We start from the raw sequence: 57671 nt of genomic DNA, 5'->3' as shown, positions 1-57671 counted from the left end.
TAGTAGGTACTTGTCCAAAATGTGGTAACGAGGAAGCCTACGGAGATCAATGCGAAAAATGTGGTTCTACATTAAACGCTACCGACTTAATCAATCCTAAATCAACCATCACGGGAGAAACGCCTGTTTTGAAATCGACCAAACACTGGTTCTTGCCTTTAGATCGTTACGATGCCTTCTTGAGAGAATGGATTTTGGAAGGTCATAAAAATGATTGGAAACCTAATGTGTACGGTCAAGTAAAATCTTGGATTGACGGCGGATTAGAGCCTCGTGCAGTAACTCGTGACCTAGACTGGGGAATTGATGTTCCTGTAGAAGGTGCCGAAGGGAAAAAATTATACGTTTGGTTTGATGCCCCAATTGGTTACATTTCGTCTACCAAAGAATGGGCTGCCAGAGAAGGTAAAGATTGGGAACCTTACTGGAAAGACAAAGACACCAAATTGGTACATTTTATTGGAAAAGATAACATTGTTTTTCACTGTGTGATTTTCCCAGCGATGTTGAAAGCAGAAGGTAGTTTTATCTTACCAGATAATGTTCCAGCAAACGAATTCCTAAACTTAGAGGGGAATAAATTATCGACTTCTAAAAATTGGGCGGTTTGGTTGCACGAATATTTAGAAGAATTCCCTAATCAGCAGGATGTGTTGCGCTATGCCTTGACTTCGAATGCTCCAGAAACCAAAGACAACGATTTTACATGGAAAGATTTTCAAGCTAGAAACAACAACGAATTGGTGGCTATTTTTGGAAATTTCATCAATCGTGTGGTGGTTTTGACTAATAAATATTACAACGGAATTGTTCCAACACCTAATGAATTGTCCGAAGTAGATGAACAAACTTTAGAAGAATTGAAAGCTTATCCAGCGGTGATTTCGAGTTCTATCGAAAGATACCGTTTTAGAGAAGCCTTGGGCGAAATGATGAATGTAGCGCGTTTAGGAAATAAATATTTGGCGGATGAAGAGCCTTGGAAAATGGTCAAAACCGATGCAGAGCGTACCAAAACCCAAATGTATGTAGCCTTGCAAATTGCAGCTGCTTTGAGTTCGCTTTGTGAGCCTTTCTTACCGTTTACGTCTCAAAAATTGTTACGTATGTTGAACATCGATGTCAATAATTGGAATTTGGAATTTGACAATTGGACGTTGTTACCAGCAGGTCACCAAATTGGAGAAGCCGAATTGCTTTTCTCTAAAATTGAAGACGAAGCCATTCAAAAACAAATCGACAAATTAGAAGCTACGAAAACGGCTAATAGTGCTGAAAATAAAAAAGCAGAACCTCAGAAAGAATTGATTCAGTTTGAAGATTTTGCCAAAATGGATATTCGTGTAGGAACTATTTTGGAAGCCGAAAAAATGCCAAAAGCGAATAAATTATTGATTCTAAAAGTAGATACTGGAATTGACGTTCGCACCATCGTTTCAGGAATTGCAGAGAGTTTTAAACCTGAAGATATTATTGGAAAACGCGTAACTGTTTTAGTAAACTTAGCACCAAGAAATTTGCGTGGCGTAGAAAGCCAAGGTATGATTTTGATGACCACCAATGCAGAAGGGAAATTGGTTTTTGTGAATCCAGATGCGGAGGGTGTAAGTAATGGTGAAACGATAAATTAATTAGCAGTAACTATAACAAAACTTTATAATTCGTTCTTATAATTTTTTGGCAAACTTTGTAACTTTGCGCCTTAATTCAGTTAACTAAAAATAAAAAATATGTATCCACAAGATATGGTTTTACCAATGCAAGCAGAATTAACTGCTGCTGGTTTCCAAGATTTACATAATGCAGCAGAAGTAGATGCTGCTATAAAAGCAGAAGGAACAACCTTAGTAGTTGTGAATTCTGTATGTGGATGTGCTGCAAGAAATGCACGTCCAGGAGCAAAAATGAGTTTAGATGGTGCAAAAAAACCAGACCATTTAATTACTGTTTTCGCTGGTGTTGACAAAGAAGCGGTTGATGCTGCAAGACAACATATGTTTCCTTTTCCTCCATCATCGCCTTCTATGGCTTTGTTCAAAAACGGAGAATTAGTGCATATGTTAGAGCGTCATCACATCGAAGGTCGTCCAGCAGAAATGATTGCAGACAACTTGAAAGATGCTTTTAACGAATACTGCTAATCGTATCAATTTATAGAGCATAAAAAAACATCCTTATTCGGATGTTTTTTTATGCTCTATATTTTTAATTCCAACCTCCGCCTAAGGCTTTGTATAGCTGAACCATAGCGGTCAATTGACGTTGTGACAATTGTGACAAACTAATTTCGGCGTCAAATAAAGAACGTTGCACATCCAAAACTTCCAGATAAGAAACATAACCATTGTAGTAACGTGCATAGGATAACTCATAATTCTTTTTTGCCGCAGCAACTTGACGGCTTCTCGCTTCAAATTCTTCCTTAAAGGTGGTAACGTTTTGAATAGCGTTTTCTACTTCACCAATCGCAACGAGATAGGTTTTTTGATAATTGAGTTTGGATTGCTCAGCGATTTGACGGTTAATTTCTACACGTCTTCTGTTTTTTCCAAATTGAAAAATAGGTCCGACAACTCCAGCTGAAGCATTTTGATTATAGGAACCACTATCGAATAAATCACCCACTTTTGCGCTAGCAAATCCTGCAAAAGCCGCAATGTTGAATGAAGGAAAACGCATTGCTTGCGCTACTCCAATACGCTCGTGAGCGGCTATGTATTGTAACTCGGCTCTTTTTACATCAGGTCTGTTTTGTAGCAAAGACGAGGGAATAGACAAAGGCAAATTGGTAACCATCAATTGCTCTTTGTTGGATTTTCCTCTTTCTATCGGTGCTGGCATTTGTCCAATCAAAATAGAAATCGTGTTTTCTAAAACGGTGATTTGTCTTTTGATATTTGGAATGGCTGCTTCGGCAATAGCAACTTGTTGTTCAATTTGCACTTTATCCAATTCTGAAGTATAGCCACTTTTAAAACGGTCGGTAATGATTACATAGGAATCCTGACGTGTCTTCAACGTTTGTTTTGTGATTTCTAGTTGATTGTCTAAATCCCTTAACTGAAAATAAGCGGTGGCAATATCACTTACTAATCCTGCCATTACAGTCTTTCTCGCTTCCTCGGTAGCCAAAAGTTCATTTTGAACGGCTCTATTTTCGTGTCTTAGTTTTCCCCAAAAATCAATCTCCCAAGACATATTTGCTACCATAGTTGATGGCTGAAAAATAGTTTCGGCTGTATTTACACCCCCTGAATATTGAAAAGTGGGCAATACATTGGCTTTGGTAAAACCTAAATTGGCTTTGGCTTGGTCCAATCTTGAAATGGCAATTTTTAAATCATAGTTGTTTTGAATTCCTTTGGTAATCAAGCCTTTTAAAACCTCATCATTAAAGATATCAAACCATTTTACATTTATGATTGAGGCGGTAGTATCTGCCGTTTGGGACAATCGATATTGATTGGCTTCTTGCAGTTCTGGTGCTTTATATTTTGGCCCTACCAAACAACTTATTGGCAAAAAAGATAGGGTAACCAATAGCAGTATTATTTTATATTTATTCCTCATGGCTGGTAGCTTTTGTAGGTTCGACATTTGATTCGGAAGTCTTCTTTTTTCCGAAACCTTCAATAAACACAAATAAAACGGGAATAAAACAAACTCCTAAAATGGTCGCTACAAGCATTCCGCTAAACACGGTCATTCCCATTACTTTTCGCGCTTGAGCTCCCGCTCCTGAAGCCGTTAACAATGGCACCACCCCAAGAATGAAAGCAAATGCCGTCATTAAAATTGGCCTAAAACGCAATTTGGCTGCTGTCAAAGCAGCTTCCACTAAGGGCACTCCTTTCTCATATTCAGCTTTCGCAAATTCGACAATCAGAATGGCATTTTTGGCTGCCAGTCCAATGAGCATTACCAATCCAATTTGAGCAAAAACATTGTTTACATAATCGGGACTAAATAACTTACACAAATACAATCCCAAGAAGGCACCAAAAACAGCAAATGGCGTTCCTAAAAGCACACTAAATGGAAGTTTCCAACTTTCGTATTGAGCGGCCAATATCAAGAACACAAACAAAATAGCCATAATAAAAACCGTGGCTCCTTTTCCTTCAGCTTGCTTTTCTTGATAACTCATCGCTGACCATTCGTAGCCCATATCCGCAGGAAGAATTTTCTCGGCAGTTTCTTGCAACGCATGACGTGCTTCGGCAGAAGTATAACCCTCAGCTGGTGTTCCTCCTATTTCAGCAGCGCGGTACAAATTGAAACGAGTAGTAAACTCGGGGCCACTTTCTTTTTTTATGGTAGCAATACTCGAAATTGGAATCATAATATTATCTCTGTTACGAACAAAGATTTTGTTGATGTCCTCTGGATTCAAGGTGAAACTAGGAGCCGCCTGAATCAAAACGATGTATTGTCGTCCAAATCTGTTGAACTCATTTACGTATTGCCCTCCCAAACTGGCTCCAATGGCCATATTCACATCCGATAGTGATAAATTAAGTTCTGTTACTTTTTCTCGGTCAATATCCAAGCTAATCTGAGGAACATTGGGGTTAAACGTGGTTCGAACACTACCTATTTCAGGACGTTTTCTAGCTTCAGCCATAAAACGTTGTGCATTTTCAAACAAATATTGAGGTGTTTTTCCTCCCTTATCTTGTAACATAATGGTAAATCCAGCCGCATTACCAATTCCCGTAATAGGCGGCGGACCAAATGCAAAAGCAGTAGCTTCTGGTACGGCATAAACTAATTTTCCATTTAACTCTTTTATGATTTGAAATACATCTTGCTCTCGTTCTTTCCATTCTTTCAACGAGATAAAGAAAAAACCATTGTTCGTTGCCATAGAGTTTTTCAACAAACTAAATCCTGCTACTGTGGTGTAATATTCGATTCCTTCTGTTTTTCCCAAAATGGCTTCGATTTTTTTACAAACCGCTTCAGTACGATGCAAAGAAGAAGCGCCTGGTAATTCAACATTGATAAACATATACCCTTGGTCTTCCTCAGGTACAAAGCCACCAGGAATTTTACTGCCGAGCAACATTATCGCTCCAACAATTATTCCTATAAAAATAAAACTACGAACAGTCTTTTTGATTAAATAGCCTGTAAAGCCAGTATATTTGCCTGTAAAAGCATCAAATTTTTGATTGAATGCCTTGAAAAAACGTCCTAACCAACCAGTAGCTTCTTGATTGGGTTTTAACAAAATAGAACACAAAGCGGGACTTAAAGTTAAAGCACTTATGGCTGAAAATACCACAGAAATAGCAATTGTGATTGCAAATTGTTGGTACAAACGACCTGTAATTCCGGGTGTCATCGCCACTGGGATAAAAACAGCTGTCAATACCACCGCGATAGCTACTACAGGTCCCGAAACTTCTTTCATAGCGCGATTTGTTGCTTCTCTTGGTGACAATCCGTGCTCTATATGATGCATTACGGCTTCGACTACAACAATGGCATCATCGACTACAATTCCTATCGCTAATACCAAACCTAACAAGGAAAGTACATTCACAGAAAATCCTAAAAGCGGGAACAACATAAATACCCCAATTAAAGAAACGGGTACTGTAAGCAAAGGAATAATCGTCGCTCTCCAATTTTGCAAAAAGATAAACACCACTATAATTACCAAAACGATAGCTTCTAATAGCGTGTGCATAATTTCGTTTATCCCTTCGGTAATGGCTAAAGTAGTATCAAGAGATGTAGTATATTTAAGGTCTTGCGGAAACTTTTTGCTCAGTTCGTCCATTACGCGTTTTGATTCCGCTGCTACTTCGAGCGCATTGGAACCTGGCATTTGTTTTACACCGATAGTTCCTGCTGGTTTTCCATTCAATCCACCTTTTGACGCATAGCTTTCAGTACCAAGAGCAACAGTAGCAACATCTTTTAATCGGACTTGTTGGTTGCCAATATTCGATTTCAAAATGATGTTTTCAAAATCTTCAATGTCAATCAATCGGTCTTTTAAGGTAACGTTATAAGTAAATTCGTTTCCGTCTTCAGCCGGTGGTGCGCCAAACTTTCCACCGGGAGCAATTGAGTTTTGCTCTTTGATGGCACTCATAATATCCGGAATGGTCAATTTATATTTGGCCAAAATATCGGGTTTTACCCAAATTCGCATCGCATAATTACTCCCTCCAAAAATTACTACTTCACCAACACCCTTGATTCTTGAAAGCGCATCAACAATGTTGATATTAGCATAATTGGTTAAAAAATTAGAATCATAGGTATTATTTGGAGAATAAATAGAGAACAACAACAAAGGCATTGATAAGGATTTCTTGGTCGTTACCCCTGTGTTTTTCACATCAACTGGCAAGGTTGAAGTCGCTGATGCTACACGGTTTTGAGTCAACATTGTAGCATTATCCAAATCGGTTCCCATATCAAAAGTAACCGACAATGACATACTTCCATCACCGGTATTGGTAGATTGCATATACAGCATATTTTCTACCCCGTTTACTTTTTGTTCGATTGGAGTAGCTACGGCTTGCTCTACATTTAGCGCATTTGCTCCTCTATAACTCGTTTGAATTTGAACTATTGGAGGCGCTATTTCTGGGTACTGAGCAATTGGTGTGGAGAGAATCGAGAGCCCTCCAATAATTACCATAAAAATGGATAATACAATTGCAACGATGGGTCTTCTTACAAAAAAATTATCCATAACTATTGTACTTTTTTAGCTTCTGGTGAATAAGGAACTGGCGTAACTACTGAGCCAGGTTGAATGAACAAACTACCCACAATGGCCACTTTATCTCCCACATTTAAGCCTTTGTTGATTACCCAATCTTGACCCACTTTGGCACCAACCTCAACAATACGAACCTGAATTTTATTTTCATTATCAATAATTAAAACCTGATAAATACCTTGTAATTCGGTTACTGCTTTTTGTGGAATAGCAATCGCTCCTTTTTGATTTTGAATCAAAGCTCTAACTTTCGAAAATTGACCAGAGCGCAAATTATTGTCAGGATTAGGGAAAGTTGTTTCAATAGTCATTGTTCCTGTGGTAGGGTCGATTTTGGCGTCAGCAAAATTCAGAACTCCTTTGTAAGGATGAACACTACCATCAGACAATAGTAATTCAATATCATTTGAAGCACTATCCGAAGTTAGACTTTTCTTTTTACGATACTCTAAATATTCAGCTTCACTAATCGTGAATCGAACCCTTACTTTATCTAATCTAGAAACCGTATTTAGTTTAGAAGAATTCCCCATTCTGGAAATATAATCGCCAACTCTAGCATTGCTAATTCCTATCACACCATCTATTGGCGAAAGTATATTGCAATAACTACGTTCCAATTGTTGGTTACGCAATGAAGCTTGAGCACTTTCATAATTAGAACGTGCAGCCTTAGCTTTGGCAACAGCCGCATCCAATTCACGTTTACTAACGGCGTTCATATCAGCCAAAGGACGGATTCTTTTTAATTCTTCTTCTGCATTAGCCAGATTACTTTGAGAAGTGGCGACTTGTCCTTTTACTTGCTCTACTTTGGTTTCATATTCTAATGGGTCAATGGTATACAACAATTGTCCTTTTCGGACTCTTTCGCCTTCTTTAAAATGAATTCCTGTCAAAATTCCATCCACTCTAGCGGTTAATACAATATCTAAATCGCCAAAGGTTTGTGCGGCAAATTCCTTATAAATAGGAACATCTTTGGCAACAACAGTAATAAAAGGGGCTGGAATAGGCGGTGGTGCTTGTTTTTCTTCTTTTTTACAAGCACTAAACAGACTTAAAAAAACGATAAGTGACCAGAAAAAATTAGGTTTAGATGTGGTATCCATAATTTTTATGTTAAATGATTTCTAGTAAATTTAACAATTTTTCTAAAACCTTTTTATTTTTCTGATAAAAAAAACAAAAATAACACTGACTATCAAGAGTATACTATTTAGTCAAAAAAATATCAATAAAAAAGCGTTACATTTGCACCCGAATTCTTCCAATTAGAGTTCCTAATTTATTTCTCACTTAACGTTTATAGCATGCAACTGTATAACACCTTAAGCGCAGAAGAAAGAGCCGAGCTTATTGATCAAGCCGGAAAACAACGCCTCACGTTGTCTTTCTATGCGTATGCCAAAATTGAAGATCCCAAGAAATTTCGCGACGATTTATTTATCGAATGGAATAAACTCGATGCACTAGGTAGAACCTATGTAGCCAAAGAAGGAATCAACGCCCAAATGTCTGTCCCTGCCGAAAATTTAGAAGCTTTTCGCGAAACGCTAGAAGTTTATGAATTTATGCGTAACATTCGTTTGAATGTAGCCGTAGAACACGATGATCATTCGTTTTTGAAACTCACTGTAAAAGTGCGCGACAAAATTGTAGCCGACGGATTAAATGACGAAACCTTTGATGTAACTAATATTGGAGTACACCTCAAAGCTAAGGAATTCAACGAAATATTAGAAGATCCCAACACGATTGTAGTCGATTTTAGAAACCATTACGAGAGTGAAATTGGACATTTTAAAGGCGCGATTACTCCTGATGTGGAAACGTTTCGCGAATCGTTGCCTATCATCAACGAACAATTACAAGATTTTAAAGAAGATAAAAATCTGGTGATGTATTGCACTGGAGGAATTCGCTGCGAAAAAGCTTCGGCTTACTTCAAACACCAAGGTTTTAAAAACGTTTTCCAATTAGAAGGAGGCATCATCAATTACGCCAAGCAAATCAAAGAAGAAAATCTGGAGAGTAAATTTATCGGAAAGAATTTCGTTTTTGACCATCGTTTGGGTGAGCGCATCACAGACGACATCGTTTCGCAATGCCACCAATGCGGGAAACCTTGCGACAACCATACCAATTGCGAAAATGTAGGCTGTCATTTGTTGTTCATTCAATGTGACGAATGCAAAGAAGCCATGCAAAATTGTTGTTCTAACGAATGTTTAGACATCATCAACTTGCCATTAGTTGAGCAAGTAAAGTTGAGAAAAGGAAAACAAGTCGGTAACAAAGTCTTCCGAAAAGGAAAATCAGATAAATTACCCTTCAAACATTCTGGCGAGCTTTCGGATACACCATTGGCAGTTGCCACAACTCCAACCAAGATTCGTCAAAGAATCAAAATTAAAAAAACACTTTTAGGCAAAGCCGAACATTATTTTGTAAAAGCGCAAGTTGCTCTTTTCGTCATTGAAAATAATGAACTACAATTAGGCGATACCATTTTAATTTCGGGTCCAACTACAGGAAACGAACAACTTGTACTCGAAAAAATGTTAGTCAACGGCACCGAAAAAACGGTCGCACAACCTGGCGACAAAGTAACTTTTGAAGTGCCTTTTAGAGTACGTTTATCTGATAAATTGTATAAGATTTTAAAATAGTTTTTCGAAACTTTTACCCATCACCTTTGTCAAAGCTCTAAACTTTGACAAAGGTTCACTCTATAAAATAAATTAAACACAGATTTCACAAATTAATCCTTGAAAATCTGTGTCAAAACAATACATAATGACAACAAACAACAAAATAGAATTAATGGCGCCTGCTGGGAATTTCGAATCCTTGCAAGCCGCTTTAGATAATGGTTGCGACTCTGTATATTTTGGAGTAGAACAACTCAATATGCGTGCCCGCGCCTCGGTAAACTTCACTATGGATGATTTGGCCGAAATCGCCAAACGCTGTGAAGCCAAAAACGTACGCAGTTACTTGACCTTAAACACCATCATTTATGACCACGACTTATCTGTGGTCAAAACCTTAATCAATAAAGCCAAAGAAGCCAACATCACTGCGGTGATTGCTTCCGACCAAGCCGTAATTGCAATGGCTCGAAGCGTGGGGATGGAAGTTCATATTTCTACGCAATTGAATGTGACCAATATCGAAACCATCAAATTCTACAGTCTTTTTGCCGATACTATGGTGTTGAGTCGTGAATTGAGTTTACGTCAAGTAAAAAAAATCACCGAACAAATCGAAAAAGAACAAATCAAAGGGCCTAACGGGAATTTGGTTGAGATTGAAATCTTTGGTCACGGAGCGTTATGTATGGCCGTTTCGGGTAAATGCTATTTGAGTCTGCATTCGCATAACTCATCAGCCAACCGTGGTGCTTGCAAACAAAATTGCCGTAAAAAATATACCGTAATCGACCAAGAAACCGGTTTCGAAATCGAATTGGACAACGAATATATGATGTCGCCGAAAGATTTATGCACCCTAGATTTCCTAGACCAAGTTATCGATTCGGGCATTCAAGTCCTCAAAATCGAAGGTCGTGGTCGTGCTCCAGAATACGTAGCTACCGTAATCAAAACCTACCGCGAAGCCATTGATGCTTACTATGACGGGACGTTCTCCAAAGAAAAAATTGCAACGTGGATGGAGGCTTTGAACACCGTGTACAACCGCGGATTCTGGTCGGGTTATTATTTAGGACAAGAATTGGGCGAATGGAGCGATGTTTCAGGTTCTGTGGCTACGCAAAAGAAAGTGTATGTGGGCAAAGGCACCCATTTCTTCCCCAAAGCTGAAATTGGTCAATTCAAAATCGAAGCCTACGACATCAAAGTGGGCGATAAAATTTTGGTAACGGGTCCAAGCACTGGTGCACAAGAAATGATTATCGAGGAAATGTTTGTCAACGATATCTCGGCAGAGCGCGCTACCAAAGGAGACGATTGCACTCTCAAACTGCCTTTCAGAATCCGAATGTCCGACAAATTATATAAAATAGTAGAAGCCTAATGGTCATCATCACCCTGCAAAGAGACAAATGCATCGGTTGCAATTACTGCGTAGAAATGGCACCCGTGCAGTTTCAAATGTCCAAAAAAGACGGTAAATCGGTACTCATCAAAAGTGTCAATGCCAAAGGTTTTTACACCCTAAAATCACCCGACCACACCATCGTAGAAAGTTGCGAACTCGCCGCAAAGGCTTGTCCCGTAAAAATCATTTCGGTTAAAGAAACCTAACTTCTAGCTGATTTTTAGGAGCAGAAAGAATAGGCTTTTTTAAGGAACAATAGTCCCGCTGTACATTCTATCTTTCCCGCCGAACACCGGCGGCAAAGGATGCCATTCCCATCGGGGCTAAAGAGCCACAATCCGCTTCTTTATAAACAATCATAAAATAAAACAAACCATCACAATCCTTTTTGTGGTGGTTTTTATTTTTGCCCCAAACTTATATGTCCTTAAAATGTTTCAAGAACATAATCATTTTGGAATCACACATAAAATTGCAATTAAAACTTCTGCCTTCTCTTATCTTTTTTCTGCTAAATCCTTTTATTGTACTAGAATTTCTGTTGAGATTAAATCCAAGTGCCCACAAACCCCAATTATTTAGTATAATTTTAAGACGCATCCTTATTTTTTACCGTTGTAACATACAATTAAAAAATACTATCTTTACCGATTAAATTTTAGTAAGAACCCAAGTTGCTTTTTTGGCAACATCACAATATAATTATGGCTTGTACAAGTTGTTCAACTTCCGATGGTGGCGCACCAAAGGGGTGTAAAAATAATGGGACTTGCGGCACCGATAGCTGCAACAAATTAACCGTTTTTGATTGGCTTTCGAACATGAGTTTACCCAATGGCGAAGCGCCTTTTGACTGTGTCGAAGTACGTTTCAAAAACGGCAGAAAAGAATTTTACCGCAATACCGAAAAACTAACTTTAAGCATGGGAGACATCGTGGCAACGGTAGCTTCACCTGGTCACGATATCGGAATTGTAACGCTAACTGGCGAGTTGGTAAAAATTCAAATGAAGAAAAAAGGGGTCAATCCAAACGGAACCGATATTCCAAAAATCTATAGAAAAGCCTCTCAAAAGGACATCGATATTTGGTCTGCTGCTCGAGATAAAGAAGAACCAATGAAAGTTCGTGCACGTGAATTGGCGATTCAGCACAAATTAGAAATGAAAATTTCGGATATCGAATTTCAAGGCGATGGTTCCAAAGCAACTTTCTACTATACCGCCAACGACCGTGTGGATTTTAGAATGTTGATTAAGGATTTTGCCAAAGAATTCAGCACAAGAGTCGAGATGAAACAAGTAGGTTTCCGTCAAGAAGCCGCTCGTTTAGGAGGAATCGGTTCTTGCGGAAGAGAGCTATGTTGCTCGACTTGGTTGACTGATTTTAGAAGTGTGAATACTTCAGCAGCACGTTACCAACAGTTGTCTTTGAATCCACAAAAACTTGCAGGACAATGCGGAAAATTGAAATGTTGTTTGAATTATGAACTAGACACTTACATGGATGCTTTGAAACATTTTCCAAATTTCGACACCAAATTAGTGACCGAAAAAGGAGATGCTATCTGTCAAAAACAAGATATTTTCAAAGGCTTAATGTGGTTTGCTTACACGAATAATTTTGCCAATTGGCACGTGCTTAAAATTGAACAAGTTCACGAAATCATTGCCGAAAACAAACTAAAAAACAAAGTTTCGTCGTTAGAAGACTATGCTATAGAAGTGGTAGCTGAACCAGAGAAGAACTTTAATAACGCTATGGGACAAGAGAGTTTAACTCGTTTTGACCAACCCAAAGCCAAGAAAAGACCTTCGAAAAAACGCAAACCAAACGCTGGAGCAACGGCAAATGTAGCTGCCGCACCAGCTATAGCACCTAATAAACCTGCTGCTCAAAATGGCAACAAAAAAAGACCTCATAACAACAACAAAAATCGAGGCAATGCCAATGACAAAAAGCAAGGTAATGCTCCAACCAACGAACCAAGAAAACCTATAATTATTACTAAAAATGGGGATAAAAAATAGTTGCATCTTATTTGCTGTAGTCTTGCTCTTTTTGGCCTGCGACAAAAAAAGAGTTTTTGACGAATACAAAACAGTAGGCAGCGGTTGGAACAAAGACAGTATTGTTTCCTTCGATTTGCCTGCATTGGACTCCACGCAACAATACAATTTGTTTGTGAATTTGAGAGCCAATGACGATTATAAATTCAATAATATCTTTTTGATTGTGGCTATGGAACAAAAAAATGGCTTCACCAAAGTAGATACTTTAGAATACCAAATGGCCAACCCTGACGGGACTTTGTTAGGCAATGGCTTTACGGATTTAAAAGAAAGCAAACTTTTTTACAAAGAAAAAGTTAGATTTAAAGGACAATTCAAAGTATACATCAAACAAGCTTTGAGAGAAAACGGCAAAGTACCTGGTGTATCCAATTTGGATGGTATCACCGACGTAGGTTTTAGAATAGAAACAATAGAGTAACATTATGGCAGTTAGAAAAAATAACACATCGTCTAAAGCAATTGATAAAGACATCAATTACTATAAAAAGAAGTTTTGGAAAATCTACTTTTATGGTTTGGGTATTTTGGCTCTTTTCTTCCTTTTTGCTTCTTGGGGACTTTTTGGTTCAATGCCCTCTTTTGAAGATTTAGAAAATCCAGACTCTAATTTGGCTACCGAAATCATTTCCTCTGACGGAGTGGTTTTGGGAAAATATTTCCAAAAGAATCGTTCGCAATTGAAGTACTCGGATTTACCAAAAAACTTGGTAGATGCCTTGGTAGCTACCGAAGATGCTCGTTTTTATGAGCACTCTGGTATCGATGGTAGAGGAACTATGAGAGCTATTGTAAGTTTAGGAACCAGTGGTGGTGCTAGTACACTTACCCAACAATTGGCCAAACAATTATTTCACGGAGAAGGTTCGAAATTCCTACCTTTTCGTATCGTTCAAAAAATAAAAGAATGGATTATTGCCATTCGTTTGGAAAGACAGTACACCAAAAACGAAATCATTGCGATGTATTGTAACGTCTATGATTTCGGAAACAACTCTGTAGGTGTTAGTTCAGCAGCAAAAACCTATTTCTCCAAAGCTCCAAAAGATTTGACTATAGACGAATCGGCAATTTTGGTAGGAATGTTCAAAAACTCTGGACTTTACAACCCAATTCGCAATCCAGAAGGAGTAAAAAATCGCCGTAATGTGGTTTTGCACCAAATGGAAAAAGGAAAAATCATTACCGAACAACAAAAATTACAGTTACAAAGTTTACCCATAAAACTTAACTTCAAATTAGAAACTCACAAAGATGGTATTGCTACTTATTTTAGAGAATACCTAAGAGACTACATGAAGAAATGGGTAGAAGAAAACAAAAAACCTGACGGAACGGATTACGACATTTACAAAGACGGTCTAAAAATTTATACAACGATAGACTCCAGAATGCAAACTTATGCTGAAGAAGCAGTAGCGGCGCATATGGCGAACATGCAGGAGGAATTCTTTTTGCAACAAAAAGACAACAAAAATGCGCCTTTCGTAAACATTACCGAAGCTGAAACGCAACGTATTATGAACCAAGCAATGAAGACTTCAAACAGATGGAATGTCATGAAAGCTATGGAAAAAAGCGAAGACGAAATCATTGCTTCCTTCAAACAAAAAACAAAAATGAAGATTTTCTCTTGGAAAGGAGAAATAGATACAGTAATGACTCCAATGGATTCTATTCGTTATTACAAGCACTTCTTGCAATCTGGTTTAATGGCAATGGAGCCTCAAACCGGAAGCATCAAAGCTTGGGTGGGTGGAATCAATTATAAATATTTCCAATACGACCACGTAGGACAAGGCGCGAGACAAGTAGGGTCTACTTTCAAACCGTTTGTTTATGCAACCGCTATTGAACAATTGAACATGTCGCCGTGTGACTCTATCATTGATTCTCCTTTTATGATTCATAAAGGACGTCATCACGTTACCGAAGATTGGGAACCAAGAAACTCTGATAACAAATACCGAGGAATGGTTACCTTGAAACAAGCTTTGGCACATTCTATCAACACCATTTCAGCGAAATTAATTGACAAAGTAGGACCAGAAGCGGTTATTGAATTAACACATAAATTGGGTGTAAAATCAGAAATTATTACCCAACCTTCTATTGCTTTGGGAGCCGTTGAAATCACCGTTGAAGATATGGTGGCTGCTTACAGTACTTTTGCCAACCAAGGGGTTTATGTAAAACCACAGTTTTTAACCAAAATCGAAGATAAAAGCGGAGTGGTTATTTACGAGCCGATTCCTGAATCACACGATGTGTTGAATAAAGATATTGCTTTTGCAGTTATTAAATTACTAGAAGGTGTAACCGAAAGTGGTTCTGGAGCAAGATTAAGAACAGAAGGAGGAGGAGCAGGAGACCACCGTTGGACAGGCTATCCTTATATGTTTAGAAACCCTATCGCTGGAAAAACAGGAACATCTCAAAATCAATCCGATGGATGGTTTATGGGTATGGTACCGAATTTAGTTACAGGTGTTTGGGTGGGTTGTGAAGACCGCTCTGCTCGATTCAAAAGTTTAACTTATGGTCAAGGGGCAGCATCAGCATTGCCAGTTTGGGGGTATTTTATGAAAAAATGTTATGAGGACCCTAGTTTACAAGTTTCCAAAGAACCTTTTGAACGACCCGCCAATCTTTCTATTAAAGTAGATTGTTACACTCCAAGAAGAGCCGTTGTGGTTGACACTACCGCCACCGAACAAACTACCGAGGAATTCGAACTTTAAAAATTCAATAGCCATAACGACAACTTTTTAACTGTCGTTATGGCTTCTTTTTTTCAGAAAACGATACTTTTAAATTTAATATTCGCAATCGATTTCGTAATTGCTTTTTTTTGAAGTATTTTAGCGGTTGCGATGAAATTTCTATTATTAAAGAGATTTTACATCGCTGTTTTATTGAATAAATACATTATCCCTAAAATAAATTTTACATATATGATAAACAAAACGGTTTCCAATGTTCAAGATGCCCTTCAAGGTATCGAAAACGGAATGACACTGATGTTAGGTGGCTTTGGCCTTTGTGGAATACCTGAAAACTCAATCGCAGCTTTAGTTCAAAAAGGCGTAAATGAATTAACGTGTATTTCAAACAACGCTGGTGTAGATGATTTTGGACTTGGTTTGCTTTTACAAAAAAAACAAATCAAAAAAATGATTTCTTCTTACGTGGGAGAGAATGCAGAATTTGAACGCCAAATGCTTTCTGGCGAACTCGAAGTAGATTTGATTCCTCAGGGTACTTTAGCTGAACGTTGTCGTGCGGCTCAAGCTGGAATTCCTGCTTTTTTTACTCCAGCTGGTTATGGAACTGAAGTAGCCGAAGGCAAAGAAGTACGTGAATTCAATGGAAAAATGCACATTATGGAAGAAGCTTTCAAAGCCGATTTTGCGATTGTGAAAGCTTGGAAAGGCGACACTGCTGGAAATTTAATCTTCAAAGGAACAGCCAGAAATTTTAATCCGTGTATGTGTGGTGCTGCAAAAATTACTATTGCCGAAGTAGAAGAATTAGTCGAAGCTGGAACTTTGGACCCAAATCAAGTTCACATTCCTGGAATTTTAGTTCAACGTATTTTTCAAGGAGAGAAATATGAAAAACGAATAGAGCAAAGAACGGTAAGGAAAAGATAGTGTTCAGAGGTAAGTTTTTCAGTATTCAATCTGAAGCTAAAACTTAAATGTTTCCAATTCCTTATCTGATTCAAAACTATTTAGTAGGCAATACTAAACTTATATTACTTATATGTTTCAAAAAACAAAATTATGCTAACAAAAGAAGATATAGCAAAACGCATTGCAAAAGAAGTACAAGACGGTTACTTTGTGAACCTAGGCATTGGGATTCCAACCTTGGTAGCCAATTATGTGAGAGAAGATATTTCGGTTGAATTTCAAAGCGAAAACGGTGTTTTAGGTATGGGACCTTTTCCTTTTGAAGGCGAAGAAGATGCCGATTTAATCAATGCCGGCAAACAAACCATTACAACGCTTCCAGGAGCTAGTTTTTTTGACTCTGCCACCAGTTTTGGAATGATTCGCGGTCAACATGTAGACTTGACTATTCTCGGTGCTATGGAAGTTGCCGAAAACGGCGATATTGCCAACTGGAAAATTCCAGGAAAAATGGTCAAAGGAATGGGTGGTGCCATGGATTTAGTAGCATCGGCAGATAATATTATCGTGGCCATGATGCACGTGAACAAAGCAGGAGAAAGTAAAATTCTAAAAAAATGCACCCTGCCATTAACTGGCGTAGGTTGTGTAAAAAAAGTAGTAACCGAATTGGCGGTTATGGAAATCACTCCCAAAGGATTCAAACTTTTGGAAAGAGCTCCTGGCGTATCGGTAGAACATATCATCGCTTCTACAGAAGCTACTTTGATTATTGAAGGTGAAATTCCAGAAATGGTAATTGATTAATAATTAATTCTAGTCCTAAAGTTAACGACTTGCTCTTTAGGACTAGAATCTTTTAACTATTTAGAGAATTCAACTGTTTTTAGTTTATTCCAACTTCCTCTCGTGAAATCAGGAATTGCTACTGGAGCAGAATTATTATCCAATGACAGTTCTGTTAACGGGCCCAAACAACTCCATTCGGCCAAATCATAAACATCCATATCTAATGGAAGTCCTTTTTGTAAGCAATAAATCAATCGGTAATCCATTATAAAGTCCATACCTCCGTGGCCGCCAACTTCTTTGGCTTTTTCTTCAATATCAACAACAATAGGGTTTTTATATTTTAGCATTAATGCTTTTTTGACTTCTTCTGGCATATAACTGTGCGCAGATAATTTTTTATGTCCAGGAGCAATAGCATCACCCACCTGTGCCTCATCTAAAGCGTATCCTTCAAAAGGGTATTTGTTGGCAAATCCTTTAGTACCGCTTAACTGATACATTCTACTGTAAGGTCTTGGTGATGTTACATCGTGTTGAATATGAATCGTTTTTCCATTCTCAGTTTTAATCATTGTCATTGTATGGTCACCGTTTCTGAAGTCATTTACTTTTTCGCCTGTTTTTTGTTCGATAAAAGCAGGATTTCCAACCGCTTTTGTGTCCATTGAAACTAAGTAATTCATTTTATCTCCTCTATGAATATTCAATGCTAAACAAGCTGGGCCCATACCGTGTGTAGCATATAAATCTCCGCGATGCTTGCGGTTGTAGTCCATACGCCAGTTATTCCAATAGGCACCCCAATAAGGCTGTAAACCATGAATATAAGACCCTTCAGCATGTAGTATTTCCCCGAAGACACCTTGTTGTGCCATAGTTAAAGTAGTTAATTCAAAAAAATCATACACACAATTTTCAAGTTGCATACAATGTTTTCTTGTTTTTTCTGAAGTGTCAATTAATTCCCAAATTTCTTTCATTGTTAATGCCCCAGGAACTTCTATGGCTACGTGTTTACCATCTTTCATCGCCTGAACGCCAATTGGTGCATGATGAAGCCAATCTGTAGCAATGTAAACCAAATCTACATTGGGTAATTTGGTTACTTCTTTCCAAGCATTTTCTCCATAAAATTCTTTGGCTTTAGGGAATCCTAGTTTTTGTAAGGTAGTATTTGAGGCTTGAGTTCTTTCTTGTAAAACATCACAAAGCGCTACGATTTCTACTCCTTTTATATTGGTCATTCTTTCTACTGCATCCGAACCTCTCATTCCTAATCCGATAAAGGCGATGCGTACAATTGGAATTGCCGGCGCAGCCATTCGCAAAACATCTGTTTGGTTTTTGCTACGCGCAGGTGTTTTGACTTTGATAATTTGCGCATTTACAGTTGCTAATGAAAGCATAAACACTAAGGAAGATAGAATGGTAATGCAAGTTTTCATGAATATTATTATAAACTGTTTAACCAAATATAGTTTAAAAATTATTTATTATTCTTTATCCCTTTTACTTTTTTGGAGGTAAAATTATCGGATTGTTATGTTATTCATATTTTTAAAAGCTTACTATCAGTTACTATCAATTTTTTTATTATGTGTGAAGACTTGTTTTAACAAATGAATTTGAGTTTTGGCTCGAACCAAGTTATGTTCTTCATAAGCGGTAGCATAATACGAATCGTTATCTAAATAGTCTGATAGAAAACGACAAGCTTGTTCAAAAAGTAATAATGGAAGACTGAGAGGAAGCGATTCTAATTCTTTTGTAGTCATAAATGAATGTGCCTCTTTCGTATATCCTTTTATAAACGATTCGTAGATATTGGCATCAAAATTTACTTTGGCCAAATCCTTTTCTTCCTCTGTGGCGGTATTTGTTCCTGACCTTAAGGCATCGCCAACGTCATGAAGAAGGCTACCTGGCATAATCGTATCTAAATCAATAATGCAGATAATATTACCTTTCGCATCAAAAAGCATATTGCTTATTTTGGTATCATTATGCACAACGCGCAAAGGAATTTCTCCTTCTTGAATAGCTAAAGCCACCGAAGCTACTTTAGTATAATAATAGTTAAGTTGTTTTATTTCCTCACTGGCCTTTTGCAAACGCTCTTTTGAAGCACTAATCAACTTGCTCTTAAAATCGGTATATCGTTTAGGTGTGTTATGAAAATCGGGTAGGGTATATTCTAATTGTTCAATTGGAAAATCAAGTAGTATTTTATGAAATTGTGCTAAATGAATACCTGCTTTTTCCGCCATAGTAGGAGACTCGATTTTTTCTTTAACAAATGAGGGAATGTAAACCGACATTTGCCAGATATCTTCACCGAGTTTACTATACAATAACCCTTCTTTAGTAGCAAGGAATGTAACTGTTGGGAAACCAATTTCTTTTAAAAATTGAGTTGTTTTTGTTTTATTGTTCAACAATGAATTGATATTGGGAAAGACCTTTTGATTCATTTTTTGTAAAACAAAAATCCCCTTGTTGGTTGTAATTTTATAGGTACTATTAATCAAACCACTTTGAAGAGTCACAATATCAGTAATGGTTACTGCTCCTAAAAATTCAGAGACAACTTTTATTACTAGTGTTTCCATAATGGGTTGTTGTAAACTCCTAAGTTATGTAATTCTTCCAACTGTACTTTAGCTTTTTGTTTGTCGTCTTGGTAGGTAATTCCTATCCATTTTTCGTCAGTGGTAAGTACAGTTATCTGATAAATACCTTTTTCAATCATAGCAGTAACTACATTTGGTAGCTGATATTCAAGCTTTGTATTTTGCTGCCATTTTTGGATAAAGTCAACCAATTCATTTTCTAAGAAATCAAAAATTTCGGTTGTAAATCCCCACATATTCATTGAGACTAAAGTGTCTTCACTGAGTTGAATGTTTTCTCCATTTGGATTGGGATAAAAAACACCTTCATTGGTTTTACTAATTTTTTCTCTTTCGATAGAATCTTTCAAAAACCCATTTTCAATATGAATTTCGGCTCGATTTACGGTGCCATTTTCAGATAAGGTTTTCAAGATTGGGAAAACGACTGCACACGGATTTTTGTATTGAATCAAATGGTTAAAAGCTAAAACAAAGGAATTTTGACCATAAAAATCATCCGCATTGATTAATAAAAAATTACCTTTTATCTTATTTCTTGCACACCAAAGAGCGTGCGCAGTTCCCCAAGGTTTGGAGTTTTCATAAACTACATGATTACTTTCAATGAATTTGTCCTGAATTACAAATGAAATGGGCCATTTCAATTGAACCACATATCGCTCATGAAGTATTGGAATCATGGCTTCTTGTACAATTAGAACCACGCTTTCAAAACCAGCTTTGAGGGCGTCTTTTATAGAATAATCCATTATGATTTCACCATTAGGACCTAATTCGTCGAGCTGTTTCAATCCTCCATAACGAGAACCCAATCCAGCGGCTAAAACAAGAAGTGTAGGTTTCAAATTAAAGTATTTAACACTGTTAGTAATTAAAATCGATAACCCAAAGTAATGCCACCACGACCTACTATTTTTGGACTATTGTCACTGAATAAGTTTCGGCCTATTCCAGCATTTATTTCGAAAACAAATCCTTTTTTGTGAATCCATTTAGAACCGACTCCAAAGCCAAGAGCGAAATCAGTAAAACGATTTTTATTTATTGAACTTAAGTTTCCAGTATTATCATAATAGTACGTTCTACTATTTATTCCTGTATTAATCATACTAAATCCTTCAACAAAAAAACCACTAGCTGTTTTTTTTCCAAAATAAGCACGATAAAATGGAGTGAAACTAAAAGAAATATCCGAATCATTTTCGTTAATAAAAAAAACAGAAGCACCTAGGGCGGAATCCTCAGTTAGTATGCGTTCGTAGGTTACTTCAACAGCACCTAAAACTAAAAACAAAGCATTTCCCTTAATCTCATTTTTTTTAAAAGTTGACACTTCATTTTCTTGACTATAGCTAGTTAAACTTAAGACGATAGTGCATAAAAGTAATAGTTTTTTCATAAATAGTTTTTTTCAAATGTAAGAAAGAAATTAATTTTTAATTAAAGGAACCGTTAAGTTTATAAATATTCAAATTAGATAATTCATTGCATTCTATGGTTTAATTTTATTGTATTGAGCATTTTTATAGAATTTTTCTGTATTTTTAATTCTTTATGTTAACAAATAGAAACTTTCTTTTAACAAAACGTAAAGGTAAAGTAGGATTGCTATAACTTTAAGTTTTCTAAAAATACTCTTTAGTAAAACGAGCATTTTTTAGTACAATTTAAATAGGTTTTGACAATAATTTCTAATTATATTTTAAAGGTTGCCAAATGAGTTTTACGTATGTAATTGTTGATGATTCAAAAGAGGACGCTTTGCAAACTAAAGGTATTGCAGACGAGTTTCCTGAATTGGTATTCTTAGGAATGGCAAATACACATGTGAATGGGATTGATTTAGTATTGGAAAAAAAGCCTCAACTTGTTTTTTTAGAAATTGACCCGACCGATAAAAAAAGTTTATTATCGTTAGGCTTTATCAGTGAGTTGCATCGTTTTCTTACTATTTTACCTGAAATAGTTATCACTACAAATAAAAAAGAATGGGCTTTTGATGCCATAAATTATGGAGTTTTTGATTATTATACAAAGCCTGTGCAGCCTCAGCAAATTATTAAATCTTTACATAGACTAAACAAGAAAGCAACTTCTGTTATTACAAATGGGTGTAGTGATTCAGGAGTCTTCACAGGAAAAAGGTATGCTCAAGCAACTGTTGTATCAAAGCCACTAATCATTTGTATTAAATCCTATGGGGATTATCGTTACATCAATGCAGATGATATTTGTTTTTTTCAAGCCGATAACAATTCTACAGATATTCATTTGAATTCTGGTGAAATGATAACTGCTTTTAAAACGTTAAAACATTTTGAGTCTATTTTAGATTTTCCCTTCATTAGAATCCATAATAGTTACATCGTAAATCGAAATTATATATCGCGAATTCAAGCGGGTAACTCTTTGTGTTTCATAAGAAATAGCTTAAAAAAAATACCTTTTTCAAGGTCCTATAAATCGAATATTGACTTGATTATTGCGGAGTTTTCAAAGGGCAACTATCTGGAAATCTGACAATCAGTTAGTTTACTTTGTATTGAATAGTACTTGCTAACGAATGGCTATATTCTACCAAAAACAGGGTTTTTGAGTGAAAAAAAAGTGGTGTGGCTGCTTAGTTTTACAAAAGATTTCCGCAAGAAAGTGGAGAAAAAAGTAAAATCTATTCAAAAACATAAAGCCACAAATTATGAAAAACGCAATCTTAACTATCGGATTATTTACATTAGTAATGGGATTAACTTCATTTACTACACCAGAACAAAAAGGTACAATTGAAAAAGGAACTACAACTGAAATAAACGGGGCTCAATCTGCAGGTGGGAATAAGAAAGTGGATATAAATGGGGCACAGTCAGCAGGAGGAAATAAGAAAGTAGACATTAATGGAGCACAGTCCGCAGGAGGAAATAAGAAGGTTGATTAAAAAGTAACTATATGAAAATTTAAAGCTGTCAATTTTGGCAGCTTTTTTGTTTTTTGTACTTTTGGTTCTAATCTAAACAAATACTATTGAAAAACAAATATTTAGGAGTTATAATTCTCCTATTTTTTTTTATAGAATGTACAGATACGAATAACCCAAAGCAATTATTAGAAGGTGTGGCTTCATCTTCTGATAGTTTGGATATTTATTTAAGTATAGCAAATAATGAGAAACTATCTTATGAAAAAAGAAAATTAAGTAATCAGAAGGCATATAATATTATAATCAATCAAAGTAATGATTCATTAAACAGAGCTAATTTGTTTAAAGTTGCTAATAGGTACTTTAATATGAATGATTCGTTTCTGTATAAGAAAACAGTAAAAGAAGTTCTTCAAAGATCTTTGGAATCAGATGACACTCTTTTTATTGCTAAATCAAATTCTTATTTAGGGGATTATTATAGTTCACAAAGAATATCAGATAGTTCGTTTATGTATTATTACAAAGCTGAAAAATTATATTCTGATTTAAATGATAAAGAAAATTTAGCTAGAACATTAATAAACAAAGCTCTTTTACAGTTTAATGAGAGTGATTTCTTAGGAAGTCAGAATGCTGTAGTATCGGCACTTCGAGAGATAAAAAATAATGGGAATAAAGAGGTTATTTATGAATCATATAATTTATTAGGTATAATATATAATGAGTTAGAAGATTTTGATAATGCAATATTGTATCATAACAAAGCATTGAATGAGATTGATGATAAAATTATACCTTCAATTTTTCAATCTAAGGCAACTTCTTTAAATAATTTAGGTTATGTTTATCAAAATATAAAAGATTTTGAAACTGCAAAGAAATATTTTCAATTAGGATTACAACAAAGAAATTTAAGAATTGATAAACCAGCTTTGTATGCTATGCTATTGGATAATTTAGCCTACAGTAATTTTAAACTTAATTCACAAGAAGAGCTTCCTGAGTTGTTTTATAAAGCGCTTAAATTAAGATTGGATTACAAATTATCAGCTGGAATATTTTTAAGTAAAATCCACCTTTCAGAATATTATAGTTATCACAATGACAGTTTCCAAGCGGTTCGATATGCAAGAGAGGCATTGACTTCTGCTAGAAATGATAAAAACTTCAGAAATGTATTGGTAGCTCTAAAACAGATGGGTGTAGTAGAACCCCAAAACGCGACACTTTATTCTAGAGAATACATTCACATCAATGACAGTCTTCAAAAAGCGGAACGAAAAATGGGTGAAAAATTCTCCCGAATTGAGTATGAAACGGATGTTATAAAAAGCGAAAACACTGATTTGGTCGTTCAAAATCGAAATTTATTCTATGTTTTTAGTATTCTCACCTTGATAGGGGTTTTTACTTTTGTTTTTGTTTCTCAACGCAATAAACATAGAGAATTAATGTTTAAAGAACAGCAACAAATTGCTAATGCTGAAATTTACAATCTGATGATATCTCAGCAAAAAACAATAGAAGAAAACAGAGCAAAAGAAAAAAAACGAGTTGCAAGGGAGTTACACGATGGCGTTTTGGGCAAAATATTTGGAGTTCGAATGAATTTGGATACGATGAACACCGCTCAGGATCAACATGCGATTAAAAGCAGATTAGAATATTTAGCAGAATTAAAGCAGATTGAACAAGACATCCGAGAAATTTCTCATGATTTGAATAGAGAAAACACCGAATTAATTAATAACTTCGTAGTGATTCTAAACAATCTTATTGAGAATCAAAGAAAAGCGTTCAAAACAAAATTAAATTTTACTCTTGATAAGAATATTGACTGGGCTAATGTTTCAAATGAAGTCAAAATTAACTTATACAGAATGCTTCAAGAAGCCTTGCAAAACTGTAATAAATATGCAAAAGCTTCTTTGATAGCTGTTGATTTTAAAAAAGAAAGCAATCCGGAACACCTAAAGTTATGTATTGCAGATGATGGAATAGGATTTAATTTTAAAAGAGCCAAGAAAGGAATTGGTCTCCAAAACATAGCATTTAGAACCAAAGAGTGTAAGGGTAAATTAGAAATAAAAACAAAACCAGGCGAAGGAACGCAACTTATTATTGAAGTCCCCATTGAAAACCCAAATAACCAAACTTAATCAATTCATACAATGCCCCAAGAATCTACAGTAATTAAAAAAAATATCCTTATTGTTGATGATCATCCTTTCATCATTCAAGGATATAAGAATGCCATAACTCGATATCGTCCTACCGAATATGAGTTTTTGATTGATCAAGCCAAAGATTGTCAATCAGGCTATGAGGTGATTGTTAATCCGGAATCACCTTCTTTTGATATCGCCTTTTTGGATATAAGTATGCCTGCTTATGTAGAAAAAGGAATTTTATCTGGTGAAGATTTAGCAATTGTACTTATGGAGCGTATGCCTAAATGCAAAATTGTTTTGCTTACCATGTTTACAGAAAAATTAAAAATCAATACCATTCTAAAAAATATTAATCCAAATGGATTGATAATTAAAAATGACTTAACTTTTGATGAATTGCTTTTTGCATTTGATAGAGTGATTAAAAATGAAAAGTATTACAGTCAATCCGTTTTGGAAATGCTAAGCCAAATGCAACATGTTCCTATCGAAATTGATCAGTTTGATAAAAAGATTTTGTTCCAATTGTCAAAAGGAACTAAGGTTGCTGATATTCCGCAATACGTACCTATTTCTTCAAGCGCTATAAAAAGGAGAATGGAAGACTTGAAAGTGCTTTTAGAACTCAAGGATGGTTCTGATGAAGAATTGGTAAAAGTGGCTAAATCCAAAGGTTTACTGCTGTAGTTTAGAAAATATTTGCATAAAAAAAGACACCTTAGGTGTCTTTTTTTGTGATATTAATCTTCTTTGTCATTCATTTTTCGTTCCAGTTCGGCTTGGTATTCTTCCATAACTGGTTTCATGGTGCTTTCTGGAATATCTTCAATTCGAATGTAAATCAATCCATCAATTGCATTGTTAAAAAGCGGATCAACGTTAAAGGCTACCAGTCTTGCGTTTTGTTTGATATATTTTTTGATTAATACAGGAAGACGCAATACGCCTGGTTCTAATTCATCAATGATTTTATCAAACTTATTTAAGTCGGCATCGGTTTCATTAAAAACAAAATCCTTGTCAGCATCCTTTAGTTTTACTTTATATTCTTTTTTTGGATGCACATATTGTGCAATGTAAGGATCGTAATAGTGGGATTTCATGAACTCAATCATTAATGATTTTGAAAAATCAGAAAATTGATTACTTATACTCACCCCGCCAAGTAAGTATTTGTGCTCAGGATAATGCAAGGTCGTATGGATAATTCCACGCCATAACAAAAACAAAGGCATCGGTTTTTGCTGGTATTCTTTGATGATAAAAGCACGCCCCATTTCGATTGACTTATGCAGCATATCATGCAATTCCGGTTCAAAACGGAACAATCCATTCAAATAGAAACCGTCCATACCGTATTTTGGGTAAATCTCACAGCCCAATCCCATACGATAAGCACCAGCAATTTTGTTTGTCTCATCATCCCACAAAAAGAGGTGACGATAGTATTGGTCGTATTTATCTAAATCGATAGATTCGTTGGTTCCTTCTCCTACTTCTCTAAAAGTGATTTCTCTTAGTCGACCTATTTCATGTAGAATATTTGGAATGTCTTTAGCTTTGGCAAAAAAGACTTCATAGTTTTTACTTTGCAATAAGCGACAATCCAAAGTTCTAAGATTTTCGACCTCACGAATCATTTTCTCGCTACTAGCAGGAGTAACGATTTTCTTAGGGCTTTTGTGTCCTTTAAGCGGATTGGTATTCAGGAAATTATTGTCTTTTTCGAAAGGATTAGCCAACATATAGGTTTTCTTTCTCAAGAATTCTGAGTATTCTTCAATAGACTCGTACTCATTTTGCTCGGCTACGGATATTGGTTTACCAATACGAACTTTGATGACTCTTTTCTTCTGAGTTAACAATTCCGAAGGCAATTTAGCTGTTCTTAGTGTGTCGTTTATCTTCGATAAGAAGTAAAATAATTTACTGTTTTTAGCATGAAAATAAATGGGTACCACAGGTACTTGCGCTTTTCGAATCACTTTTAATGCGCCTTCTTCCCATGGTTTGTCTACCATTAATTTGCCATCTTTATAGGTAGAAACTTCACCTGCTGGGAACATTCCCAGTGGTTTTCCGTCTTTCAAGTGACGCAATGTTTCTTTGATTCCTACTACGCTTGACTTAGCATCTTTATGGTTTTCAAAAGGATTAACCGGCATGATGTAAGGTTTCATGGGGTCAATGCGGTGCAATAAAAAGTTGGCAATAATTTTAAAATTAGGCTCTTTTTCGAGCATTAATTTCAATAGTAAAATACCATCAATTCCACCTAGAGGATGATTTGAAATTGTAATGTACGCCCCGTCCTTTGGTAATCTTTTAAAGTCTTCTTTTGGAATTTCAAATTTAATTTGAAACTCGTCCAATATAGCATTTAAGAATTCAACATCACTCAAATGTTTATTCCTATCGTAGATTTTGTTTAATGTAGAGATTTTTAGAACTTTCATCAGCAACCAACCCGAGAAAGTACCAAAAACGCCGTACTTATCCGTATTTATTGCTTTTGCAACTTCTTTTGCGGTAACTAAACCCATTTCTTTATTGTTTTAAAGCAAGACGCAAAGATAGAAAAAAAGGCTAATTTATTTGGGTTTTGTCAAACAAACTTCCACTTTTTTACTACTTTTGAATTCCGCAAAAATCTTAGTTTTTTATTTAAAATTAGGATTAAAAATAGGCTAAAATCAGCTATTTTTTCATTTTTTTATAAAGAAATTTAACACACCACGGTATGAAAATCATCTCTTACAACGTAAACGGAATTCGCGCTGCCATCACCAAAGGTTTCTTAGAATGGTTACAACAAGCCAATCCCGATGTCATTTGTCTTCAAGAAATAAAAGCCACCGAGGACCAAATACCCGTAGCCGATATCGAAAAAGCTGGCTACCCTTACCAATACTATTTCTCGGCCACCAAAAAAGGCTATTCTGGCGTAGCTATTTTGTCCAAAATCAAACCTAATGCAGTGACTTATGGAACCGGAATCGAGCACATGGACTTCGAAGGACGTAACCTCAGAGCAGATTTTGATGATTGCTCTGTGATGAGTTTGTACTTGCCTTCTGGCACGAATATTGACCGATTGGACCATAAATTCAAGTACATGGATGATTTTCACGATTACATCAACGAACTAAAAAAAGACATCCCTAATCTTATTATCTGTGGCGATTACAACATTTGCCACAAGCCTATCGATATTCACGATCCTATTCGCAACAAAAACGTTTCGGGTTTCCTTCCAGAGGAGCGCGCTTGGTTGGATAAATTTATTAATTCAGGATTCATCGACAGTTTCCGTCATTTCAATCAAGAGCCCCATCAGTATTCGTGGTGGAGTTACAGAGCAGGAGCCCGTGGCAATAACAAAGGCTGGCGTATCGATTACAACTTGGTGAGCGACTCTCTACAACATAAACTCAAAAGAGCCGTTATTCTACCAGATGCCATGCACTCCGATCATTGCCCCATTTTGGTAGAAATCGAATAATTTTTAGGAGCTAATCCTGCTGTCCACTATATCTTGCTGGTCTCGTTAAAAAGGAACGAGACCAGCAAGGATGCCGTTCCCATCAGGGCTAGGGCATAGGACATCAAACAATCATCTTACATAAAATTAATATAGTTTAAATTCAACCCCATGATTAAAAAAACCTTCCTTGGACTAACACTGCTGCTCTTAGCCAGTTCCTGCGTGTCCAAAAAAATCTACAACGAGCTAGAAAATAAATTAGCCAATCTTCAAAAAGAACACGCCGATTTAACCAACGAAAATGGCGAATTGCAAAAAGCAAAAACACAATTAGAATCCGAAAAAGAAGGATTGACCTCTGAGTTAAATAAAACCAAATCCGATTTAGAAAAGCTAAAAGCAGACTATGCCGCAGCACAAAACAAATACAAAGTACTTCAAGATTCGTATGCAGCACTTGAGAAAAACAGTGGAGAAGCTTTGCAAACCAACTTGAAAAAAAATCATGAACTTCTTGCCGAGCTCGATGCCAAAAGTAAAGCCTTGGCTATCGAAAAAGAGCGTTTGAGCAAAAACGCTCAACGTTTGCAAGAACTAGAAGATTTGATTGCAGCCAAAGAAGCCGCTATGAAAAAACTAAAAGATACACTTTCCAAAGCCTTGAATGGTTTTGAAGGAAAAGGCTTGACCGTTGAGCAAAAAAATGGAAAAGTTTACGTTTCTATGGAGAACAAATTATTGTTCAATTCTGGTAGTTGGGCTGTAGGTTCCGAAGGGAAAAAAGCAGTGGTAGAAGTAGCCAAAGTATTGGGCGACAATCCAGATATTGCTGTTTTAATCGAAGGACATACAGATGATGACGGTTTCAAAGGTTCAGGACCAATCGCGGATAACTGGGATTTGTCTACCAAAAGAGCCACAGCTATAGTGGCTATTTTGAGCGAAAACAAGAAAGTCAACAAACAAAATTTAACGGCTGCAGGTCGTAGCGAATATGCTCCCTTAATGAGTAACGCCACCGCCGAAGGAAAAGCCAAAAACCGCCGAATCGAAATCATTTTGACACCACGTTTGGACGAAATCTCAAAAATGTTAAACGAGTTTTAGGATAAAGCTAGTTTTAAAGAAAAGTGCAAAAGGCTCTCCGTTTTATGGTGAGCCTTTTGTGTTAAAATTAACGAATGTCCAACTTTTATCGGAGAACTAATTTTTACCTTTGGCTTTTTAGATTTTATTAATTTTCAGCATCAATGAAATATACCACTTTACCCAATACCGATATTCAAGTCAGTAAAATTTGTTTAGGCACTATGACTTTTGGTCAACAAAATACAGAAGCCGAAGGACACGCTCAAATGGACTATGCTTTAGAACAAGGCGTTAACTTTTTCGATACGGCCGAGATGTACTCCGTACCAGCGCGTCAAGAAACCTATGGTAGCACCGAACGTATTTTAGGAACTTGGTTCCAAAAGACAGGCAATAGAGACAAAGTGGTTTTGGCATCAAAAATTGCGGGGCCAAATCCTAACTTTACCTATATGCGCGAAAAGAATGATTTTTCTCCAGCGAGTATTCAATATGCATTAGACAAAAGTTTAGAGCGTTTACAAACAGATTATATCGATTTGTACCAGTTGCATTGGCCAGAACGTAAAACCAATTTTTTTGGACAACGCGGTTTTAAAGTACAAGACGATGCTTGGGAAGACAACATTCAAGCAGTTTTAGAAACATTGAATGGTTTTATCCAACAAGGAAAAATAAAACATATCGGATTGTCGAATGAAACGCCGTGGGGAATCATGCGTTTTTTGGAAGAAAGTAAATACCATAATTTGCCAAGAATCAAAACGGTTCAAAATCCCTATTCGTTATTGAATCGTTTATACGAAAATGGTTCGGCAGAGATTGGAATCAGAGAAAACGTGGGGCTTTTGGCCTATTCACCAATGGCTTTTGGGGTGTTGTCGGGTAAATTTTTAACGGGCGAAGCACATCCTAATGCAAGAATCAATTTGTTTCCTCAATTTTCAAGATACAATAGCGAACAATCGGCTGCGGCTACGCGTTTGTACAATGAAATCGCGCAGCAAAACGGATTGACGCTAACGCAATTGGCTTTGGCTTTTATTGAGCAACAACCTTTTGTGACTAGCACGATTATTGGCGCCACAACAATGGAACAACTGAAAGAAAACATCGATACGATTAATGTAACTTTAAGCGAAGAACTACTGCAAGCGATAGATGGCGTTCAAGCAAAAAATCCAGACCCAGCGCCTTAAGAAAGAACTAGAATTTCAAAAAAAAGCTGTAATCGTTGTTATGATTACAGCTTTTTTTGTGGTTTTAATCTTTCCTAGAAAACAAGTTTTTACCCATGCTAGTGCGAGCGTCTCGCTCGTACCCGAAACTATAATCAATTTATTATTTCTATTTAAAAAACAAAAATCACAACTTTTTCAAGCTTATAGTTTGTTTTTTGCTCAACTTTAAGGGCACGAGCCTGAGGTTTAGCGTTAACAATTATTAATTTAGATAGAACATATTGCATATCGCAATATGAAATATATATCAATAAAATGTTGTTATTCAGTATATAAATTACTAATATTGCATATCGCAATATGAAATATATGCAACAGTCAAGAAATAACTTAAAGCCACAAGATATCTTAATACTATTAAAAATAGTGGTATTGGGTAAACAATCATGGTTTCATCATACTATTGCTCAAGAATTAGGAATAAGTCAATCAGAAGTGAGTCAATCGCTAAACCGTTCAAGATATGCAGGATTAATTGATGCTTCAAGAAAACAAGTAAACAAATTAGCATTTACAGAATTTCTATTACATGGTGTGGCCTATGCTTTTCCGCAACAACCCGGTGCTATTGTAAGAGGGGTCTTAACAGCTCATGCTGCAGCGCCACTTAATCAAATTATTAAATCAGATGAAAAATATGTTTGGCCCTATGCTAAAGGATTAGAAAGAGGGCAAGCTATTGAACCGCTATACAACACAGTGGTCGCTGCTACATTAGCTGATAAAGAGTTATATGAATTGCTGACGTTGGTAGATGCTATAAGAGTAGGAAGAATTCGAGAAAAAGAAATTGCAAAAAAAGAACTAGAAAAAAGAATTCTAAATGCATAGTAAAGTTATAAACCTTGGTATAGTTGCACAAGTAGCCAAAGGATTGCAAGAGTTAAAGGATAAAATGGTATTCGTTGGTGGAGCGATAATTTCATTATATACAGACGATCCCGCAGCGGAAGAAATTCGCCCAACTGCCGATATAGATATGACCATCAATTTAGCCAATTATGCAGAATGGGCTCAAATGCAAGAACGATTAGCTGAATTAGAATTTTATCCCGATCCGCAAGGGCAGTCAATTTGTTCTTATAAATTTCAAGAGATTGCAATAGACATTATGCCAGCAAATGATAGTAGTATAGGTGTTTCAAACATTTGGTACAAACCAGGTTTTAAATACTTACAACGAACAGAATTGCAGGATGGTACAAGCATAAACATTTTACCTGCTCCCTATTTTTTGGCAACAAAACTGGAAGCGTTCAAAGATCGTGGTAATAATGATTATTATGGGAGCCACGATTTCGAAGACATCATCTATCTTATAGATAATAGAACAACAATAGTAGAAGAAATTGTAACGTCAGATGAGGATGTAAGAGCATACATAAAAACAGAAGTAACCAATATCAAAAATCATCCACAAGCCGAAGAAATTCTTGCAATGCACATCCATCCATTAATCCGCGAAGAGCGTTTTAAAATGTTGATGGAGAAGATTGAATTAATTACTAAATAAAAGGACAACCAAGAATTTATTATGGTTTTAAATCCCCCGCTAGTACGAGCGTCTCGCTCGTACTCACAAACATAATCAATTAATTATTTCAATTAAAAACACACAAATTGCAACTTTTTCAAGCTTATAGTTTGTTTTCTGCTCAACTTTATGGGCACGAGCCTGAGGCATCGCGCTAGCGGTTGAACTTATTTTTGCTTGAAATAGCTTGGGGGAAATTAGAATAAAAAAAGCTGTAATCGTTGTTATGATTACAGCTTTTTTTGTGGTTTTATCTTTCCTAGAAAGCAAGTTTTTACTCTTTAGCCCCCGCCAGTGCGAGCGTCTCGCTCGTACTCACAAACATAATCAATTAATTATTTCAATTAAAAACACACAAATTACAACTTTTTCAAGCTTATAGTTTGTTTTCTGCTCAACTTTATGGGCACGAGCCTGAGGCATCGCGCTAGCGGTTGAACTTATTTTTGCTCGAAACAGCTGGAGGAAATTAGAATAAAAAAAGCTGTAATCGTGTTGTGATTACAGCTTTTTTTGTGGTTTTAATGTTTCTTAGAAAACAAGATTTTTACTCTTTAGCCCCGATGGGAACGGCATCCTCTTGTGGTCTCGTTTTTTTAACGAGACCACAAGAGATATAGTGTACAGCGGGACCAGTGTTTCCTGAGAAAGCCTATTTTTTCTGCTCCTAATTATTTAAAATTCAAACGGCAATTCGGTGGCTAAGGAATCTACCGGAATTTGTGTACTGTCTGGGACTCGCAGTTTGATGAACGATTTGGCTTGACCGGTAATGAAAAAAGGTTTCGATTTATAGATGGAATCCTCTGGCGCAAGTAGGCCTCGTCTGTTCATTAGATTGGTCAGGTACAGTTGTTGTTTTGCGGCATAGTCTTTCAGATTGCCTTCGTCATTGAATTGGTACATAAATTTGCGAGGACTTGGGATGATTCTAGCCAAGTACAAACACTCGTTCAAGTCTAATTCGGCGGGTGTTTTTTGGAAATAAAAACGGCTTGCTTCACCAATTCCGTACACGTCAGGTCCCCATTCGATGATATTAAAATATACTTCGAGCATTCGCTCTTTGCTTACCACTCGGTTGTTTTCGAGGATGTAAACCAGTAAAATTTCTTCTAGTTTTCTAGACAAGGTTTTTTCGCGAGTCAAGAATACATTTTTGACCAATTGCATACTGATGGTACTCGCACCACGAGCGAACTTTTTGGTTCGAATGTTTTTGATAATCGATTGTTTGAAGGCTTCGTTGATAAAACCTCTGTGATGGAAAAAGGAAGGGTCCTCTGTAGTGAGCACGCATTTTTGTAAATAGGGAGAAATTTGGTCTAAAGGGGTGTAATCTGGATTTTCTACTCCTACTTGAATAGGGCGCTGCAATACATTTTTGATGATAGCTCGGTACACAAATTCGCCATTGAGTTTTGACAAATTGGCTTTGCCGTATTTCGTAATTCGGAGGTTTTCTTTGTTCAATTTGCTATCAAAAACCAATTGATACGGTTTGTTTTTATTGAATTTAAAATCCAAGTTGTATTCAAAATTTCCTTGGGCTTCCATCCCTTGAAAGTTGGTAAATAAACCATCGGGAAGGGAAACGATAAAGTCTTGCGCCTTCATTTTTGGAATGCTCACTTGCAGTTTATAGATGGTATCCGATTCGGTTTCGTAAGCCATATACGGATTCAATTTTATTTTATTGAGTTGCAATGTTGAGCTTTTATCAATAGAAATAAAGTCAGAACCCAAAAGAAAACGGTAGTCAAAACGCGCTTTTTTGATGACTACATCTTTGTTGGCAATTTTGGGATGATTTACGTGTAAATTGGTTATGGTAGCAAAACCATCTAAATGGAATTCGCCCATCGTTTTTTCGATGTTGTCAACATTCAAACGAATCGAATCAAAACTCGATTTGAGGTTGTAGCGCTCGTCTACATAAGGCAAACGAATGGCGCCAGTATCTTTATTGAAAATGCGAATATCGGCTTTTCTGTTTCTTGGGTCGGCAAAGCCTTTCATACTCAGATGTTGCTTGAAAGTACCCGTTTCTACCGTGATTAAGGAGTTGAGTTCTTGATTGTCTAAAGTTAATTTTTCGATATCGATGATTGCTTTTTTGCCATTATCGTCAATCTTGAAGGCTAATTTTTCGATGCTCATATCTGTTGGAACCAAGTTGAGCAATCTCGAAATCATTCGATAAGCTGTTGTGGCATAATCGGTTTTGCTATCGGAGTTTTCTAGGTTGAGCTCTTCATCTTTCTTCAAAAAAGCATCAAAATTTTTGACCTTTCCTTTTTTTACCAATTGAATATATCCTTCTTTTAGTTCTAAAGATTGCAATTGAATGTTACCAATAAAAAGATTCCAAAAGCTTATGCTGGTTTTCAGTTTTTTGATATTCAAAAGGGTATCTGCATTTTTTGGAGCTAGAACAACATCGTACAAATCAATACCATTTAATCCATCAAAAGAGGCTTTTTTTACGGTAAAGTTACTGTTGTATTGTTGCGTCATTTTGGTCGAAACTTTATCTAACGCTTGGTTTAAAAGCGAGTCTCTAAAAAAGATAAAACCGCCCACCACAAGTAGTAGTACAGCTAAAAGTATTTTGGCTGCCAAAAGCAGTTTTTGTTTGTTTGTTCTCATATCTCGGTTTTCACTTCGGGTGCAAAAGTATCTTATTTTATGTTAAGATAAATTTAAAAATGGCGTGCGGACTTACACAATAATCCAATTGTATATCATTCTCAAAAACATCGTTTATTTGTTCTTCGGGTTCAAAGAAGGATAGTCCAATTTTTAAAGTTTCGGGAGAACATTCGGAGAGAAATTGGTCATAAAACCCTTTGCCATAGCCTACTCGGTTGCCCAATTTGTCATAGGCCAATAAAGGTACAAATACCACTTCTATTTGTTTTGATGGGACTTCAATGCCTGAAACGGGTTCTGGAATTTGATAGTCGTTTTTAACGATTTTGGTGTTTTCTGTCAATAAAAAATGCGTCATTTTTCGGGTCTCGAAATCGCTTTTTGACAGGATGATTTCTTTGTCTTTTCCAGCTAAAATGTGTAAAAGATATTCGGTATTGATTTCCTTTTGCGGCTCAATAGGTAAAAAGATATGAAAATAGGTTTTGTCCCAAATTGGAAGTGATAAAGCTTGATTGGCGATTTCCAAGCTCATCGATTCTATGTCATTTTCAGTAAGTGCTTTTCTGAGTGCTTTGTATTTAAGCCGTAATTCCTTTTTCAACATGCATAGTTGCTTTTAATTGGGCTATAAAAGTAGTCAAATGTTCGACTTCTACATGGTCCATAAGCACTATTTTGTACCATTTGTTTTCAGCGTTGTGTTGTTGGGGTACCAAATCAAATCTTTCAGCTAAAGCATGATTAATGTTTTTTGCGTCAATGGTTACAATGTTCATAAAAGGTTCACGGAAATATGGAATGTTGAGTTGGTCCAATTCATTGCATAAAAATTGGGTACGCATTTGCAGCACGCTTACTTTTTCGAACCAGCCGTGCGGACCATAAGCAAATAGAATCATCCAAACTGCAACGGCATTAGAACCTGAGCGACTTCCGCAAAGGGTTAAATCCATACCTTCTACATACTCGGCTTCTTTAGTCAAGACATTTTCTATTAACCCTTTTCGGCAAATAAAAATCCCTGTACCATAAGGTGATTGTAGCATTTTGTGCGCATCGATGGTGATGGAACTAATTTTTGGATTACTAAAATTAAGGGTTGATTGAGGATTGCTGAATGGATACACAAACCCACCGTAAGCCCCATCAATATGAAGTTTGTATTCTAAACGGTGTTTTTCGTAAAGCGCACAATACACTTCTGGATTATCTACAGAACCAAACATAGTGGTTCCCATATTCGAAACGGTGATAAAGTATTTTTTGCCTTTATTTTTGGCATCGATTAGCAATTGTTCCAAAGCATTTGCATCGATTTCTCTTTGATGAAAAGAAACGGGAACTTTAATCCAATCGAGCATTAAAACATTTGAGCCTTTGGCAATGGAGTAGTGTGTATCTTCAGAAGCAACGATGACAATTTCGTGCAGTTGTGCTCCTTTTTGGTTCATAAAATAATTGCGATACATCCAAATGGCCTGAATATTTGCCTCAGTTCCACCGGGAGAAATATAGCCATCGTAGGAATTGGGAATGGCTTTGAAAATATCAACCGCAATTACATCTAGAACTTCACGTTCTATTTGTTGGGTGCCTTTGAATGCTTTTTCTGAGGTGCCCAAGGTATGGCAACCAATATGATTAGGATTGGCAACATAGGTTTGCAAAGTAGGCGCTTCTTTCAAAAAAGGCGCATCGTCATAAAAAACTTTTCCGTCCAATTTCGAAGCTGGATAGCCCAAAGAAATGTCTTTCGAAAAATTTACATTTTCGTCTAATGCTTTTTGAATGCGTTCTTTGCGTTCTTTTTGGTCTAATTTTTTCCAGTGCAACATACCTCTATTTTTTCTACAAAGGTAAAGGGCGTTTTAGAATTAGAATATGATTTTTGTTAGGTTTTGGACGATTTACTATAGCTCCATAAACGAGGCAATTTGTGCTTCGGGTTTGCTTGTTGCTTTGTTTTTTTCAGGAACCAACGAAGTAGACAAATGAAAAATGGCATCGCCTTCGTAAACTATAGGCGATTGATTGCTGTTGATTACGTAACCATCATTGGGCGCCTTTATTTTGCGTTCAAATTTCCCAAAGGGGTCGGTTATGGTTGCGAGAACGGTTCCTTTTTTTACAAACGTACCTATAGTATTATAGTCGTGAAGCATTCCAGAGCATTTGGCTCTAACCCAATTCGATTTTTCGATGTAAATGGTTTTGTTTTCTGGAATCTCGATAGTGTGTTTGGGGTCTAACATATCTAGGTAGGCTAGTACTCGTTTTACGCCATTAATCCCTTCATTGGCCACTTCCTTATTAATGTCTAATGATTTTCCACCCTCGAAAAGGAGCATTTTTATATTCATTTTGGAACTCGAGTTCCGGAATGAGCCTCCAATATTTTTAGAATACAAAGTAAAAGGCGCATTGAAGGTATCGGCCAATAGTTTTAATTCGGGGTCGTTTTCGGCTAAGCGAATTTGTGGAGCATTGAATCTACTCGCACCTCCTGCGTGAAAATCAATGGCATAATGCACTTCGGGCATGACTTCGTTTAGGATATGAAAGGCAAATCTACTCGCCAAAGACCCTTTTTTGCTTCCGGGAAAAGAGCGATTCAAATCACGACCATCAGGAAATTCTCGGGAGCGATTCACAAACCCATACATATTAATGATAGGAATGCAAATAATGGTGCCGCGTTTGGGTTTGTTTATTTTTTTGCTAATGAGTTGTCGCACAATTTCGATGCCGTTGATTTCATCTCCGTGAATACCCGCTGAAAAGAGCACCACAGGGCCTTCTAATTTAGACCGACGAACAATAATGGGGATATTGAGTTTTGTAGTCGTGTGAAGTCTCGCCATCTCTACGTTGATGGTTTTGTTTTCTCCTGGTAAAATGCTTTCTCCAAAAATCGTTATTGGTTTTAAACTTCTCATAGCCAACTTTAATGGGCTAAATATAAAAATTATTAAGCATTAAAAGGTTTTATTTTACGAATCGCTTTGCATCATTTTTGTCTTAGGAAAGAAAAAGCAAGCGCAGAAGTTTTAGAAAAATAGAATTACTAAATTTGTTCAGAATAAAAAGCGATAGCGAATTTTCTAAAACTACAATGACGCAACCCTCGATAGCCCTTCAAATACAAACCCTTCCTGATAATCCAGGAGTGTATCAATATTATGATAAGGAAGGTAAAATTTTATATGTAGGCAAAGCCAAAAACCTAAAAAAAAGGGTATCCTCTTATTTTAATAAAATTCACGATACGGCCAAAACCAATGTGTTGGTCAAAAAAATTGTGACTATAAAGCACATTGTAGTTCCAACAGAATCAGATGCGTTGTTGTTAGAAAATAATTTAATCAAAACGCTTCAGCCTCGTTATAATGTCTTGCTTCGCGATGACAAAAGTTACCCTTGGTTGTGCATCAAAAAAGAACCTTTTTCACGTATTTTTTCTACTCGTAGAATGATTAAAGACGGTTCCGAATATTTTGGTCCTTACACGAGTTTCAAAACCGTTAATACGATTTTGGAATTAATCAAAGAGTTGTATCCACTCCGCACTTGTAATTTTGATTTGAGCCAAAACAACATCAATAGTGGGAAATTTAAAGTGTGTTTAGAATACCATATCGGCAATTGCAAAGGCCCGTGCGAAGGTCACGAAAGCTTGGAACATTACCAAAAACAGGTAGACGCCATACGCGAAATCCTTAAAGGGAATTTCAAAGAAAGTTTAAAAGACTTTAAACGAATGATGGTCGATTTGGCCAGCGAAATGAAGTTTGAAGAAGCTCAGAAAATAAAGGAAAAAATAGAGGTTTTAGAGAACTATCAATCCCGTTCAACCATTGTCAATCCGAAAATCACGAATATCGATGTGTTTTCGATTGTTTCGGATGAAAGTGCCGCTTTTGTCAATTTCTTGCAAATTTCCCACGGTTCGATTATTCGTTCACACACGATGGAAATCAAGAAGAAGTTAGCTGAAACCGATGAAGAGTTGTTAGAATTAGCCATTGTTGAACTTAGAGAGCGCTTTCATTTATTGTCCAGAGAAGTGATTGTTCCTTTCGCTATAGATTTGGGGGAAAATATTAAAATTACAGTGCCTCAATTGGGCGACAAAAAACAAATATTGGATTTGTCTATTCGTAATGCCAAGTTTTACCGCATCGAACAACTCAAACAATTGCAGATTGTAGACCCAGACCGTCACACCAATCGGATTATGGCGCAAATGCAAAAAGACTTGCGATTACCTGTTGAGCCAAGACATATTGAGTGTTTTGATAATTCAAATATTCAAGGAACGAATCCTGTCTCGGCTTGTGTGGTTTTTAAAGATGGGAAACCTAGCAAGAAAGATTATCGTCATTTTAATATCAAAACCGTCGAAGGGCCCGATGATTTTGCTTCGATGACAGAGGTAGTGTACCGCCGATACAAACGATTATTGGACGAAAACGAACCTTTACCACAATTGATTATTATTGATGGAGGAAAAGGACAATTATCTGCGGCCTTAAAAAGTATTGATGAACTTGGATTGAGAGGAAAAATCACCATTATTGGCATCGCCAAACGATTGGAAGAACTCTTTTTTCCTGGAGATTCCATCCCGTTGTATTTGGATAAAAAATCCGAAACACTAAAGGTCATTCAGCAATTGCGAAATGAAGCACACCGATTCGGAATCACGCATCATCGTGACAAACGAAGCAAAGCCGCCTTGAATTCATCGATTGAAAGCATTCCAGGAATAGGCGAAAAAACAATGACTACCTTAATTCAACATTTTAAAAGTGTTAAAAGATTGCAATTGGCAACAGAAAAAGAAATTTCTGACGTTATTGGAGTGTCGAAAGCCAAAAAAATTTCCGACTTTTACAAGACAAAATAACGGTATAACATTTCCGATTTATGAAGAAACTCTCGATTATCCTTATCCTATTACTTAGTAGTTTCTCATTATTCGCGCAAAGCCAAGACAAAAGACCAAAAATAGGTTTAGTATTAAGTGGTGGTGGCGCGAAAGGGTTTGCGCATATTGGTGTTTTAAAAGTTATTGAAGAAGCAGGAATCAAGATTGATTATATTGGTGGAACTAGTATGGGCGCAGTCATTGGTGGACTTTATGCCTCGGGTTATACCGCCACACAAATTGATTCTATTTTTCAAAAAACAAATTTTGACGAATTAATCAATGATTATATCCCTCGTGCTTCAAAGAATTTTTATGAGAAACGAAATGACGAGCTCTATGCTTTTGTATTGCCTTTCAATAAATTTAAAGTTGGAATTCCTGAGGCGCTTTCTAAAGGAATGTATAATTTCAATTTACTAACAAGATTAACTAGGAATGTAAAAGATGTAAAAGACTTCAATCAACTTCCTATTCCTTTTTTATGTATAGCTACCGATATTGAGAGCGGTGAACAAGTGTTGCTCAATAAAGGTAATTTGGCTCAGGCAATGTTGGCCAGTTCCGCTTTTCCTTCGTTGTTTTCGCCTGTTGAGATTGATGGAAAATTGCTTATCGATGGCGGTGTTGTAAATAATTATCCAGTTGATGAGGTACTTAAATTAGGCGCAGATATTATCATTGGTGTTGATGTACAAGATGGTTTAAAAGACCGAACACTCTTGAGAGATGCTACCAAAATATTGGTACAGATTAGCAATCTCAACATGATTGATAGAATGAGAGAAAACGTCAAAAAAACAACTTTTTACATAAAACCAGATATCAAAGAGTACGGTGTGATTTCTTTTGATAAAGGCAGGGAGATTATCACCAAAGGAGAAGAGGCTACGTTTGCTATTTATGAAAAATTAAAAAAATTAGTTCCAGAAGACAACGCTTATCATAAGCCCAAATTACAAATTGTTTTTGATAGTATTTTTGTTTCCGAAGTAAAGGTAAACGAATTGAAAAACTTCACCAAAGCATATGTAAAAGGAAAATTACGTTTTAAGGAAGGAACCACAATTACCTACGAAAAGCTGCAAAGCGGAATCAATAACATCAAAGCAACACAAAACTTTAGTGCTATTAATTATTCACTAGAGCCAAACGGATATGGAGAAACTTTGGAGTTAAGTCTCAAAGAAGACCCATTGAAAACGTTCTTAAAGTTTGGGTTACACTACGACGGTTTGTACAAAAGTGCCGTTTTGGCCAATATCAGCCAGAAAAATCTTTTTTTCAAAAATGATAATGCCTCTTTGGATTTGATTATTGGCGACAACTTACGCTATAATTTAGATTATTATGTTGATAATGGTTTTAATATAAGTTTTGGATTTAAATCTACTTTTGCTCAGTTCAATCGGAATGTGGCTAATTCTATTCAGCCAGGCGGAATTGTCGGAGGGGATATTTCACTAATTAATATTGATTTTAAAGATTGGACAAATCAAGCGTATTTTCAGTCCGTTTTTGTTCAAAAATTCTTGATTGGGGCGGGATTGGAATACAAACATTTGCAAATTGTTCCCATTACAATTGCAAAAAATTCTCCTAATATTGACAATAATAATTATGTGAGTGCTTTTGGTTATTTAAAGTATGATGCATTTGATAATAAATATTTCCCAACAAAAGGATGGTCTTTTTCTAGTGATATTCACACTTATTTGATGTCCTCTAACAATACTGGATTTAATCCATTTACAATCCTCAAAGCCGATTTTTCTTTAGCTTTTAAAGTTTTACCAAAACTCGTTTTCAAGTTTCAAACAGATGCAGGGTTTAGTGTAGGAGAAGACAGTGTGCCTTTCTTTAATTTTGTTCTGGGAGGATATGGTTTTAATGCAATAAACAATTTTAAACCCTTCTATGGATATGATTTTTTGAGTATTGGAGGCAATAGCTATATAAAGACGTCGGGAGCTTTAGATTATGAGTTTTACAAAAAAAATCATTTTAATTTTTCGGCAAACTTTGCCAATTTAGGGAATGATATTTTTAGTGGCTTAGACTGGTTTTCTATACCAGAATTATCAGGATATGCTGTAGGTTATGGTTTAGATACGATTATAGGCCCAGTTGAGGTGAAGTATTCGTGGTCTCCAGAGACCCCGAGTGGTTATACTTGGTTTAGTATAGGATATGTATTTTAATCGTAAATTATATCAAAAAAAATTACGACATTTGCTTTCATGAAAACAAAATGGCAAGGTTTATTAGATTATCTGCAATTTCTTATTAAGAGAAATCCAGAATGATTGCACTATTTTTTAAGGAATACAATTAGGTTGAATCTAAATTTTTTAAAAAATGCCAATATATCATAAACTAGGAGATTTTCCTCAAAAACGCCACGTACAATTCGAGAAACCTGATGGAGGATTGTATTATGAGCAATTATTCGGTACCGAAGGTTTTCACGGCCATTCGTCATTATTATATCATGTACACAGACCTACTCAGGTCAAAGAAATACTAAATTCTTATTCGGTAGAACCCAAAATTGCTATCGGTAAAAACATCAAATCATTATTGCTAAAAGGGTTTGAATTGTTACCCGAAAATGATTTCTTGGAAAGTCGCAAACCCATGTTGGTCAATAAAGATTGCACCATTGGTTTAGCAGCTCCAAAAGAATCTTTGCGCTCTTATTTTTATAAAAATGCCGATGCCGATGAAATGATTTTCATCCACAAAGGAAGCGGAACGCTAAGAACGATGATGGGTAACATTCCTTTTGAATATGGCGATTATCTTATCATCCCTCGCGGCATGATTTATCAAATCGATTTTGATACTACTGAGAATCGTTTGTTTTATGTAGAATCTTTTGCGCCTTTTTACACCCCAAAACGATACAAAAACGAATCAGGTCAGCATTTAGAACACGCTCCTTTTTGTGAACGCGATTTCAAATTGCCAACCGAATTAGAAACGCACGACGAAAAAGGCGATTTCTTAATCAAAATCAAAAAAGAAGGTATGATGCACGAGGTGGTCTATGCCACGCATCCTTTCGATGTTATTGGTTGGGATGGCTATAATTTTCCTTATGGCTTTAGCATTCACAACTTCGAGCCTATAACTGGTCGTGTACACCAACCGCCACCAGTACACCAAACTTTCGAGACGGCTACTTTTGTAGTGTGTTCTTTCGTGCCTCGTTTGTACGATTACCACCCAAAAGCCATTCCTGCGCCTTACAATCACAGCAACATCGATAGTGATGAGGTACTGTATTATGTAGATGGCGATTTTATGAGCCGTAATAATATCGAACAAGGACATATCACTTTGCATCCAAAAGGCATTCCTCACGGACCAGCACCAGGAGCAATGGAGCGAAGCATTGGTCAAACCATTACACAAGAACTAGCCGTTATGGTCGATACGTTTCGCCCTTTAATGGTTACCGAAGAAGCGATGGGTCTAGATGACGGACAGTACTACAAATCTTGGGTAGAGTAAAAAATAATTAAAATAATAAGGAGCTATTTCCTGCTGTACGCTATATCTGTGGCTCCGAACCCCGGAGCCACAGGATGCCGCTTCCATCAGGGCTAGGCTTTGAACTAATCAACAACATTTTCGGAAACACCGAAACAAACAATATATACAATGGCAAAAGAAGTACAATCAGTAGAATACGGACTAGAAAAAATATTTGAAGGAGCACAAGATTTCCTTCCATTAATGGGAACCGACTACGTAGAATTTTATGTGGGTAACGCCAAACAAGCCGCTCATTTTTATAAAACGGCTTTCGGATTTCAATCGCACGCGTATTGCGGGTTAGAAACAGGTTCAAGAGACAAAGTTTCTTATGTGTTAAAACAAGACAAAATCCGTTTGGTCTTGACCACTGCTTTAACTAGCGAATCTCCAATTGGAGAACACGTAAAAAAACACGGTGACGGAGTTAAAATTGTGGCGCTTTGGGTAGAAGATGCTCGTAAATCTTTTGAAGAAACCACTAAACGTGGCGCAAAAGTCTATATGGAACCTACGGTTGAGAAAGACGAATTCGGAGAAGTAGTTCGCGCTGGAATCTATACTTATGGCGAGACCGTTCATATGTTTGTAGAGCGTAAAAACTACACTGGTGCCTTTCTTCCAGGTTTTGTAGAATGGAAATCGGATTATAACCCAACTTCTGTTGGTTTAAAATACATCGACCATATGGTAGGAAATGTGGGTTGGAACCAAATGAATGTTTGGGTAAAATGGTACGAAGACGTGATGGGATTTGTAAACTTCCTTTCTTTTGATGACAAACAAATCCACACCGAGTATTCTGCTTTGATGAGTAAAGTAATGAGTAACGGCAACGGAAGAATTAAATTCCCAATCAACGAACCTGCCAAAGGAAACAAACGTTCTCAAATAGAAGAGTATTTAGATTTTTATGAAGGAGCAGGTGTGCAGCACATTGCCATTGCTACTGATGATATTATTACTACAGTAACTGAGCTTAGGGCTCGTGGTGTAGAATTTTTATCAGCGCCACCTCATGCATATTACCAAGCCATTCCAGAACGTTTGGGCGAACACATGAGCATGATGAAAGAAGATTTAGCCGTTATCGAAAAGCTAGCCATTATGGTGGATGCTGATGAAGATGGGTATTTATTGCAAATCTTTACCAAACCTGTTGAAGACCGTCCTACTTTGTTTTTTGAAATTATTCAACGAATGGGTGCCAAAGGATTTGGAGCAGGTAATTTCAAAGCTTTATTCGAATCGATTGAAAGAGAGCAACAATTGCGAGGAACGTTGTAAAATTAAGTTTTTTTTGCATTATCAAAAAAAATAACCAAACCAAAAGCTAATTTTTTGCAAATGTTGTGTTAAACTCAATTTTTACGCAAAAAAATATGGATTTGTGTTTTACCTTTGTACTCACAAATGAAAGGGGTGGTTTCCTTTCATGGGTATTATAAATTTCATAATTTATAGTTTTTTGGTTAGTTAATAGCATAAAAACTCAGTCATTAATTTGACTGGGTTTTTTTGTTTTAATACATTTGGAATCATTTTTGCCAAAAGAATCTCTAAAAAGCTCAAATTTTACATAATGAGAAAATTAATACTCCTCTTTTTGTTGGCCTTAACAGTTAGCTTTGATTCTCAGGACACTTCAGCATTCGATGCTGGTGAATGGTTTAAATTCCGAATACATTATGGTTTTGTAAATGCGGGTTACGCAACTTTAGAAGTCAAAGATGCCGTGATGAATCAAAAGTCGGTTTACCATGTTATAGGTAAAGGATACACTACCGGAATGTCTCGTTTCTTTTTCAAAGTGGATGATTTATACGAAAGTTATTTCGATAAAGAAACCGGTTATCCTTATCAATTTGTTCGAAAAATAGACGAAGGCGGTTATACCAAAAATCAAGAAGGTTTTTTTAATCAAGCTACCAATAAAGTGTTGGTCAAAGATTATAAACACAAAAACGAAAAAACATTTTCATTTCCCAAGGGCACACAAGACATTGTTTCTACTTTTTATTACCTTAGAAATTACCCCACAATCGACAAATTAAAAGTGGGGGAATCTGTTGCGATTGATATGTTTTTTGACAATGAAACTACAAAGTTTAAGTTAAAATTCTTAGGTCGTGAAGATATTACAACTAAATTTGGCGTGATTTCAGCAATGATTTTTCGTCCCTTAGTGCAGTCTGGCCGTGTTTTCAAAGAGAAAGAGAGTTTAACGGTCTGGATTTCAAATGACCAAAACAAAATTCCTTTACGAATCAAAGCAGAACTAGCTGTTGGGTCTATCAAAGCTGATTTGGATGCCTACAAAGGATTAAAGCATCCCTTTAAAGTAAAAGCAAAATAGAATGAATCTTACAGATACCACCTCTTCAATATTAGAACAACTCGATCAAAAATTTAAAGCAATAGATCAAAAAACAACCACTCATCTGGAAGGTCTTTTGTGGTCTAAACCCATTACCTATTGGGATTATATTCAAACGGATGCATTGTTGAATCTGCAAACCCAACGCACGACTTTACCTGACGAAATGGTTTTTATTATGTACCATCAGGTCAATGAATTGTTGTTCAAAATGATTCTTTGGGAAATGCAACAAATCTCTTATTGTGAACAGATAGAAACCTCTTTTTTTACAGAAAGATTAATGAGAATTAGTCGTTATTTCACTATGCTGACAACTTCATTCGATATTATGGGTGACGGAATGGAAGTAGAGCAGTACATGAAATTTAGAAATACGTTGACACCAGCTAGTGGTTTTCAAAGTGCACAATACCGAATGATAGAGTTTGCATCAACGGATTTAATTAATTTAATAGACGCGAGATTTCGTGCTACTATTGATCGCAATACTCCTTATGAACATGCTTTCGAACATTTATATTGGCAAGCGGCTGGAAAAGATCATAAAACAGGCGAGAAATCTTATCTATTGCAAGAGTTTGAGCGTAAATATAAGTCTTCTTTTATTACTCAAATGAAGGAGTACAATACTATCAATCTTTGGCAGAAATTCAAACAATTGCCAGATGAAGCTCAGCAAGATCCTGCTTTAATCAAGGCTATGAGAGAGTATGATTATACGGTAAATGTTACTTGGGTAATGCAACATTTAAATACAGCCAAAAAGTATATTGAGTCCAGTGGATTGGGAGATGGAGAAGCTACAGGTGGAAGTGATTGGAAAAAATACATGCATCCAAAGTATCAAAGACGTATCTTTTTTCCTGAATTATGGAGTACAGAGGAATTAGCCAATTGGGGAGTTGAACAATAATTGTATATTTAGAACGTATTAGTTTTTTGATTTGACAAAAATTGAATCTGATTTTGTAAAGTCACTACGAATTAATGAATTAAAATAATAGAATAAAAAAGTAGTATATTGAAACGTTTCGCAATCTTTTTATTATGTGCTCTAGTTTTTTTCTCATGTACGAAAAAAGATGAGGTTTGGAGTGAAGTCAAAACAAAACCTATTTCTAAAAAGAAAGAGTTTGGCTTTACTTATTCTGATTTTAATGTTGTGCATGATACTTTAAAGAGTGGAGATACTTTTGGTAGCATTATTCAGAAACAAAATATCGGTGACAAAAAAGTATTTGAATTGGTAGAACAAATCAAAGATTCATTTGATGTAAGATCCATTCGAAACAATAAGCCTTACACACTTTTACGTTCAAAAAACAAGACGAAAGAATTGCTTGTTTTCGTCTACCAACCCGATGCTCTTCATTATTATGTAGTAGATTTAAGGGATTCAATAGCAAAAGCCTACAAAAAAACAAAACCAATTACAATCAAAAGAAGAACCATTGGTGGTGTGCTGAAAAGTTCTCTTTCTGAAACCCTTGAGAGTGCCAACGTTGAAGGTGGCTTGGCTAGCAGAATTGCAAAAATTTATGCTTGGTCTATTGACTTTTTCAAGTTAAAAAGAGGAGATCGTTTTGCAATTACCTTTACCGAACGGTATATCAACGACTCTATTTATGATGGCGTAGATAGTTTAGAAGCTTCTTTTTTTGAATATAAGGGCAAAATTATTTATGCTTTTCCGTTTGTGGCCAATCCTTCGTCTAATAGAATTGAATATTATGATGAAGAAGGAAAAGGCTTGAAAAATTTCTTTTTGAAAACACCTATTAAATTCAGCCGACTGTCTTCGCGTTTTTCAGCTAGTCGTTTTCATCCTGTTCAACTTACTTGGAAAGCGCACAAAGGTACGGATTACGCAGCACCACATGGTACGCCAATTACAACGACTGCCTCAGGTGTGGTTGAGCAAACTGGGTATACTGCTGGTAATGGTAATTTTGTAAAAGTGAAACATAACGGAACCTACTCCACACAATATTTGCACATGTCACGAATCTTAGTACGAAGAGGACAACGCGTAACTCAAGGACAGCCTATTGGTCTTGTGGGAAGTACAGGATTAGCGACGGGTCCACACGTGTGTTACCGCTTTTGGAAAAACGGAGTGCAAGTAGACCCCCTGCGTTTGAAGTTGCCTAATGGTGAGCCTTTGACAGGAGTGACCAAAGACCGTTTTTTCAAACAAATAACGCCTTTAAAATTTGAATTGGATAGTATTGCCAATTTATAAAAGACCTTCATTTTTTATTATAACGTTTTCGTAGATTGTTGTTTGTTTAAACTAAGGATAACTATCAATTTAAAGTTAATTGCTTAATTTTGCATCTATTAAAAATGCATTAAATTTAAGCACATGGCCTTACATACAATCAATCCAACGCAGACTAAAGCTTGGGAAAAATTACAAAATCATTTTGCAGCTTTGCAATCAGTTACGATGCAAGAGTTGTTTCTAAAAGACGCCAATAGAGCAGAGCAATTCAATATTATTTGGAACGACTTTTTATTGGATTATTCCAAAAATAATATAGATAAAGACACTATTCAGTTATTAGTAGAATTGGCTAATGAATGTGGTTTACAATCGGCTATTTCGGATTATTTTGAAGGAGCTTTAATCAATCAAACAGAAAATCGTGCGGTTTTGCACACGGCACTGAGAGCCAAAGCAGATGCAGTTATAAATGTAGAAGGAGTAAATGTTATCCCCGAAGTCTTTGAGGTAAAAGCCAAAATAAAAACGTTTACGAACGAGGTGGTTTCAGGAATCCGTAAAGGATACACTGGTAAAGCTTTTACCGATGTTGTAAATATTGGAATTGGAGGTTCAGATTTAGGACCAGTAATGGCAGTTGAAGCCTTGCAATTTTATAAAAATCATTTGAACGTTCATTTCGTGTCCAATGTTGATGGGGATCACGCTAATGAGATTATCAAAAAATTAAATCCAGAGACAACACTATTTGTGATCGTTTCTAAAACATTTACCACACAAGAAACTTTGACGAATTCTGAAACCATTAGAAAGTGGTTTTTACAATCGGCTACACAAGAAGATGTTGCGAAACATTTTGTGGCGGTTTCTACCAATATGCAAAAAGTTACCGAATTTGGAATCAATCCTGATAATGTATTCCCAATGTGGGATTGGGTTGGAGGAAGATTTTCGTTATGGAGTGCTGTAGGATTGTCTATTAGCTTGGCAGTTGGTTATGACAATTATGAAGCTTTATTAAGTGGAGCCAATGAAATGGACGAACATTTTAAAACCACTACTTTCGAAAATAATATTCCTGTTATTTTAGGTTTGTTGAGTGTTTGGTACAATAACTTCTTTGGTGCAGAAAGTGAAGCATTGATTCCATATACTCAATATTTACAAAAATTAGCGCCTTACTTGCAACAAGGAACGATGGAAAGTAATGGTAAAAGTATAGGTCGTGACGGAAAGCCAGTTGATTACCAAACGGGAACAATAATTTGGGGAGAACCTGGTACCAACGCACAACATGCTTTTTTTCAATTAATTCACCAAGGTACAAAATTGATTCCTACAGACTTTATTGGTTATGTTGAGCCGTTATACGGTGATTGGAATCATCATGATAAATTGATGTCAAATTTCTTTGCTCAAACTGAGGCCTTGTTGCATGGTAAAACTGCAGCTCAGGTACAAGCCGAATTCGATAAGCAAGGACTTGCTCCAGAAAAAGCTGCATATCTTTTGCCTTTTAAAGTGTTCACTGGAAACAAACCTACTAATACCATTTTGATTCAAAAACTTACCCCTAAATCTCTTGGATCTTTGATTGCTATGTATGAGCATAAGATTTTTGTTCAAGGAGTGATTTGGAATATTTTTAGTTTTGACCAATGGGGTGTTGAATTAGGGAAGCAATTAGCAAATTCTATTTTAGAAGAAATTGAAACAGAATCTGTTAAAAGTCATGATAGCTCTACAGCATTTTTATTGAATCATTTCCTTAAAAATAAGAAAAAACAATAGTAAAAAAGTATGTTAAGAAGAAACCTCGAATAATAACCTATTCGAGGTTTTTTTTTAGATATAGATTGTTATTGAACAGAAAAAAGGACCATTTTTCAAGTGTCTAATCAAAGAAAAATGTTTCAAAAAGCACATAATTTTAAAAATACTATGCATTCATAACATTTTTTCATTTTTTTAACATAAAATCGCTTAATGTGTTAATTGTTTATATGTGAAGGCATAATCGATTCTTATTAACATTAAATTAACATAATATTGTCTTAAAAGTTGGAATTTTGCCAAGAATTAATAAACTAAACAACAATGAAGATAATTAAAAATTGGTTACTCACTGGAATGGTGTTTTTTATGGTATCAATGGCTTTTTCACAAGGAAAAATTACGGGTACTATTACTGATGGACAAAGTTCATTACCTGGTGCAAACGTTATTATCAAAGGTACTTCTAAAGGGACAGCTGTTGATTTTGATGGAAAGTTCACACTTTCTACAACAACAAATACCGGAGAAATAGTAATATCTTTTCTAGGTTTTGATACAAAAACTGTAAAATTTTCGATTTCTAAAGGTGAAACTCAAGATTTAGGAGACATAGTTTTGGTGTCAAATTCTAATGAATTAAAAGAAATTGTAGTAAAGTCAACAGTTATTGACGTAGCTAAAGACAGAAAAACACCTGTAGCTGTTTCTACAATCAAAGCTGCAGAGATTCAAGAAAAATTGGGTACTCAAGAATTTCCTGAAATCTTAGCAAACACTCCATCAGTATATGCAACAAAAGCAGGGGGAGGTTTTGGTGATGCTAGAATTAACATTCGTGGGTTCTCTCAAGAGAATATTGCAGTAATGGTTAATGGTATGCCAGTTAACGATATGGAAAATAGCCGTGTGTTTTGGAGTAACTGGGCAGGTTTGTCTGATGTAACTTCTGCAATGCAAGTGCAAAGAGGTTTAGGGTCTTCTAAATTAGCGATTTCTTCTGTTGGAGGTACTATAAATGTTTTGACTAGAACTGCAGATATGAAAGAAGGTGGTACTATTTTGACAGGTTTTGGTAATGCAAATTATATTAAAACAAATGCATCTTATTCAACAGGTAAGATGGAAAATGGTTTATCAGCTTCTGTTTTGTTGGGCCAAACTTTAGGTGATGGTTATGTTGATGGAACTAAATTTCAAGGGTACAATTATTTTGTAGGACTTGGTTATAATACATCTGATGATAAGCATAGTTTTCAATTTACATTTACTGGTGCTCCTCAGTGGCATAATCAAAGATCTAATGCTCCAACAATTGCAACTTACAGAAAGTATGGTACTAATAATGAACCAGACATTAGATACAATTCAGATTGGGGATATTTAAATGGTGAAGAGTATAGTTTTAGAACTAATTATTACCACAAGCCAGTTATGTCATTAAATTGGGATTACAATATTAATGATAAAATGAAATTGTCTAGCGTTGTTTATGGCTCTTGGGGTCGTGGTGGTGGAACAAATGGAGCTGGAGCTATTAGAGGAAATCGTTTTTTTGCTGATCCTTTGAAAACTGCTAATGGTTTAATTAATGTTGATTTAATTCGTAATTATAACTCAGGTATGCCTGTTGTTATTAATAATGTTTCTTATACCAGAGCAAAAATCAATGGACTTTATGAGAGTAGTAATTCTACTTCAAATAATTCAACAAATGGTATCTCACAAATTGCGTCAGTAAATTCTCACAACTGGTATGGTGCTGTTGTTAATTTAAACACAAAATTAACTGACAACTTAGTTTTGGATTTTGGTGTTGATGCTAGAACTTATAGAGGTATTCATTATCAAACTTTAATTGACTTACTTGGTTCAGATATTTATAATGCAAATTATTCAGCAACTGGAGCTACAAATAATGATATAAATAATAAGATTCGTTCTATTACTCAGACTTCAAATGCAAGACCACATGGTAATCCGTTTTTTAATTCAGATCATCAAAATAAAATCAATTACAATAATGATGGTTTAGTAAGATGGTATGGAGCCTTTACTCAATTAGAATATAGTAAGGATAACTTAACTGCTTTTTTTCAAGGAGCAATTTCTCAGCAAGGTTTTAAAAGAGAAGACTATTTTAAATATCTTACAAGTGATGCTTTAAGTTCAACTGATTATGAAAATATTCTTGGTGGAAACGTAAAAGGTGGAGTAAACTACAATATTAATGATAATCATAATGTGTTTGTAAATGCTGGTTATTATTCTAAACAACCATTTTTTAATGCAGTTTATCCTAATAATGCATCATTGGTTGGTGAGAACCTTACAAATGAAAAAATTACTGGTTTAGAAGCTGGTTATGGTTTTAGGTCAGCAATTTTTAATGCCACATTGAATTTGTATTATACAACATGGAAAGATAGATACCAAAGAACAACTGATAATGCTACCGATAATCCAGGTGGATACTATGACTTTTCTGGTATTACAGAGGTACACTCAGGTGTTGAGCTTGAAGCTAATGCTAGGGTTACCAATAAATTTAAAGTTAATGGAATGGTTTCTGTTGGTAATTGGGTTTATGATGGTAATAGTAAAAGTAATAGATATGACTTTGAAAACAATCCTATAAGTGGTGGTACTGCAACTACATTATATTTGGATAAAGTAAAAGTTGGTGATGCTGCTCAATTAACTGCTTCTATTGGTGCTTCGTATGAAGTGTTTGAAAGAGTTATTTTGGATGCTAATTACAGATATTCTGATCATTTGTTTGCTTCTATTGATCCAGGAAGATTCACATCTGCAACTAATAAGGGTACTTTAGAATTGCCTTCTTATGGACTAATGGATGCTGGTTTTTCTTACAAAATGTTAGTTGGTAAAAATAAAGACAAATCTTTAAACTTCAGATTAAACGTTAATAATGTTTTAGATAAAATCTACATTGCGGAGTCAAGAACAAATATTTTTGCAGACGATTTTATTTCTGGAACATCTGGTCCTACTTATGCTTCTACTCCAGGAAGAACATACAATGGAGTAGCGGATGCTAACCAAGTATTCTTTGGTTTCGGAAGAACATGGAACTTTACCTTGCGTTATAACTTCTAATAATTAGTTTTAATTTTATAAAGCGGCATTCACTTTTGGTGTAATGCCGTTTTTTTTTACCCCATTTTTTCCTATATTTGAAATTCTAAAATAGATAGTATATGTACGAATTCATACAAAAATTTCACTCTGGTTGGGCTTATTTAGTTTTGTTAATTTTAGTAGTAGCAGTAGTTAATGCACTGATTGGTTTATCTTCCAAAAAAGAGTTTACCGCAAAAGATCGAAAAATAGCCTTGTTTGCTTTAATCTTTACTCATATTCAATTGGTTATAGGATTGGTAACCTATTTTGTCTCTCCACTTGGTTTGGCGTCATTTGGACAAATGTCAGACAAAGCCCTTCGTTTAACTTCATTAGAGCATCCTTTAATCAATATCATAGCAATTGTTTTGATTACTATTGGTTGGTCAAAACATAAAAAACTAACGGATGCTACTGCTAAATTTAAGACATTTGCTGTTTTTTATGGTTTAGGATTGCTTCTTATTTTGAGCAGGATTCCTTGGTCTCTGTGGCTTTAATTTTTAAAGCAACTGTTGTGTTACCAGTTGTTTTAATGTAGTATTAATTTAAAAAAAACTAAATGAAGAAATTATTAGCCCTACTTTTTTTATTTGTTGTCATTGGGATAGTATATAGTCAGGCTCCTTCTTTAATGAAAGAAAAAGCGTCTAGTTCCAAAGACACAATAAAAAAAGAAAAGACCAATCTTTTGCCTCAAACATTGATACAAGACTCGATATTTGATCCAAATGTAAAATATGTAGTGTATAAAAAAAACGGTCATGCTTCCTATTATGCAGATAAATTTCATGGACGTAGGACTGCAAGTGGACAGCGCTTTGATATGCATAAAATGACTGCTGCGCACAAAAAATTACCGTTTGGCTCTAAGATTAGAGTGACTAATGAAAGTAATGGTAAATCAGTGATTGTTGAAGTTAATGATAGAGGTCCTTTTGTTAAATCACGCGAAATTGATTTATCTAAGAAAGCGTTTATGGCCATCGCTTCATCAAGAGCTGCGGGTTCTATGAAAGTTACGATTGAAACTATTGTGAAAAAATAAGGAATTTTCTTTAGTTAACCTTTTAATAGAGGATTTAGATTTTTAGACAACAAATATAGCAAAGCCTAGGATGTCAAATTCTAGGCTTTTTCTGTTTAGTAAAGTTGTTTAATTTTGTTGATAATGAATATATTTGGGGATGGATACTAGCAATTTTCAACGAAAAATTATTCACATTGATATGGATGCTTTTTATGCATCTGTAGAGCAAATGGATAATCCTGCATTGAAAGGGAAGCCTATTGCTGTTGGAGGTAATGAAAATAGAGGTGTTGTATCTGCAGCTAGTTATGAGGCTAGGAAGTTTGGAGTTCGAAGCGCTTTGAGTGGTGTTTTGGCCAAAAAGTATTGCCCTGAATTGATTTTTGTTCGACCAAGATTTGATCGTTACAAAGAGATTTCCAAGCAAATTCAAAGTATATTTTATGAATATACTGATCTTGTTGAGCCTCTTTCTTTGGATGAAGCCTATTTAGATGTTACTCATAATAAAAAAGGAAATCCTAGTGCTACTTTATTGGCTAAAGAAATCAGAGCAAGGATTTTATCTGAAGTCGGTCTCACTGCCTCTGCAGGAATTTCCGTAAACAAATTTATTGCAAAAGTTGCCAGTGATTACAACAAACCAAATGGGCAAAAAACGGTCAGTGGCGATGAAATTGTTCCTTTTTTAGAAAATTTACCTATTCAGAAATTTTATGGTGTGGGCAAGGTGACTACTGAAAAAATGTTTCAATTGGGTATTTTCACTGGTTTAGATTTAAAGAATAAAACATTAGAATTTTTAGAACAGCATTTTGGAAAATCAGGTAGTTATTATTTTCAAGTGGTTAGAGGTATTCATAATAGTCCAGTGCAGGCTAAAAGAACAACTAAATCTGTAGCTGCTGAGCATACTTTTGATGTTAATTTATCTTCTGAGATTTTTATGCTCGAACAATTAGAATCCATTTCCGGACAAATTGAAAAGAGATTACAAAAACATGCTATTTCCGGAAAAACAATCACTTTGAAAATAAAGTATAGTGATTTTTCTCTTCAAACTAGGAGTAAAACAATGCCTTATTATATTTCTGATAAGAACTTAATATTTGAAATAGTAAAAGAGTTATTGTATCAAGAACGGCTTAAAGATTCAGTTCGTTTGCTTGGAATAGCATTGAGTAATTTAAATACCGAGCAAAAGAAGACAGTAGTGATACAGCTACAATTTGATTTTTAATTTGAGAAGTACACTTCAACAACAGTTAAATCCTAAAAAATGTGTTTGTACTTTTTAAAAATCAGGTACATTTGACGAATTAAAATTACTAGTGATGGTCTGTATTAATGATTATGAAAATGCTAAGGCTAAATATTTTAGTACTTTGAGTGTAAAAACGACATCGTTGGTTTCGATGAGTTTTCATAAAGAATTTTTAGGAAATATTATGAAGTCCTTTGATGATTACAATCGATTGAATTTTATTTTATCTAGGAATGTATCTGAAATGGATGATATAAGTTTGCGAGATTTTCTATTAGAAGATGTGGTTATTTTGACGGATAATAATTTAAAAATTGTTTTCGCCTCGAATAATTTATCGAGAATGAATGGGTATTTAGAAAAGGAAGTGTTGGGTAAAAGTCCTAAAATCTTCCAAGGCTCAAAAACAAATGAGGTTACTTCTAGAGAAATTCGAGATAAAATCAATCAAGAATTACCTTTTGAGAAAAAAGTTATTAATTATAAAAAAAATGGTAAAACTTATGATTGTCTAATTAAAGGTTATCCCATAAAAAACAAAAAAGGTAAGTTAACACACTTTATAGCTTTTGAAAAAGCATTATGAAAAAGGGCAGTCTAAACAGACTGCCCTTTCTATTTTTAATCTTTGCTAGATAGTTTTGATAACAATCGTAAAAATTCAATATAAAGCCATACTAGGGTTATGATTAAGCCCATAGCTCCATACCATTCCATATATTTAGGCATTTTTTGCGCTACCCCTTGTTCAATTCTGTCAAAGTCTAAAAATAAATTCAACGCGGCAATGATAATAACAAAAGCACTTATACCAATACTCATTAATGAGTTGTCATAATGTACAGGTGTAAAACTTGTAAACATTGAAAAAATCCAAGAAATTAAGTAGTAAGTTGCTATCGCTAATGTAGCTGCTACTACAACGGATTTAAATTGTTCAGTTACTTTGACAATTTTGTATTTGTATAGGCCAAAACAAACCAAAAAAGTAACAAAAGTTGCACCTACTGCTTGTAAAACAATTCCAGGGTAATTAGCTTCGAAAATGGCTGAGATTGCTCCAATAAATAATCCCTCAAAAACGGCGTAACCTGGAGCAAGATAAGGCGAAAGTTGTGGTTTGAAAGCCGCAATCACTACTAGTATAAGTCCAATTATTGCGCCACCAATTGCTGGTAGAATTGGGTTCATTCCATTAAAAGCCATCCACCAAGTGATAGATGCGGCAGCAGTTAGAAGTAAAAATAAGGCCATACTTTTGTTTATGGTACCTGATAAGGTCATCTCGGAAGCAAAGTCAATAATTGTTGCTTCGTGTACTTCGTTTGAGTTTCCTTGATTTTTAAATGTTTTGTTGTTTAAAAACGGATTATTCGAATTATTAAAAGCCATAAGTGTTGTTTTATAGTTATGGAATGAAAATTATTGATGGTTAAAGATATAAATACTCCTGATTATTTTGAAATAAAATGTAAATAAAAACGCTCCAAAAAATGGAGCGTTTTATAATTTGATACTTTAGGAGTTATGCTATTTCAGAAACTCTCAAAGTGTTAACCATTCCTTTATCTTTGATTGGCATTGCAGCTAAATTGATTAGGAAATCTCCTTTTTTCACAAAACCTTTCTCTTTTACAATCTCGTTTACATCAGTTACAGTGTCGTCTGTACTTACATCTTTCGTATACATAAAGGATTTAACTCCCCACAATAGATTAAGTTGCGTAAGGATACGTTTGTTTGAAGTAAATACCAAGATGTGAGCATTCGGTCTCCAAGCTGAAATTTGGAACGCTGTATAACCACTGTTGGTCAATGTACAAATCGCTTTAGCATTGATTGAATTGGCCATCATTGCAGCATGGTGACATACTGTTTTGGTGATATAGCGATTGGTTTTTACTTGTGGAGTGTTTTGAGGAACATTAATAAGCGGAGAATCTTCAACAGCTTCTAATATTTGTGTCATTTTCTGAATAACTTGAACAGGGTAGTTACCTGTTGCTGTCTCTCCAGAAAGCATTACTGCATCGGCACCATCCATTACGGAATTCGCAACGTCATTCACCTCTGCACGAGTTGGAGTTAAGCTTGTAATCATTGTTTCCATCATTTGAGTGGCAACGATTACAGGTATTCTTGCAGTTTTAGCTCTTCTAATTAATTCTTTTTGTACCAATGGCACTTCGTGAGCAGGAAGTTCAACTCCTAAATCTCCACGAGCCACCATTAGAGCATCACAAAAAGCTACAATTTTGTCCATATTCTCTAGTGCTTCTGGCATTTCGATTTTGGCAATAATTGGAATTTTGAATTCAGAATGCTCAGCGATTAGTTCTTGTAAGTCTTG

At 35.7% G+C, this 57671-nt stretch carries 46 protein-coding genes (2 of these 46 running past the window's edge); 32 read left to right on the top strand and 14 right to left on the bottom strand.

All coding sequences use genetic code 11. The features are described 5' to 3' along the window. Positions 1–1631 carry the 3' portion of a methionine--tRNA ligase gene (gene metG, locus ACSVH9_RS10160; protein WP_438063620.1) on the top strand. The gene continues 424 nt to the left of window position 1, outside the view, so the window shows 1631 of its 2055 coding nt (coding positions 425–2055); the start codon falls outside the window, past its left edge; its stop codon occupies positions 1629–1631. Positions 1632–1730: 99 nt separating this feature from the next. Next, a complete protein-coding gene (locus tag ACSVH9_RS10155) occupies positions 1731–2141 on the top strand; it encodes a BrxA/BrxB family bacilliredoxin (protein ID WP_159689320.1) in 411 nt (136 codons plus the stop codon). A 64-nt stretch (positions 2142–2205) separates the two neighbouring features. Here the strand turns inward: ACSVH9_RS10155 and ACSVH9_RS10150 are convergent, their stop codons facing one another. The 3 genes from ACSVH9_RS10150 to ACSVH9_RS10140 are packed head-to-tail and all read right to left on the bottom strand — an operon-like array spanning position 2206 to position 7860. Continuing rightward, positions 2206–3570, bottom strand: a complete 1365-nt coding sequence (locus ACSVH9_RS10150) for an efflux transporter outer membrane subunit (RefSeq protein ID WP_438063619.1) — start codon at positions 3568–3570, stop codon at positions 2206–2208. Next, the gene (locus ACSVH9_RS10145) at positions 3560–6718 is read right to left on the bottom strand and encodes an efflux RND transporter permease subunit (protein WP_438063618.1); all 3159 of its coding nucleotides are present in this window, start codon (positions 6716–6718) and stop codon (positions 3560–3562) included. The genes ACSVH9_RS10150 and ACSVH9_RS10145 overlap by 11 nt, the downstream gene beginning before the upstream one ends. Positions 6719–6720: 2 nt before the next feature. Next, the gene (locus tag ACSVH9_RS10140; RefSeq protein ID WP_438063617.1) at positions 6721–7860 is read right to left on the bottom strand and encodes an efflux RND transporter periplasmic adaptor subunit; all 1140 of its coding nucleotides are present in this window, start codon (positions 7858–7860) and stop codon (positions 6721–6723) included. A gap of 201 nt (positions 7861–8061) precedes the next feature. Here ACSVH9_RS10140 and trhO point away from each other — a divergent pair, with 201 nt between their 5' ends. The 8 genes from trhO to ACSVH9_RS10100 all read left to right on the top strand — a co-directional run bounded on the left by trhO (position 8062) and on the right by ACSVH9_RS10100 (position 17327). Continuing rightward, positions 8062–9420 carry an oxygen-dependent tRNA uridine(34) hydroxylase TrhO gene (trhO, locus tag ACSVH9_RS10135; protein ID WP_438063616.1) on the top strand — a complete coding sequence of 453 codons (1359 nt, stop codon included), beginning with the start codon at positions 8062–8064 and terminating at the stop codon, positions 9418–9420. A 127-nt stretch (positions 9421–9547) separates the two neighbouring features. Beyond that, complete coding sequence (locus ACSVH9_RS10130; RefSeq protein ID WP_438063615.1) at positions 9548–10789, top strand: peptidase U32 family protein; 1242 nt, start codon at positions 9548–9550, stop codon at positions 10787–10789. Then, positions 10789–11019 (top strand): ferredoxin, encoded by a 231-nt coding sequence (locus ACSVH9_RS10125; RefSeq protein ID WP_024980634.1) that lies wholly within the window; start codon positions 10789–10791, stop codon positions 11017–11019. The genes ACSVH9_RS10130 and ACSVH9_RS10125 overlap by 1 nt, the downstream gene beginning before the upstream one ends. Positions 11020–11517: 498 nt before the next feature. Then, positions 11518–12843: a PSP1 domain-containing protein gene (locus ACSVH9_RS10120; protein WP_438063614.1), complete on the top strand. Its 1326-nt coding sequence runs from the start codon at positions 11518–11520 to the stop codon at positions 12841–12843. Continuing rightward, complete coding sequence (locus ACSVH9_RS10115) at positions 12827–13306, top strand: gliding motility lipoprotein GldH (protein ID WP_438063613.1); 480 nt, start codon at positions 12827–12829, stop codon at positions 13304–13306. Before ACSVH9_RS10120 ends, ACSVH9_RS10115 begins: the two co-directional genes overlap by 17 nt. A 4-nt stretch (positions 13307–13310) precedes the next feature. Next, positions 13311–15626, top strand: coding sequence for a penicillin-binding protein 1A (locus ACSVH9_RS10110; protein ID WP_438063612.1), 2316 nt, complete (start codon positions 13311–13313; stop codon positions 15624–15626). A 213-nt stretch (positions 15627–15839) separates the two neighbouring features. Beyond that, on the top strand, positions 15840–16538 hold the full coding sequence (locus ACSVH9_RS10105) for a CoA transferase subunit A (RefSeq protein WP_438063611.1): 699 nt from the start codon (positions 15840–15842) through the stop codon (positions 16536–16538). A 132-nt stretch (positions 16539–16670) separates the two neighbouring features. Next, positions 16671–17327: a CoA transferase subunit B gene (locus ACSVH9_RS10100; protein ID WP_438063610.1), complete on the top strand. Its 657-nt coding sequence runs from the start codon at positions 16671–16673 to the stop codon at positions 17325–17327. A 56-nt stretch (positions 17328–17383) separates the two neighbouring features. Here ACSVH9_RS10100 and ACSVH9_RS10095 read toward each other — a convergent pair whose 3' ends face one another. From ACSVH9_RS10095 to ACSVH9_RS10080, 4 genes are all read right to left on the bottom strand, one after another. Further along, entirely contained in the window at positions 17384–18718 is a 1335-nt protein-coding gene (locus tag ACSVH9_RS10095) for a Gfo/Idh/MocA family protein (protein ID WP_438063667.1), read from the bottom strand. 165 nt (positions 18719–18883) lie between these two features. After that, positions 18884–19921, bottom strand: a complete 1038-nt coding sequence (locus ACSVH9_RS10090) for a phosphotransferase enzyme family protein (protein ID WP_438063609.1) — start codon at positions 19919–19921, stop codon at positions 18884–18886. Then, positions 19909–20790 carry a nucleotidyltransferase family protein gene (locus tag ACSVH9_RS10085; protein ID WP_438063608.1) on the bottom strand — a complete coding sequence of 294 codons (882 nt, stop codon included), beginning with the start codon at positions 20788–20790 and terminating at the stop codon, positions 19909–19911. The genes ACSVH9_RS10090 and ACSVH9_RS10085 overlap by 13 nt, the downstream gene beginning before the upstream one ends. A gap of 26 nt (positions 20791–20816) precedes the next feature. Beyond that, a complete protein-coding gene (locus ACSVH9_RS10080; RefSeq protein ID WP_438063607.1) occupies positions 20817–21344 on the bottom strand; it encodes a DUF3575 domain-containing protein in 528 nt (175 codons plus the stop codon). 317 nt (positions 21345–21661) lie between these two features. Between ACSVH9_RS10080 and ACSVH9_RS10075 the strand changes: the two genes are divergently transcribed. The 4 genes from ACSVH9_RS10075 to ACSVH9_RS10060 all read left to right on the top strand — a co-directional run bounded on the left by ACSVH9_RS10075 (position 21662) and on the right by ACSVH9_RS10060 (position 25720). Beyond that, positions 21662–22465: a LytR/AlgR family response regulator transcription factor gene (locus ACSVH9_RS10075; RefSeq protein ID WP_438063606.1), complete on the top strand. Its 804-nt coding sequence runs from the start codon at positions 21662–21664 to the stop codon at positions 22463–22465. A 175-nt stretch (positions 22466–22640) separates the two neighbouring features. Next, positions 22641–22877, top strand: a complete 237-nt coding sequence (locus tag ACSVH9_RS10070; protein WP_438063605.1) for a 3-oxoacyl-ACP reductase — start codon at positions 22641–22643, stop codon at positions 22875–22877. An 86-nt stretch (positions 22878–22963) separates the two neighbouring features. Then, entirely contained in the window at positions 22964–25021 is a 2058-nt protein-coding gene (locus ACSVH9_RS10065) for a tetratricopeptide repeat-containing sensor histidine kinase (RefSeq protein ID WP_438063604.1), read from the top strand. 12 nt (positions 25022–25033) lie between these two features. Beyond that, a complete protein-coding gene (locus ACSVH9_RS10060; protein WP_438063603.1) occupies positions 25034–25720 on the top strand; it encodes a response regulator in 687 nt (228 codons plus the stop codon). Positions 25721–25773: 53 nt separating this feature from the next. On the opposite strand, the gene ACSVH9_RS10055 is transcribed toward ACSVH9_RS10060, so the two are convergent. Further along, a complete protein-coding gene (locus ACSVH9_RS10055; protein WP_438063602.1) occupies positions 25774–27576 on the bottom strand; it encodes a GNAT family N-acyltransferase in 1803 nt (600 codons plus the stop codon). Positions 27577–27773: 197 nt separating this feature from the next. Between ACSVH9_RS10055 and ACSVH9_RS10050 the strand changes: the two genes are divergently transcribed. The 5 genes from ACSVH9_RS10050 to ACSVH9_RS10030 all read left to right on the top strand — a co-directional run bounded on the left by ACSVH9_RS10050 (position 27774) and on the right by ACSVH9_RS10030 (position 32360). Further along, positions 27774–28535, top strand: coding sequence for an exodeoxyribonuclease III (locus ACSVH9_RS10050; RefSeq protein WP_438063601.1), 762 nt, complete (start codon positions 27774–27776; stop codon positions 28533–28535). Positions 28536–28685: 150 nt separating this feature from the next. Further along, positions 28686–29624 (top strand): OmpA/MotB family protein, encoded by a 939-nt coding sequence (locus tag ACSVH9_RS10045; RefSeq protein WP_315144312.1) that lies wholly within the window; start codon positions 28686–28688, stop codon positions 29622–29624. A gap of 143 nt (positions 29625–29767) precedes the next feature. After that, positions 29768–30805, top strand: coding sequence for an NADP(H)-dependent aldo-keto reductase (locus ACSVH9_RS10040; RefSeq protein WP_438063600.1), 1038 nt, complete (start codon positions 29768–29770; stop codon positions 30803–30805). Positions 30806–31156: 351 nt separating this feature from the next. Continuing rightward, the gene (locus ACSVH9_RS10035; RefSeq protein WP_438063599.1) at positions 31157–31678 is read left to right on the top strand and encodes a hypothetical protein; all 522 of its coding nucleotides are present in this window, start codon (positions 31157–31159) and stop codon (positions 31676–31678) included. Beyond that, a complete protein-coding gene (locus ACSVH9_RS10030; protein WP_438063598.1) occupies positions 31671–32360 on the top strand; it encodes a nucleotidyl transferase AbiEii/AbiGii toxin family protein in 690 nt (229 codons plus the stop codon). The genes ACSVH9_RS10035 and ACSVH9_RS10030 overlap by 8 nt, the downstream gene beginning before the upstream one ends. Before the next feature lie 696 nt (positions 32361–33056). Here ACSVH9_RS10030 and ACSVH9_RS10025 read toward each other — a convergent pair. The 4 genes from ACSVH9_RS10025 to ACSVH9_RS10010 all read right to left on the bottom strand — a co-directional run bounded on the left by ACSVH9_RS10025 (position 33057) and on the right by ACSVH9_RS10010 (position 37972). After that, positions 33057–35030, bottom strand: a complete 1974-nt coding sequence (locus ACSVH9_RS10025; RefSeq protein WP_438063597.1) for a transglycosylase domain-containing protein — start codon at positions 35028–35030, stop codon at positions 33057–33059. A 37-nt stretch (positions 35031–35067) separates the two neighbouring features. Next, positions 35068–35640, bottom strand: a complete 573-nt coding sequence (locus ACSVH9_RS10020) for a 5-formyltetrahydrofolate cyclo-ligase (RefSeq protein ID WP_438063596.1) — start codon at positions 35638–35640, stop codon at positions 35068–35070. After that, complete coding sequence (locus ACSVH9_RS10015; RefSeq protein WP_438063595.1) at positions 35615–36871, bottom strand: pyridoxal phosphate-dependent decarboxylase family protein; 1257 nt, start codon at positions 36869–36871, stop codon at positions 35615–35617. The genes ACSVH9_RS10020 and ACSVH9_RS10015 overlap by 26 nt, the downstream gene beginning before the upstream one ends. Positions 36872–36946: 75 nt before the next feature. Beyond that, positions 36947–37972, bottom strand: a complete 1026-nt coding sequence (locus ACSVH9_RS10010) for a succinylglutamate desuccinylase/aspartoacylase family protein (RefSeq protein WP_438063594.1) — start codon at positions 37970–37972, stop codon at positions 36947–36949. A 176-nt stretch (positions 37973–38148) separates the two neighbouring features. On the opposite strand from ACSVH9_RS10010, the gene uvrC reads away from it, so the two are divergent. The 13 genes from uvrC (at position 38149) to ACSVH9_RS09945 (ending at position 55907) form a co-directional block, all read left to right on the top strand. Then, positions 38149–39942 (top strand): excinuclease ABC subunit UvrC, encoded by a 1794-nt coding sequence (uvrC, locus tag ACSVH9_RS10005; RefSeq protein WP_438063666.1) that lies wholly within the window; start codon positions 38149–38151, stop codon positions 39940–39942. Positions 39943–39962: 20 nt separating this feature from the next. Further along, positions 39963–42164, top strand: a complete 2202-nt coding sequence (locus ACSVH9_RS10000) for a patatin-like phospholipase family protein (RefSeq protein ID WP_438063593.1) — start codon at positions 39963–39965, stop codon at positions 42162–42164. A 157-nt stretch (positions 42165–42321) separates the two neighbouring features. Continuing rightward, positions 42322–43479 carry a homogentisate 1,2-dioxygenase gene (locus ACSVH9_RS09995; protein WP_438063592.1) on the top strand — a complete coding sequence of 386 codons (1158 nt, stop codon included), beginning with the start codon at positions 42322–42324 and terminating at the stop codon, positions 43477–43479. 150 nt (positions 43480–43629) lie between these two features. Beyond that, positions 43630–44790, top strand: a complete 1161-nt coding sequence (hppD, locus tag ACSVH9_RS09990) for a 4-hydroxyphenylpyruvate dioxygenase (RefSeq protein WP_064715790.1) — start codon at positions 43630–43632, stop codon at positions 44788–44790. A 295-nt stretch (positions 44791–45085) separates the two neighbouring features. Next, positions 45086–45859, top strand: a complete 774-nt coding sequence (locus ACSVH9_RS09985; protein ID WP_438063591.1) for a DUF3108 domain-containing protein — start codon at positions 45086–45088, stop codon at positions 45857–45859. Between the two features lies 1 nt (position 45860). Continuing rightward, on the top strand, positions 45861–46796 hold the full coding sequence (locus ACSVH9_RS09980) for a tryptophan 2,3-dioxygenase family protein (RefSeq protein WP_438063590.1): 936 nt from the start codon (positions 45861–45863) through the stop codon (positions 46794–46796). A 108-nt stretch (positions 46797–46904) separates the two neighbouring features. Beyond that, positions 46905–48125 carry a peptidoglycan DD-metalloendopeptidase family protein gene (locus tag ACSVH9_RS09975; RefSeq protein ID WP_438063589.1) on the top strand — a complete coding sequence of 407 codons (1221 nt, stop codon included), beginning with the start codon at positions 46905–46907 and terminating at the stop codon, positions 48123–48125. 123 nt (positions 48126–48248) lie between these two features. Further along, on the top strand, positions 48249–49901 hold the full coding sequence (gene pgi, locus ACSVH9_RS09970; protein ID WP_438063588.1) for a glucose-6-phosphate isomerase: 1653 nt from the start codon (positions 48249–48251) through the stop codon (positions 49899–49901). Positions 49902–50207: 306 nt separating this feature from the next. After that, positions 50208–53003: a TonB-dependent receptor gene (locus ACSVH9_RS09965; RefSeq protein WP_438063587.1), complete on the top strand. Its 2796-nt coding sequence runs from the start codon at positions 50208–50210 to the stop codon at positions 53001–53003. Between the two features lie 101 nt (positions 53004–53104). Further along, entirely contained in the window at positions 53105–53527 is a 423-nt protein-coding gene (locus ACSVH9_RS09960; protein ID WP_438063586.1) for a hypothetical protein, read from the top strand. Between the two features lie 62 nt (positions 53528–53589). Then, positions 53590–54075 carry a septal ring lytic transglycosylase RlpA family protein gene (locus ACSVH9_RS09955; protein WP_438063585.1) on the top strand — a complete coding sequence of 162 codons (486 nt, stop codon included), beginning with the start codon at positions 53590–53592 and terminating at the stop codon, positions 54073–54075. Positions 54076–54214: 139 nt separating this feature from the next. Beyond that, positions 54215–55297, top strand: a complete 1083-nt coding sequence (dinB, locus tag ACSVH9_RS09950) for a DNA polymerase IV (RefSeq protein ID WP_438063584.1) — start codon at positions 54215–54217, stop codon at positions 55295–55297. A gap of 94 nt (positions 55298–55391) precedes the next feature. Continuing rightward, a complete protein-coding gene (locus tag ACSVH9_RS09945) occupies positions 55392–55907 on the top strand; it encodes a PAS domain-containing protein (protein ID WP_438063583.1) in 516 nt (171 codons plus the stop codon). Between the two features lie 35 nt (positions 55908–55942). Here ACSVH9_RS09945 and ACSVH9_RS09940 read toward each other — a convergent pair whose 3' ends face one another. Both ACSVH9_RS09940 and pyk read right to left on the bottom strand, forming a co-directional pair. Then, on the bottom strand, positions 55943–56713 hold the full coding sequence (locus tag ACSVH9_RS09940) for a Bax inhibitor-1/YccA family protein (RefSeq protein WP_438063582.1): 771 nt from the start codon (positions 56711–56713) through the stop codon (positions 55943–55945). Between the two features lie 133 nt (positions 56714–56846). After that, positions 56847–57671 carry the 3' portion of a pyruvate kinase gene (pyk, locus tag ACSVH9_RS09935; RefSeq protein WP_438063581.1) on the bottom strand. 606 nt of this gene lie beyond the right edge of the window, so 825 of the gene's 1431 nt are visible here — the last part of the coding sequence; its start codon lies beyond the right edge, outside the window — the gene reads right to left on this strand; it ends in the stop codon at positions 56847–56849.

This window comes from Flavobacterium sp. RSSB_23 (genome assembly GCF_051547145.1).
Lineage (GTDB): Bacteria > Bacteroidota > Bacteroidia > Flavobacteriales > Flavobacteriaceae > Flavobacterium.
Note: the sequence above shows the minus strand (reverse complement) of the source record. Positions and strands in the feature narration are given on the sequence as shown.

Coding starts and splice junctions, on each gene's coding strand:
- ACSVH9_RS10125 (WP_024980634.1), top strand. CDS start 10,789: ATGGTCATCATCACCCTGCAAAGAGACAAATGCATCGGTTGCAATTAC.
- ACSVH9_RS09980 (WP_438063590.1), top strand. CDS start 45,861: ATGAATCTTACAGATACCACCTCTTCAATATTAGAACAACTCGATCAA.
- dinB (WP_438063584.1), top strand. CDS start 54,215: ATGGATACTAGCAATTTTCAACGAAAAATTATTCACATTGATATGGAT.
- ACSVH9_RS10110 (WP_438063612.1), top strand. CDS start 13,311: ATGGCAGTTAGAAAAAATAACACATCGTCTAAAGCAATTGATAAAGAC.
- ACSVH9_RS10150 (WP_438063619.1), bottom strand. CDS start 3,570: ATGAGGAATAAATATAAAATAATACTGCTATTGGTTACCCTATCTTTT.
- ACSVH9_RS09955 (WP_438063585.1), top strand. CDS start 53,590: ATGAAGAAATTATTAGCCCTACTTTTTTTATTTGTTGTCATTGGGATA.
- ACSVH9_RS10030 (WP_438063598.1), top strand. CDS start 31,671: ATGCATAGTAAAGTTATAAACCTTGGTATAGTTGCACAAGTAGCCAAA.
- ACSVH9_RS10045 (WP_315144312.1), top strand. CDS start 28,686: ATGATTAAAAAAACCTTCCTTGGACTAACACTGCTGCTCTTAGCCAGT.
- ACSVH9_RS10155 (WP_159689320.1), top strand. CDS start 1,731: ATGTATCCACAAGATATGGTTTTACCAATGCAAGCAGAATTAACTGCT.
- ACSVH9_RS10075 (WP_438063606.1), top strand. CDS start 21,662: ATGAGTTTTACGTATGTAATTGTTGATGATTCAAAAGAGGACGCTTTG.
- ACSVH9_RS10025 (WP_438063597.1), bottom strand. CDS start 35,030: ATGAGAACAAACAAACAAAAACTGCTTTTGGCAGCCAAAATACTTTTA.
- ACSVH9_RS10070 (WP_438063605.1), top strand. CDS start 22,641: ATGAAAAACGCAATCTTAACTATCGGATTATTTACATTAGTAATGGGA.
- ACSVH9_RS10010 (WP_438063594.1), bottom strand. CDS start 37,972: ATGAGAAGTTTAAAACCAATAACGATTTTTGGAGAAAGCATTTTACCA.
- uvrC (WP_438063666.1), top strand. CDS start 38,149: ATGACGCAACCCTCGATAGCCCTTCAAATACAAACCCTTCCTGATAAT.
- ACSVH9_RS10095 (WP_438063667.1), bottom strand. CDS start 18,718: ATGCTTTCATTAGCAACTGTAAATGCGCAAATTATCAAAGTCAAAACA.
- ACSVH9_RS10100 (WP_438063610.1), top strand. CDS start 16,671: ATGCTAACAAAAGAAGATATAGCAAAACGCATTGCAAAAGAAGTACAA.
- ACSVH9_RS10060 (WP_438063603.1), top strand. CDS start 25,034: ATGCCCCAAGAATCTACAGTAATTAAAAAAAATATCCTTATTGTTGAT.
- ACSVH9_RS10080 (WP_438063607.1), bottom strand. CDS start 21,344: ATGAAAAAACTATTACTTTTATGCACTATCGTCTTAAGTTTAACTAGC.
- ACSVH9_RS10145 (WP_438063618.1), bottom strand. CDS start 6,718: ATGGATAATTTTTTTGTAAGAAGACCCATCGTTGCAATTGTATTATCC.
- pgi (WP_438063588.1), top strand. CDS start 48,249: ATGGCCTTACATACAATCAATCCAACGCAGACTAAAGCTTGGGAAAAA.
- ACSVH9_RS10120 (WP_438063614.1), top strand. CDS start 11,518: ATGGCTTGTACAAGTTGTTCAACTTCCGATGGTGGCGCACCAAAGGGG.
- ACSVH9_RS09965 (WP_438063587.1), top strand. CDS start 50,208: ATGAAGATAATTAAAAATTGGTTACTCACTGGAATGGTGTTTTTTATG.
- ACSVH9_RS09940 (WP_438063582.1), bottom strand. CDS start 56,713: ATGGCTTTTAATAATTCGAATAATCCGTTTTTAAACAACAAAACATTT.
- ACSVH9_RS10090 (WP_438063609.1), bottom strand. CDS start 19,921: ATGGAAACACTAGTAATAAAAGTTGTCTCTGAATTTTTAGGAGCAGTA.
- hppD (WP_064715790.1), top strand. CDS start 43,630: ATGGCAAAAGAAGTACAATCAGTAGAATACGGACTAGAAAAAATATTT.
- ACSVH9_RS10140 (WP_438063617.1), bottom strand. CDS start 7,860: ATGGATACCACATCTAAACCTAATTTTTTCTGGTCACTTATCGTTTTT.
- ACSVH9_RS09995 (WP_438063592.1), top strand. CDS start 42,322: ATGCCAATATATCATAAACTAGGAGATTTTCCTCAAAAACGCCACGTA.
- ACSVH9_RS10020 (WP_438063596.1), bottom strand. CDS start 35,640: ATGTTGAAAAAGGAATTACGGCTTAAATACAAAGCACTCAGAAAAGCA.
- ACSVH9_RS10035 (WP_438063599.1), top strand. CDS start 31,157: ATGCAACAGTCAAGAAATAACTTAAAGCCACAAGATATCTTAATACTA.
- trhO (WP_438063616.1), top strand. CDS start 8,062: ATGCAACTGTATAACACCTTAAGCGCAGAAGAAAGAGCCGAGCTTATT.
- ACSVH9_RS10130 (WP_438063615.1), top strand. CDS start 9,548: ATGACAACAAACAACAAAATAGAATTAATGGCGCCTGCTGGGAATTTC.
- ACSVH9_RS09985 (WP_438063591.1), top strand. CDS start 45,086: ATGAGAAAATTAATACTCCTCTTTTTGTTGGCCTTAACAGTTAGCTTT.
- ACSVH9_RS10055 (WP_438063602.1), bottom strand. CDS start 27,576: ATGGGTTTAGTTACCGCAAAAGAAGTTGCAAAAGCAATAAATACGGAT.
- ACSVH9_RS10105 (WP_438063611.1), top strand. CDS start 15,840: ATGATAAACAAAACGGTTTCCAATGTTCAAGATGCCCTTCAAGGTATC.
- ACSVH9_RS10015 (WP_438063595.1), bottom strand. CDS start 36,871: ATGTTGCACTGGAAAAAATTAGACCAAAAAGAACGCAAAGAACGCATT.
- ACSVH9_RS10050 (WP_438063601.1), top strand. CDS start 27,774: ATGAAAATCATCTCTTACAACGTAAACGGAATTCGCGCTGCCATCACC.
- ACSVH9_RS09960 (WP_438063586.1), top strand. CDS start 53,105: ATGTACGAATTCATACAAAAATTTCACTCTGGTTGGGCTTATTTAGTT.
- ACSVH9_RS09945 (WP_438063583.1), top strand. CDS start 55,392: ATGGTCTGTATTAATGATTATGAAAATGCTAAGGCTAAATATTTTAGT.
- ACSVH9_RS10115 (WP_438063613.1), top strand. CDS start 12,827: ATGGGGATAAAAAATAGTTGCATCTTATTTGCTGTAGTCTTGCTCTTT.
- ACSVH9_RS10000 (WP_438063593.1), top strand. CDS start 39,963: ATGAAGAAACTCTCGATTATCCTTATCCTATTACTTAGTAGTTTCTCA.
- ACSVH9_RS10040 (WP_438063600.1), top strand. CDS start 29,768: ATGAAATATACCACTTTACCCAATACCGATATTCAAGTCAGTAAAATT.